The sequence below is a fragment of the Streptomyces sp. SM10 genome (genome assembly GCF_002910915.1).
Classification (GTDB): Bacteria; Actinomycetota; Actinomycetes; order Streptomycetales; family Streptomycetaceae; genus Streptomyces.
Genome location: NZ_NEUF01000119.1, coordinates 1 through 54,294, shown reverse-complemented (window position 1 = coordinate 54,294; position 54,294 = coordinate 1). Strand labels below are relative to the sequence as shown.

At 71.2% G+C, this 54,294-nt stretch carries 58 protein-coding genes, 1 tRNA gene and 1 riboswitch; of the genes, 27 read left to right on the top strand and 32 right to left on the bottom strand.

What is annotated here, in order from left to right; genetic code table 11:
- The first annotated feature begins 6 nt into the window (after positions 1–6).
- The 4 genes from B9S57_RS18655 (at position 7) to B9S57_RS18640 (ending at position 2,012) form a co-directional block, all read left to right on the top strand.
- On the top strand, positions 7–441 hold the full coding sequence (locus tag B9S57_RS18655) for a Mov34/MPN/PAD-1 family protein (protein WP_103516701.1): 435 nt from the start codon (positions 7–9) through the stop codon (positions 439–441).
- A 117-nt stretch (positions 442–558) separates the two neighbouring features.
- On the top strand, positions 559–672 hold the full coding sequence (locus B9S57_RS36405; RefSeq protein ID WP_015577357.1) for a putative leader peptide: 114 nt from the start codon (positions 559–561) through the stop codon (positions 670–672).
- Positions 673–783: 111 nt separating this feature from the next.
- Positions 784–1,062, top strand: coding sequence for a MoaD/ThiS family protein (locus B9S57_RS18645; RefSeq protein WP_103516699.1), 279 nt, complete (start codon positions 784–786; stop codon positions 1,060–1,062).
- On the top strand, positions 1,062–2,012 hold the full coding sequence (locus B9S57_RS18640; RefSeq protein WP_103516698.1) for a PLP-dependent cysteine synthase family protein: 951 nt from the start codon (positions 1,062–1,064) through the stop codon (positions 2,010–2,012). Before B9S57_RS18645 ends, B9S57_RS18640 begins: the two co-directional genes overlap by 1 nt.
- Positions 2,013–2,077: 65 nt before the next feature.
- Here the strand turns inward: B9S57_RS18640 and B9S57_RS18635 are convergent, their stop codons facing one another.
- On the bottom strand, positions 2,078–2,548 hold the full coding sequence (locus B9S57_RS18635; protein WP_103516713.1) for a type II toxin-antitoxin system PemK/MazF family toxin: 471 nt from the start codon (positions 2,546–2,548) through the stop codon (positions 2,078–2,080).
- Positions 2,549–2,721: 173 nt separating this feature from the next.
- On the opposite strand from B9S57_RS18635, the gene B9S57_RS18630 reads away from it, so the two are divergent.
- Positions 2,722–3,474, top strand: a complete 753-nt coding sequence (locus tag B9S57_RS18630) for an MBL fold metallo-hydrolase (RefSeq protein WP_103516697.1) — start codon at positions 2,722–2,724, stop codon at positions 3,472–3,474.
- A 79-nt stretch (positions 3,475–3,553) separates the two neighbouring features.
- On the opposite strand, the gene B9S57_RS18625 is transcribed toward B9S57_RS18630, so the two are convergent.
- Positions 3,554–4,819 carry a PTS transporter subunit EIIC gene (locus tag B9S57_RS18625; protein WP_103516696.1) on the bottom strand — a complete coding sequence of 422 codons (1,266 nt, stop codon included), beginning with the start codon at positions 4,817–4,819 and terminating at the stop codon, positions 3,554–3,556.
- Between the two features lie 251 nt (positions 4,820–5,070).
- Positions 5,071–6,327: a PTS transporter subunit EIIC gene (locus B9S57_RS18620; RefSeq protein ID WP_103516695.1), complete on the bottom strand. Its 1,257-nt coding sequence runs from the start codon at positions 6,325–6,327 to the stop codon at positions 5,071–5,073.
- A 220-nt stretch (positions 6,328–6,547) separates the two neighbouring features.
- On the opposite strand from B9S57_RS18620, the gene B9S57_RS18615 reads away from it, so the two are divergent.
- From B9S57_RS18615 to rdgB, 4 genes are all read left to right on the top strand, one after another.
- Positions 6,548–6,781, top strand: a complete 234-nt coding sequence (locus tag B9S57_RS18615; RefSeq protein ID WP_014156020.1) for a glucose PTS transporter subunit EIIB — start codon at positions 6,548–6,550, stop codon at positions 6,779–6,781.
- Positions 6,782–6,968: 187 nt separating this feature from the next.
- Complete coding sequence (rph, locus tag B9S57_RS18610) at positions 6,969–7,706, top strand: ribonuclease PH (RefSeq protein WP_103516694.1); 738 nt, start codon at positions 6,969–6,971, stop codon at positions 7,704–7,706.
- A gap of 101 nt (positions 7,707–7,807) precedes the next feature.
- Positions 7,808–8,197 (top strand): hypothetical protein, encoded by a 390-nt coding sequence (locus B9S57_RS18605; protein ID WP_103516693.1) that lies wholly within the window; start codon positions 7,808–7,810, stop codon positions 8,195–8,197.
- Positions 8,198–8,218: 21 nt separating this feature from the next.
- Positions 8,219–8,821, top strand: coding sequence for an RdgB/HAM1 family non-canonical purine NTP pyrophosphatase (gene rdgB / locus B9S57_RS18600; RefSeq protein WP_103516692.1), 603 nt, complete (start codon positions 8,219–8,221; stop codon positions 8,819–8,821).
- Between the two features lie 51 nt (positions 8,822–8,872).
- On the opposite strand, the gene B9S57_RS18595 is transcribed toward rdgB, so the two are convergent.
- From B9S57_RS18595 to bcp, 5 genes are all read right to left on the bottom strand, one after another.
- Positions 8,873–8,947, bottom strand: a tRNA-Leu gene (locus B9S57_RS18595).
- The gene (locus B9S57_RS18590; RefSeq protein ID WP_103516691.1) at positions 8,925–9,800 is read right to left on the bottom strand and encodes an HNH endonuclease; all 876 of its coding nucleotides are present in this window, start codon (positions 9,798–9,800) and stop codon (positions 8,925–8,927) included. The genes B9S57_RS18595 and B9S57_RS18590 overlap by 23 nt, the downstream gene beginning before the upstream one ends.
- Positions 9,797–10,423, bottom strand: coding sequence for an HNH endonuclease signature motif containing protein (locus tag B9S57_RS18585; protein ID WP_103516690.1), 627 nt, complete (start codon positions 10,421–10,423; stop codon positions 9,797–9,799). Before B9S57_RS18585 ends, B9S57_RS18590 begins: the two co-directional genes overlap by 4 nt.
- Positions 10,424–10,574: 151 nt before the next feature.
- A complete protein-coding gene (proP, locus tag B9S57_RS18580; RefSeq protein ID WP_103516689.1) occupies positions 10,575–12,071 on the bottom strand; it encodes a glycine betaine/L-proline transporter ProP in 1,497 nt (498 codons plus the stop codon).
- Between the two features lie 127 nt (positions 12,072–12,198).
- Entirely contained in the window at positions 12,199–12,666 is a 468-nt protein-coding gene (bcp, locus tag B9S57_RS18575; RefSeq protein ID WP_103516688.1) for a thioredoxin-dependent thiol peroxidase, read from the bottom strand.
- A gap of 128 nt (positions 12,667–12,794) precedes the next feature.
- Here bcp and B9S57_RS18570 point away from each other — a divergent pair, with 128 nt between their 5' ends.
- The 3 genes from B9S57_RS18570 to B9S57_RS18560 all read left to right on the top strand — a co-directional run bounded on the left by B9S57_RS18570 (position 12,795) and on the right by B9S57_RS18560 (position 14,031).
- Positions 12,795–13,142: a DUF3618 domain-containing protein gene (locus B9S57_RS18570; RefSeq protein ID WP_103516687.1), complete on the top strand. Its 348-nt coding sequence runs from the start codon at positions 12,795–12,797 to the stop codon at positions 13,140–13,142.
- A 76-nt stretch (positions 13,143–13,218) separates the two neighbouring features.
- On the top strand, positions 13,219–13,554 hold the full coding sequence (locus B9S57_RS18565) for a co-chaperone GroES (protein WP_099173024.1): 336 nt from the start codon (positions 13,219–13,221) through the stop codon (positions 13,552–13,554).
- Positions 13,555–13,607: 53 nt separating this feature from the next.
- Positions 13,608–13,674, top strand: a riboswitch (guanidine-III (ykkC-III) riboswitch).
- Positions 13,675–13,710: 36 nt separating this feature from the next.
- A complete protein-coding gene (locus B9S57_RS18560) occupies positions 13,711–14,031 on the top strand; it encodes a multidrug efflux SMR transporter (protein ID WP_014156030.1) in 321 nt (106 codons plus the stop codon).
- 4 nt (positions 14,032–14,035) lie between these two features.
- Here B9S57_RS18560 and B9S57_RS18555 read toward each other — a convergent pair whose 3' ends face one another.
- Positions 14,036–16,531, bottom strand: coding sequence for a transglycosylase domain-containing protein (locus tag B9S57_RS18555; protein WP_103516686.1), 2,496 nt, complete (start codon positions 16,529–16,531; stop codon positions 14,036–14,038).
- Between the two features lie 143 nt (positions 16,532–16,674).
- On the opposite strand from B9S57_RS18555, the gene B9S57_RS18550 reads away from it, so the two are divergent.
- Genes B9S57_RS18550 through B9S57_RS18535 form a run of 4 tightly spaced genes read left to right on the top strand, consistent with a single transcriptional unit; the run spans position 16,675 to position 20,073 of the window.
- The gene (locus B9S57_RS18550; protein WP_103516685.1) at positions 16,675–17,475 is read left to right on the top strand and encodes an ABC-2 family transporter protein; all 801 of its coding nucleotides are present in this window, start codon (positions 16,675–16,677) and stop codon (positions 17,473–17,475) included.
- Positions 17,468–18,340: an ABC transporter permease gene (locus tag B9S57_RS18545; protein ID WP_181011390.1), complete on the top strand. Its 873-nt coding sequence runs from the start codon at positions 17,468–17,470 to the stop codon at positions 18,338–18,340. Before B9S57_RS18550 ends, B9S57_RS18545 begins: the two co-directional genes overlap by 8 nt.
- An 18-nt stretch (positions 18,341–18,358) precedes the next feature.
- Positions 18,359–19,327, top strand: a complete 969-nt coding sequence (locus B9S57_RS18540) for an ATP-binding cassette domain-containing protein (protein ID WP_103516711.1) — start codon at positions 18,359–18,361, stop codon at positions 19,325–19,327.
- Positions 19,328–19,380: 53 nt separating this feature from the next.
- On the top strand, positions 19,381–20,073 hold the full coding sequence (locus tag B9S57_RS18535) for a DUF1707 domain-containing protein (RefSeq protein WP_181011392.1): 693 nt from the start codon (positions 19,381–19,383) through the stop codon (positions 20,071–20,073).
- Between the two features lie 52 nt (positions 20,074–20,125).
- Here B9S57_RS18535 and B9S57_RS18530 read toward each other — a convergent pair whose 3' ends face one another.
- Positions 20,126–21,388, bottom strand: coding sequence for an SGNH/GDSL hydrolase family protein (locus tag B9S57_RS18530; protein WP_103516683.1), 1,263 nt, complete (start codon positions 21,386–21,388; stop codon positions 20,126–20,128).
- A 153-nt stretch (positions 21,389–21,541) separates the two neighbouring features.
- On the opposite strand from B9S57_RS18530, the gene B9S57_RS18525 reads away from it, so the two are divergent.
- Positions 21,542–22,933 (top strand): DUF445 domain-containing protein, encoded by a 1,392-nt coding sequence (locus B9S57_RS18525; protein ID WP_103516682.1) that lies wholly within the window; start codon positions 21,542–21,544, stop codon positions 22,931–22,933.
- 186 nt (positions 22,934–23,119) lie between these two features.
- On the opposite strand, the gene B9S57_RS18520 is transcribed toward B9S57_RS18525, so the two are convergent.
- Both B9S57_RS18520 and argG read right to left on the bottom strand, forming a co-directional pair.
- Positions 23,120–23,422, bottom strand: a complete 303-nt coding sequence (locus tag B9S57_RS18520) for a hypothetical protein (RefSeq protein ID WP_103516681.1) — start codon at positions 23,420–23,422, stop codon at positions 23,120–23,122.
- Positions 23,423–23,513: 91 nt separating this feature from the next.
- Entirely contained in the window at positions 23,514–24,962 is a 1,449-nt protein-coding gene (gene argG, locus B9S57_RS18515) for an argininosuccinate synthase (protein ID WP_103516680.1), read from the bottom strand.
- 43 nt (positions 24,963–25,005) lie between these two features.
- Here argG and B9S57_RS18510 point away from each other — a divergent pair, with 43 nt between their 5' ends.
- Positions 25,006–25,131, top strand: a complete 126-nt coding sequence (locus B9S57_RS18510) for a hypothetical protein (protein ID WP_258036439.1) — start codon at positions 25,006–25,008, stop codon at positions 25,129–25,131.
- Between the two features lie 46 nt (positions 25,132–25,177).
- Positions 25,178–25,702, top strand: a complete 525-nt coding sequence (locus B9S57_RS18505; protein ID WP_103516679.1) for a hypothetical protein — start codon at positions 25,178–25,180, stop codon at positions 25,700–25,702.
- 48 nt (positions 25,703–25,750) lie between these two features.
- On the opposite strand, the gene B9S57_RS18500 is transcribed toward B9S57_RS18505, so the two are convergent.
- The 4 genes from B9S57_RS18500 to B9S57_RS36400 all read right to left on the bottom strand — a co-directional run bounded on the left by B9S57_RS18500 (position 25,751) and on the right by B9S57_RS36400 (position 28,682).
- Entirely contained in the window at positions 25,751–26,530 is a 780-nt protein-coding gene (locus B9S57_RS18500; RefSeq protein WP_103516678.1) for a DeoR/GlpR family DNA-binding transcription regulator, read from the bottom strand.
- A gap of 26 nt (positions 26,531–26,556) precedes the next feature.
- Positions 26,557–27,399, bottom strand: a complete 843-nt coding sequence (locus B9S57_RS18495) for a class II fructose-bisphosphate aldolase (RefSeq protein ID WP_103516677.1) — start codon at positions 27,397–27,399, stop codon at positions 26,557–26,559.
- A gap of 149 nt (positions 27,400–27,548) precedes the next feature.
- Positions 27,549–28,406, bottom strand: a complete 858-nt coding sequence (locus tag B9S57_RS18490) for an excalibur calcium-binding domain-containing protein (protein WP_258036438.1) — start codon at positions 28,404–28,406, stop codon at positions 27,549–27,551.
- A gap of 159 nt (positions 28,407–28,565) precedes the next feature.
- Entirely contained in the window at positions 28,566–28,682 is a 117-nt protein-coding gene (locus B9S57_RS36400; RefSeq protein ID WP_374935958.1) for a hypothetical protein, read from the bottom strand.
- Positions 28,683–29,044: 362 nt separating this feature from the next.
- Between B9S57_RS36400 and B9S57_RS18480 the strand changes: the two genes are divergently transcribed.
- On the top strand, positions 29,045–30,007 hold the full coding sequence (locus B9S57_RS18480; protein ID WP_103516675.1) for a Ku protein: 963 nt from the start codon (positions 29,045–29,047) through the stop codon (positions 30,005–30,007).
- Between the two features lie 57 nt (positions 30,008–30,064).
- Here B9S57_RS18480 and ligD read toward each other — a convergent pair whose 3' ends face one another.
- Positions 30,065–31,024 carry a non-homologous end-joining DNA ligase gene (gene ligD / locus B9S57_RS18475; RefSeq protein ID WP_103516674.1) on the bottom strand — a complete coding sequence of 320 codons (960 nt, stop codon included), beginning with the start codon at positions 31,022–31,024 and terminating at the stop codon, positions 30,065–30,067.
- 162 nt (positions 31,025–31,186) lie between these two features.
- Here ligD and B9S57_RS18470 point away from each other — a divergent pair, with 162 nt between their 5' ends.
- Positions 31,187–31,546, top strand: coding sequence for a hypothetical protein (locus tag B9S57_RS18470; protein ID WP_103516673.1), 360 nt, complete (start codon positions 31,187–31,189; stop codon positions 31,544–31,546).
- Positions 31,547–31,565: 19 nt separating this feature from the next.
- Here B9S57_RS18470 and B9S57_RS18465 read toward each other — a convergent pair whose 3' ends face one another.
- The 5 genes from B9S57_RS18465 to B9S57_RS18440 form a co-directional block, all read right to left on the bottom strand.
- On the bottom strand, positions 31,566–31,757 hold the full coding sequence (locus tag B9S57_RS18465) for a hypothetical protein (RefSeq protein WP_103516672.1): 192 nt from the start codon (positions 31,755–31,757) through the stop codon (positions 31,566–31,568).
- Positions 31,758–31,912: 155 nt separating this feature from the next.
- Positions 31,913–32,497 carry a cysteine hydrolase family protein gene (locus B9S57_RS18455; protein ID WP_103516670.1) on the bottom strand — a complete coding sequence of 195 codons (585 nt, stop codon included), beginning with the start codon at positions 32,495–32,497 and terminating at the stop codon, positions 31,913–31,915.
- A 132-nt stretch (positions 32,498–32,629) separates the two neighbouring features.
- A complete protein-coding gene (locus B9S57_RS18450) occupies positions 32,630–34,312 on the bottom strand; it encodes a cellulase family glycosylhydrolase (RefSeq protein WP_103516669.1) in 1,683 nt (560 codons plus the stop codon).
- Positions 34,313–34,597: 285 nt separating this feature from the next.
- Positions 34,598–35,266, bottom strand: a complete 669-nt coding sequence (locus B9S57_RS18445) for a hypothetical protein (RefSeq protein ID WP_103516668.1) — start codon at positions 35,264–35,266, stop codon at positions 34,598–34,600.
- A 166-nt stretch (positions 35,267–35,432) separates the two neighbouring features.
- A complete protein-coding gene (locus B9S57_RS18440) occupies positions 35,433–35,777 on the bottom strand; it encodes a toxin-antitoxin system YwqK family antitoxin (RefSeq protein WP_103516667.1) in 345 nt (114 codons plus the stop codon).
- 47 nt (positions 35,778–35,824) lie between these two features.
- On the opposite strand from B9S57_RS18440, the gene aac(3) reads away from it, so the two are divergent.
- Positions 35,825–36,682: an aminoglycoside 3-N-acetyltransferase gene (aac(3), locus tag B9S57_RS18435; protein WP_219818568.1), complete on the top strand. Its 858-nt coding sequence runs from the start codon at positions 35,825–35,827 to the stop codon at positions 36,680–36,682.
- A gap of 28 nt (positions 36,683–36,710) precedes the next feature.
- Here aac(3) and B9S57_RS18430 read toward each other — a convergent pair whose 3' ends face one another.
- The 3 genes from B9S57_RS18430 to B9S57_RS18420 form a co-directional block, all read right to left on the bottom strand.
- Positions 36,711–37,577, bottom strand: coding sequence for an AraC family transcriptional regulator (locus B9S57_RS18430; RefSeq protein WP_103516665.1), 867 nt, complete (start codon positions 37,575–37,577; stop codon positions 36,711–36,713).
- Positions 37,578–37,698: 121 nt separating this feature from the next.
- Positions 37,699–38,778 carry a HEAT repeat domain-containing protein gene (locus B9S57_RS18425; protein WP_103516664.1) on the bottom strand — a complete coding sequence of 360 codons (1,080 nt, stop codon included), beginning with the start codon at positions 38,776–38,778 and terminating at the stop codon, positions 37,699–37,701.
- Between the two features lie 7 nt (positions 38,779–38,785).
- Complete coding sequence (locus B9S57_RS18420) at positions 38,786–39,454, bottom strand: HEAT repeat domain-containing protein (RefSeq protein WP_103516663.1); 669 nt, start codon at positions 39,452–39,454, stop codon at positions 38,786–38,788.
- 39 nt (positions 39,455–39,493) lie between these two features.
- Between B9S57_RS18420 and B9S57_RS18415 the strand changes: the two genes are divergently transcribed.
- Entirely contained in the window at positions 39,494–39,805 is a 312-nt protein-coding gene (locus B9S57_RS18415; protein ID WP_103516662.1) for a hypothetical protein, read from the top strand.
- A gap of 17 nt (positions 39,806–39,822) precedes the next feature.
- Here B9S57_RS18415 and B9S57_RS18410 read toward each other — a convergent pair whose 3' ends face one another.
- From B9S57_RS18410 to B9S57_RS18385, 6 genes are all read right to left on the bottom strand, one after another.
- A complete protein-coding gene (locus B9S57_RS18410; protein ID WP_181011388.1) occupies positions 39,823–40,911 on the bottom strand; it encodes a MarR family transcriptional regulator in 1,089 nt (362 codons plus the stop codon).
- 491 nt (positions 40,912–41,402) lie between these two features.
- Positions 41,403–43,616 carry an AAA family ATPase gene (locus B9S57_RS18405; protein WP_103516660.1) on the bottom strand — a complete coding sequence of 738 codons (2,214 nt, stop codon included), beginning with the start codon at positions 43,614–43,616 and terminating at the stop codon, positions 41,403–41,405.
- A gap of 202 nt (positions 43,617–43,818) precedes the next feature.
- A complete protein-coding gene (locus B9S57_RS18400; RefSeq protein ID WP_103516659.1) occupies positions 43,819–44,616 on the bottom strand; it encodes a VOC family protein in 798 nt (265 codons plus the stop codon).
- A gap of 246 nt (positions 44,617–44,862) precedes the next feature.
- Entirely contained in the window at positions 44,863–45,651 is a 789-nt protein-coding gene (locus tag B9S57_RS18395; protein ID WP_103516658.1) for a hypothetical protein, read from the bottom strand.
- Positions 45,648–46,187 carry a hypothetical protein gene (locus B9S57_RS18390; RefSeq protein ID WP_103516657.1) on the bottom strand — a complete coding sequence of 180 codons (540 nt, stop codon included), beginning with the start codon at positions 46,185–46,187 and terminating at the stop codon, positions 45,648–45,650. The genes B9S57_RS18395 and B9S57_RS18390 overlap by 4 nt, the downstream gene beginning before the upstream one ends.
- Before the next feature lie 151 nt (positions 46,188–46,338).
- Entirely contained in the window at positions 46,339–48,096 is a 1,758-nt protein-coding gene (locus B9S57_RS18385; RefSeq protein ID WP_103516656.1) for a hypothetical protein, read from the bottom strand.
- A 368-nt stretch (positions 48,097–48,464) separates the two neighbouring features.
- On the opposite strand from B9S57_RS18385, the gene B9S57_RS18375 reads away from it, so the two are divergent.
- The 3 genes from B9S57_RS18375 to B9S57_RS18365 all read left to right on the top strand — a co-directional run bounded on the left by B9S57_RS18375 (position 48,465) and on the right by B9S57_RS18365 (position 51,683).
- On the top strand, positions 48,465–49,691 hold the full coding sequence (locus B9S57_RS18375; protein ID WP_103516654.1) for an MFS transporter: 1,227 nt from the start codon (positions 48,465–48,467) through the stop codon (positions 49,689–49,691).
- A 343-nt stretch (positions 49,692–50,034) separates the two neighbouring features.
- Complete coding sequence (locus B9S57_RS18370) at positions 50,035–50,850, top strand: hypothetical protein (RefSeq protein ID WP_258036437.1); 816 nt, start codon at positions 50,035–50,037, stop codon at positions 50,848–50,850.
- A gap of 152 nt (positions 50,851–51,002) precedes the next feature.
- The gene (locus B9S57_RS18365; protein ID WP_103516653.1) at positions 51,003–51,683 is read left to right on the top strand and encodes a hypothetical protein; all 681 of its coding nucleotides are present in this window, start codon (positions 51,003–51,005) and stop codon (positions 51,681–51,683) included.
- Between the two features lie 200 nt (positions 51,684–51,883).
- On the opposite strand, the gene B9S57_RS18360 is transcribed toward B9S57_RS18365, so the two are convergent.
- Entirely contained in the window at positions 51,884–52,516 is a 633-nt protein-coding gene (locus B9S57_RS18360; protein ID WP_103516652.1) for an NADPH-dependent F420 reductase, read from the bottom strand.
- Positions 52,517–52,583: 67 nt separating this feature from the next.
- Here B9S57_RS18360 and B9S57_RS18355 point away from each other — a divergent pair, with 67 nt between their 5' ends.
- Entirely contained in the window at positions 52,584–54,278 is a 1,695-nt protein-coding gene (locus B9S57_RS18355) for an ISAzo13 family transposase (RefSeq protein ID WP_103514838.1), read from the top strand.
- Positions 54,279–54,294: the final 16 nt, after the last annotated feature.

Sequence of the window (54,294 nt, the reverse complement as noted above, 5' to 3'; positions counted from 1 at the left end):
GGCGCCATGCTGACCATCACCCAGGCGCTCCACGACCAGATCGTCGCGCACTCCCGCGCCGACCACCCCGACGAGGCGTGCGGCGTCGTCGCCGGCCCCGCCGGCACGGGCCGGGCCGAACGCTTCGTCCCCATGCTCAACGCCGCGCGCTCGCCCACGTTCTACGAGTTCGACTCCGGGGACCTGCTGAAGCTCTACCGCGAGATGGACGACCGCGACGAGGAGCCGGTGATCATCTACCACTCCCACACCGCGACCGAGGCCTACCCCTCCCGCACCGACCTCACCTACGCCAACGAACCCGGTGCCCACTACGTGCTGGTCTCCACCGCCGACACCGACGACGCGGGCCCCTTCCAGTTCCGCTCGTACCGCATCGTGGACGGCGAGATCACCGAGGAAGAGGTCCAGGTCGTCGAGGCCTACCCCCCGTCGGCCTGACCTCCCGGGCGGTTCCGGAGCCTCCGGCTCCGCGGTATGTCCGACTGGTGAACGCTCACCATCCACGATATGGGATCACACTCCGGGTTCCGGGTGGGGAATCGATACGATGAGCGCATGGTTCCCCATGACGTGAGCGACAAGACGCCGGGCATGCTGCTCGTCGCGCGCCTGCACGTCGACCTGTGCAGGCTCTCCAGCGCGATGTGTCCGGCTGCCGCCTGCCCGTGAACCGCCCGGCCTGAGCCGCGGTCCGAGCGCAACCACGTACGCACCACCCCCGCGCGGGGCCACGAACGCGCGCCCCACGCCACCTCCCCGCTTTCGACAGGAGCCCACGCCATGGCCATCGAGGTCCGCATCCCGACCATCCTCCGCACCTACACCGACGGCGCCAAGGCGGTCGAAGGCAGCGGGGAGACCCTCGCCGACCTCCTGACCGACCTGGAGACCCGCCACAACGGCATCCAGGAGCGCATCGTCGACGGCGGCCAGCTGCGCCGCTTCGTGAACGTCTACCTCAACGACGAGGACGTCCGCTTCCTCGACGGCATCTCCACCAAGCTCGCCGACGGCGACAGCATCACCATCCTCCCGGCCGTCGCCGGCGGAATGCGCTGATGCGGTACGACTCCCCGCTGGCGGCCGTGGGCAACACCCCCCTCGTCCGCCTCCCGCGGCTGTCCCCGTCCGAGGACGTCCGGATCTGGGCCAAGCTCGAGGACCGCAACCCCACCGGCTCGATCAAGGACCGCCCCGCGCTCCACATGGTCGAGCAGGCGGAGAAGGACGGCCGCCTCACACCCGGCTGCACCATCCTCGAACCCACCAGCGGCAACACCGGCATCTCGCTCGCCATGGCGGCCAGGCTCAAGGGCTACCGCATCGTGTGCGTCATGCCGGAGAACACCTCGCAGGAACGGCGCGACCTCCTCACCATGTGGGGAGCCGAGATCATCTCCTCGCCCGCCGCCGGCGGCTCCAACACCGCCGTACGCGTCGCCAAGGAGCTCGCCGCCGAGCACCCCGACTGGGTGATGCTCTACCAGTACGGGAACCCGGACAACGCCGGCGCCCACTACGCCACCACCGGCCCGGAGATCCTCGCCGACCTCCCCTCCATCACCCACTTCGTGGCAGGCCTCGGCACCACCGGCACCCTCATGGGCGCAGGCCGCTACCTCCGCGAGAACAAGCCGGACGTCACCGTCGTCGCCGCCGAACCGCGCTACGACGACCTCGTCTACGGCCTGCGCAACCTCGACGAGGGCTTCGTACCCGAGCTCTACGACGCCTCCGTGCTCACCACCCGCTTCTCCGTCGGCTCCGCCGACGCCGTCACCCGCACCCGGGAGCTCCTCCAGCAGGAGGGCATCTTCGCGGGCGTCTCCACCGGCGCCGCACTCCACGCCGCCATCGGCGTCGGCCGCAAGGCCCTCAAGGCGGGAGACTCCGCCGACATCGTCTTCGTCGTCGCGGACGGCGGCTGGAAGTACCTGTCGACCGGCGTCTACACCGCCCCCACGACGGAAGCCGCCATCGAGACCCTGCACGGCCAGCTCTGGGCGTAACACCCCACCGGCCGAGAGCACCGGGAGGCGTGGAGCGGGACACCCGCTCCACGCCTCACGCGCGTTCACTCCGGCCCGCGCACCCGGTCCCACATCCCCGGATCCAGCTCGCCCGCCTTCCGGCGGAACGCCGACACCGCCACGTCCCGCAGCTCGTCCGTCTCCAGGAAGCTCCGCCGCCCCCGCGCGTCACCCACCGCCCCCGCCGGCAGCGCGATCACCCCCGGCCGCTCCTCGTGGTGCTTACTGGTGATCTTGGCGACCACCGCCGTGCCGTCCCGCACCGACAGCACCAGACACGGCCGGTCCTTCGACCCGGGCCCGTCCTCGAACGGCACGTCCGCCCACCAGATCTCACCCGGCCGAGGAGCCCCGTGCGGCCGGCCCCGCTTCCGCTCCGGAGCCCGCCCCGGCGGACGCACCCGCCCACCCGGACGCCGGGGCCCCCGCCCGCCCCGGCCCCGCGCGTCGGAGACCGTCGCCACGAGAGCCAGCAGGACGACGACGGCCGCTGCCACCCACCACCATGTGTTCATCACCCGACCGTACCGGCGACCGGCGGCACCCCGGCCTTCCATCGAACCGGTGACAGCACAGGTGAGTTCCCCCACAACGGCAGGCCCTGGAGGAGCGACCAGTGGTTTCGCGCCTTACGCTCGACGGACCGCACGAACCCTCCCCGTTCCCAGGCCTCGGAGGTTCACGCTCCATGAAGCTCACCGTCGTCGGCTGCTCCGGCTCGTTCCCGTCCGCGGGTTCGGCATGCTCGAGCTACCTCGTAGAGGCCGACGGCTTCCGGCTGCTCCTCGACATGGGCAACGGCGCCCTGGGCGAGCTGCAGCGCCATGTGGGTCTCTACGACCTCGACGCCATCTTCCTCAGCCATCTCCACGCCGATCACTGCATCGACATGTGCGCGTACTTCGTCGTCCGCTACTACCCCTTCGACGGCGGACGCCCCGAGGCCATCCCCGTCTACGGACCCGAGGGCACCGAGCAGCGGCTGACCACGGCCCACGCCGACACCCCGTCCGAACACGCGATGGGCGAGGTCTTCGACTTCCACACGCTGAAGTCAGGCTCCTTCGAGATCGGCCCCTTCTCGGTCCGCACGGAGAAGCTCTGCCACCCCGTCGACACCTTCGGCATCAGGATCGAGCACGACGGGCGCGCCCTCACCTACTCCGGCGACACCGGCACCTGCGAAGCGCTGGACGAACTCGCCGAGGGCGCCGACCTGTTCCTCTGCGAAGCATCGTTCGTCCACGGCAAGGAGGACATCCCGGACCTCCACCTCAACGGCCGCGAAGCGGGCGAGCACGCCGCACGCGCCCGAGCCGGACGCCTCGTCCTCACGCACATCCCGCCGTGGACGGACGCCGAACGCAACCTCGCCGACGCCCGCGAGGTCTACGACGGCCCGGTCGAGCTGGCGGCTCCCGGCGCGGTGTACGAGGTCTAGGAACGCGCGACGGCACGGCGAAGCCCCGTCCTCCACGAGGGGAGGACGGGGCTTCGCCGGCGTACGGGCGGGGGCCGGACTACTTGGCCTCGGCCTTCTGGAGCTCGGCGAGCTCCTCGTCGGACTCGCGGCCCGGCGTCGGAAGGTTGAACTTGATGATCGCGAACCGGAAGACCACGTAGTAGATCGCCGCGAAGCAGAGACCGACCAGGACCAGCATCCACGGCTTCGACGCGATGCCCAGGTTCAGCAGGAAGTCGACGAGGCCGGCCGAGAAGCCGAAGCCGTCCTTCATGCCGAGCGCCCAGGTCAGGGCCATCGAGACACCGGTCAGCACCGCGTGGATCGCGTACAGCACCGGGGCGATGAACATGAACGTGAACTCGATCGGCTCGGTGACGCCCGTGACGAACGAGGTCAGCGCGAGCGAGAACATCATGCCCCCGACGACCTTGCGGCGCTCCGGGCGGGCGCAGTGGACGATCGCGAGGCAGGCCGCCGGAAGGGCGAACATCATGATCGGGAAGAAGCCGGTCATGAACTGGCCGGCGTTCGGGTCACCGGCGAGGAAGCGGGAGATGTCGCCGTGGGCGCCGTTGTACTCGCCCGCCTGGAACCAGGGGAAGGAGTTCAGCAGGTGGTGCATGCCGACCGGGATCAGCGCACGGTTGGCGACACCGAAGATACCCGCGCCGACGGCGCCGGAACCGACCAGCCACTCACCGAAGTTGTGCAGGCCCGCACCGAGCACCGGCCAGATGAGGCCGAAGACGATGCCGATGACCAGACCCGCGAAGGCGGAGAGGATCGGGACCAGGCGGCGGCCGCTGAAGAAGCCCGCCCAGTCGGGCAGCTTCGTCCGGTAGAACTTCTGGTACAGCAGGGCCACGACTATGCCCATCACGACGCCGCCGAGCACGCCGGCGTTGACGGGGGCGTCGTTCATGACGATCTTGCCGTCGGCGACGCTCGCGACCTGCGGCAGGTTGCTGTCCGTGAAGGTGGCGAGCACCTTCTGGAAGACCAGGTAGCCGGTGACCGCGGCGAGAGCCGTGGATCCGTCGGACTTCTTCGCGAAGCCGATGGCGATGCCGACCGCGAACAGCAGGGCCATGTTGTCGAGGATGGCGCCACCACCGGCCGCCATGTAACCGGCCAGCTTCGTGATGACGGTGGGGAACGACTCGCGGCCGAGCATGTCGGCATTGCCGAGCCGGACCAGCAGCGCGGCCGCGGGCAGGACCGCGACCGGCAGCATCAGGCTGCGGCCGATGCGCTGCATGACAGCCATCACGCCGGCGCCCCGCTTCTTCGCGGGGGCCGCCGGAGCGGTGTCCGTACTCATCAACTTCCTCCAGTAGGCAAGGCGCCGCCAGGGACAGGAGTGTGAAGGGCGACGACTCGAGGAACGCGGCGGCAGAGACGGCCGCGTGGTCTGGACCACTCAGTGGTGTAGACCAGTTTTAGCACGGTGAGGGTTAGATAAGGAACCTGCAATTCCTTACGATCTGGGACGTAGTTCCCCCGCCACCCTGGGTGACAGGCGAAGGCCCCCGGACCGAGGGGTCCGAGGGCCTTGCGGAACTGGAGAAGCCTCTACTTCGTGAGGTCCTCCTCCGTCTTCTTCTCCTCCTCCGTGGGCTCGCGCCCCGGGGTCTGGAGGTTGAACTTGGTGATCGCGAACCGGAAGATCACATAGTAGATCACCGCGAAGCAGAGCCCGATCGGGATGATCAGCCACGGCTTCGTGTCCAGGTGCCAGTTGACGACGTAGTCGATCAACCCGGCGGAGAAACTGAACCCCGCGTGCACACCGAACGCCCAGGTGACACCCATCGAGACACCGGTCAGGATCGCGTGCACCCCGTACAGCAGCGGGGCGACGAAGAGGAACGAGAACTCCAGCGGCTCCGTCACCCCCGTCACGAACGACGTCAGCGCCACGGACAGCATCAGCCCGGACACCTCCTTGCGCCGCTCCGGCCGCGCCGTGTGCGCGATAGCCAGCGCGGCCGCCGGCAGGCCGAACATCATGATCGGGAAGAACCCCGAGGTGAACTGCCCCGCCGACGGGTCCCCGGCGAAGAAGCGGGAGATGTCGCCCTGCACGGTGCCGTCCGCACCGGTGAACTCGCCTGCCTGGAACCAGAAGAACGTGTTCAGGAACTGGTGCATGCCGATCGGGATCAGCAACCGGTTCGCGAATCCGAAGATCGCCGCGCCCCACGCCCCCAGGTCGATCAGCTGCTTGGCGAACCACGTCAGCGCATCGCCCACCGGCTGCCACAGCAGGCCGAACAGCGTCCCCAGGATCACGCAGAGGAACGCCATCAGGATCGGGACCAGGCGGCGACCGTTGAAGAAGCCCAGCCAGTCGACCAGCTTCGTGCGGTGGTAACGCTGCCAGACGACGGCGGTCAGCAGGCCGATGATGATGCCGCCCAGGACGCCCGGATTCTGCGGCACCCCGTCGGGGGTGGCCTCGGTGACGGTGTCGTCCACCGGGAACGCCGCCAGCACGCCCCGGTAGACGAGGAAGCCGACGACCGCGGCGAGGGCCGTCGAACCGTCGGCCTTCTTCGCGAACCCGATCGCGACACCGATGCAGAACAGGAGCGGCAGGCCCAGCTCACCGTCGAGGATCGCCGTCCCGCCGTTGAGGAGCACCTTCGCGAACTTGTCCCAGAACGCGCCGTGCAGCGAGGAGTCGAAGAGGTTGCCGAGGCTGACGAGGAGACCCGCCGCGGGCAGGACCGCCACCGGCAACTGCAGACTCCGGCCCACCTTCTGCAGCCCCTGGACCGGCCCGTTCCACCACTTCCTCTGCGGTGCGCTCGCCGCGTTCGAACTCATCGGCATCCTCCCGGAACACGCCAGGTTTGGCGGTCGTTGCAAACTGGTGTAGACCAGTTGCGATACGGTGCGGAGCCCTGCCGAAAGGCGGAGCGCCGGTGATCGTCATCATTGGGGACTGCGCGGATACCCGCCCGTGAAGTTGGGCCAACCGTGCGTTACCGTGACGAAACGGACCCATGGTGGGCCGCCCCACGCACGCACAGACCAGGAGAAGGACATGGCCAGCAAGGCTGAGAAGATCGTCGCCGGGCTCGGCGGCATCGAGAACATCGACGAGATCGAAGGCTGCATCACCCGCCTCCGCACCGAGGTCCACGACCCCAGCAAGGTCGACGAAGCCGCGCTCAAGGCCGCCGGAGCCCACGGCGTCGTCAAGATGGGCACCGCGATCCAGGTCGTCATCGGCACCGACGCCGACCCCATCGCCGCCGACATCGAAGACATGATGTGACCGGCTGACCCCGCCGGCCCACCCAGGTCCCACGCGCAGGCCCCGCTCCGCCCCCGACCGGCACGGAGCGGGGCCTGCCGTGCACCCGGCCCCCGGCCCCCCTGCCGTGCACCCGTCCCCGCACCTGCCGTGCACCCGCCCCGGCACCCGAACGGACCCGGCCGCCCCAGCCGATAGGCTCGACGCCATGTCTCGTATCGACGGCCGCACCCCCGAACAGCTCCGCCCCGTCACCATCGAACGCGGATGGAGCAAGCACGCCGAAGGCTCCGTACTCATCTCCTTCGGCGACACCAGAGTCTTCTGCACCGCCTCCGTCACCGAAGGCGTCCCGCGCTGGCGCAAGGGCAGCGGCGAAGGATGGGTCACCGCCGAGTACTCCATGCTGCCCCGCTCCACCAACACCCGCGGCGACCGCGAATCCGTACGCGGCAAGATCGGCGGCCGCACCCACGAGATCAGCCGCCTCATCGGCCGCTCCCTGCGCGCCGTGATCGACTACAAGGCCCTCGGCGAGAACACGATCGTCCTCGACTGCGACGTCCTCCAGGCCGACGGCGGCACCCGCACCGCAGCCGTCACCGGCGCCTACGTCGCCCTCGCCGACGCCATCGCCTGGGCCCAGGGCAAGAAGAGCATCAAGCACGGCCGCAAGCCCCTCACCGGCACCGTCGCAGCCGTCAGCGTCGGCATCGTCGACGGCATCCCCCTCCTCGACCTCTGCTACGAGGAGGACGTCCGCGCCGACACCGACATGAACGTCGTCTGCACCGGCGACGGCCGCTTCGTCGAGGTCCAGGGCACCGCCGAGGCCGAACCCTTCGACCGCAACGAGCTCAACGCACTCCTCGACCTCGCCACCGCCGGCTGCACCGACCTGGCCAAGCTCCAGGAAGAGGCGCTCGCCCGCACGCTCGGCGAGTAAAGAAGCAACCAAATACGCAGCGCAGAGCGTCGTAACGGGTACGGGCGCACGGGTCGAACCGTGCGCCCGTCCACGTATCCGCCCCGGGGAGGGACCGCACCATGGCCTCGCGCCGCCACCACCGCACCGCACTCGCCGTCACGGCCACACTGCTCACCCTCACCGCAGCCGCCGGCTGCGGCGCCGTCGACAAGGCCCTGGACTGCGTCCGCACCGCCGACGCCATCGCCACCAGCGTCGACAACCTCCAGCAGGCCGTCTCCAACGCCTCCAACGACGTGACCCAGGCCTCCGAATCCCTGGACCAGATCGACAAGGAACTCAAGGACCTCGGCGACACCACGGACGACGCCGACCTCAGCAAGGCCGTCGACGACCTCCAGGCAGGCGTCACCAACGTCCGGAAGTCCATCGAGAGCGGCGACGCCACCCCCGACATCACCCCCGTCACCGACGCCGCCACCGAGATCGGCAAGGTCTGCACCCCCTGACCGGGCGGCGATAATCGACGCATGACGCGCCTGATCCTCGCCACCCGCAACGCCGGGAAAATCACCGAACTCCACGCGATCCTCGCCGACGCGGGCCTCACCCACGACCTCGTCGGCGCGGACGCGTACCCCGACATCCCCGACGTCAAGGAAACCGGCGTCACCTTCGCCGAGAACGCCCTCCTCAAGGCCCACGCCCTGGCCCAGGCCACCGGACACCCGGCCGTCGCCGACGACTCCGGCCTCTGCGTCGACGTACTCGGCGGAGCCCCCGGCATCTTCTCCGCCCGCTGGGCCGGCACCCACGGCGACGACCAGGCCAACCTCGACCTGCTCCTCGCCCAGCTCGGCGACATCTCCGCCCCTCACCGTGGCGCCTACTTCGCCTGCGCCGCCGCCCTGGCCCTGCCGGACGGCACGGAACGCGTGGTCGAGGGCCGCCTCACGGGCACCCTGCGCACGGCCCCGGCCGGCACGCACGGCTTCGGCTACGACCCGATCCTGCAGCCGGACGACGAGACGCGGACCTGCGCGGAGCTCAGCCCGGCGGAGAAGAACGCGATCAGCCACCGCGGCAGGGCGTTCCGGGCGCTGGTGCCGGTGGTGCGGGAGTTGGTGGGGTGACAGCAGTGGGCTCGCCACCTTCGATATGAAGGTGGCGAGCCCACTGACCTGTGGGCCCGGTGGGATTTGAACCCACGACACACCGGTTCTAAGCCGGCGCCCTCTAGCCTGCTGGGGTACGGGCCCGCGTATCGCTACTGTACTGGGTGCGTGTTCGCCGCTTCGAGAAGGTTTCGGTCTGGCTATGACATGACGGACAGAGGTACCGGAGATTTTCGCGGCGATTGTCCAGGTGGTCGCCGCTGATGTGGTCGATCTCCAGCACGAGCCGCTTACCTTGCCATGTGTCGCCGAGGCCACACGCGGAACATGTATGAGGGACTCCGCTGTCATCGAGTGCGCGGCGTAGAAGCGCGGTCCGAGTCCGCGTGGAGCCGGACTTCTTGCGTTGAAGGACCTCGGACGCAGTTTTTCGGCGAGGGGATTTTGTGCCCTTGGTATGCCCCTGCCCGGTGAAGTGGGCGGTTGAGAGGCCGAATTCTTCGATACTCCGCTTCAGGCGGATGCGAGCGCCGCCGTTGTCTGCATCACCGAGGACCTTCAGCACTTCGGCCATGCTCTTGGATTCAGCGACGGCAGAGGTCAGTTCCTGGCGGGACGCGAGAAACGTGCCGTATCCGCGGCCGCTCGTGAAGTGCGACGTATCGATCGACAAGCGGTCGAGCTTCTTCCTGATGTAGTTGTAGGGGCCGTCGCTGGGCGGGACCCCCATGTACTCCAGCATTTCCCTGATGCTGTGTGAGTGGGCGGCGGCCTCCGTGAGGAGTTCCCGCGTGTAGGACCGCCTCTCTCGCTCCGGGAGAGCGGCGTCGACGAAGTGTGAGGTGTCGATGCCATAGTGCTTCAGCCGACCGCTCACATAGCGGAGCGGTCTACTGCCCAGAGGTGCACTCAGTCGGCCGAGCATGTCGACGAGGCTGCTGGAGGCGGCTGCGGTCCGGGTCAGCAAGTCGCGGGGGTACTTGTTCTGGTCGCTCATGCAGGCCTCCGCCGGTTGCGCCCACGATAGGTGTCCGTAACCGCATGGCAGTTGGGGCAGAGCAGGCGCAAGTTGTCCGGGCGGTTGTCCCACCATTGGCCACTCATGTGGTCGACTTCGAGTCGCAGCGGTCTGCCGTTCCACTCTGTGCCGACGCCGCACATGGCGCACGACTCGGCGATGCCGGTCCGGAGCAGCGCCCGGTGCAGCCGGTCGCCAGGAATTCTGCCGTTCGACGGAGAGCCCAGAGTCAGCGGATTGCCCAAGGTTCCCTTGGGTCGACCTCCGGGTGCGCGCACAAAGTGCGACGTGTCGATACGGAGGGCCGCGATCCGGCGGCCGATATGTGCTTGGTTGCCTCCCACGGGGTTGATGCCCAGTCGGCGAACGACTTCCGCCACGCTCTTCGAGCAAGCGACCAACTCGCGCAGCTTCTCCTCTGTGTGGCGCACCCTGGTATCGGCGAAGTGAGAGGTGTCGATCTCGGCTTCGGACATCTTGGTCCGCAGGTAGCGCCTACTTCCTGGTGTCGGTATGCCGCCGCACCATCGCACGGCGTCGTTGCAGTTGGTCGTCTCGCGTGCCGCCTCTTCGAGCAGTTCGCGGGTGTACCGGACTGGCACGTCCCCCTCCGCATCCGGCCGCGCGTTCGCAGCCTCGTACGGAGCAACGAACCGTTAATCGGATGGTCACGTCCGCAATGCGATGAGATGTGGAAGGGCCCGTACCGCTTCGGGAGGAAGCGATACGGGCCCGAGCCGCAAGGGGGGTGCGTCAGAACTTCGGGTCCGGGCTCTGTGCCTGGACCAGTTCGGCGGCTTCCTCCTCGGTCTCCACCGAGGGCGGGGAGCCGGCCAGGGGCTGGTTGGCGGTCTCCTTCATGCAGGCCACCGCGATCACGCCGACCAGGGCCGCCGCCATCGCGTAGTACGCGGGCATGAGGTTCGAGCCCGTCCAGCTGATGAGGGCGGTGATCACCAGCGGGGTCGTGCCGCCGAAGATCGAGGCCGAGAGGTTGTAGCCGACCGACAGGGAGCCGTAGCGGACGTTGGTCGGGAACAGGGCCGGGAGCGCCGCGGACATCGTGCCCAGCATGCAGACCAGCGAGAGGCCCAGCATCAGCATGCCGATGATGATCGCCGGGATGCTGCCCTGGCGGATCAGGAGGAAGGCGGGCAGCGACAGGACCAGGAAGCCGACCATGCCGGTCATCAGTATCGGCTTGCGGCCGAAGTGGTCGGACATCTTGCCGAACTGGCTGATGATCATCATCAGGAAGACCATGACGCCGAGCAGGATGAGCAGGCCGTGGGTCTCGCTGTAGCCGAGCTCGTCCGAGAGGTACGTCGGCATGTACGACAGCAGCATGTAGTCGGTGATGTTGTACGCGCCGACCAGGGCGATGCAGAGGATCAGCGTCGGCCAGTACTGGCGGAAGATCTTGGCGAGGTCGCCCTTGGCGGTGGACTCGACGTGGTCGGCGGCCTCCGTGGCGTGGGCCGTGCCGCCCTCCAGCTTCTGGAAGGCGGGGGTCTCGTCGAGGCGCAGTCGCAGGTAGAGGCCTACGAGGCCGAGGGGTCCGGCGACGAGGAACGGGATGCGCCAGCCCCAGGAGAGCATCTGGCCGTCGTCCAGGAGGGCGTACAGGAGGGTGACGAGGCCGGCCGCGCCGACGTATCCGGCGAGGGTGCCGAATTCGAGGAAGCTGCCGAAGAAGCCGCGGCGCTTGTCGGGGGCGTACTCGGCGATGAAGGTGGAGGCACCGCCGTACTCGCCGCCGGTGGAGAAGCCCTGGAGCATCCGGAAGAAGATCAGCAGGATCGCGGCCCAGACGCCGATGGTGTCGTGGGAGGGGATGAGGCCGATCGCGAAGGTGCCGATCGCCATGAGGATCATGGTGAGGGCGAGGACCTTCTTGCGGCCGATCTTGTCGCCCATGGGGCCGAAGAACATGCCGCCGAGAGGCCGGACGAGGAAGGCCACGGCGAAGGTGGCGAACGACGACAGGAGCTGGGTGGTGTCGTTCGTCGAGGGGAAGAAGACGTCCCCGATGGTGACGGCCAGGTAGGAGTAGATACCGAAGTCGAACCACTCCATGGCGTTACCCAGGGAGGCGGCCTTCACCGCGCGCTTGACCGCCTGGTCGTCGGTGACGGTGATGTCCGTCCGACGGAGCCGGGGGTTCTGGCGCTTCCGGATGGCCCGGAAGAGCGCGGGATGGCGTTTGACCGCATCAGGGTCGGCCGCCTGGTGGGGGTCGGAGGCCGCCATGGCCGGTTCCTTTCGTCGAACGGTGTTCCAGGAAAGGCTTCTGCGCAGTCATGGCGGTTGCAAACCGAATCAACGGCTGATTGCGATCTCGGTCACATCCATTTCGGCCGGGATCGACCGGAACGGGTCAGATGTCGAGATCCTTGATGATCTTGGCAACGTGTCCGGTCGCCTTGACGTTGTAGAGGGCCTTCTCCACCTTGCCCTCTTCGTCGACCACAATCGTGGAGCGGATCACGCCCGTCACCGTTTTGCCGTAGAGCTTCTTCTCCCCGAACGCGCCGTACGCCTCCAGGGTCTCCTTGGAGGGGTCGCCGACCAGGGTGACCTTGAGGTTCTCCTGTTCGCGGAACTTCGCGAGCTTCTCGGGCCTGTCGGGCGACACGCCGATGACGTCGTAGCCGGCTCCGGTGAGGAGGTCCAGGTTGTCCGTGAAGTCGCAGGCCTGCTTGGTGCACCCGGGGGTAAGTGCGGCGGGGTAGAAGTACACGATGACCTTGCGGCCCTTGTGGTCCGCGAGTGAGACCTCCTTGCCGTCGGCGTCCGGAAGGGTGAAGGCGGGGGCGGTGTCGCCGGTCTGGAGTCGCTCGCTCATGTCTCTCCTCGAGTGGCACGTGGGCTGTGTGGCACCGAGCGTAATAGGGGGTGCCGCCGGGTGTGGGGGCGCCCGAGCTGACAGACTGTCGATGAAGGTTTACCCGAGACGACCACGGAGGCGGCGCAGTGTCGGATACGAGGACCCCTGCGCAGATCGAGGCGGACATCATCAGCAGGCGTGCGCAGCTTGCGGTGGTGCTGGACGAGATCGGGGTGCGGGTGCACCCGAAGACGATGATCGGCGACGCGAAGGCGAAGGTCGCGTCGACGGTGGACCGGACGGCGGGGCGTGCGTTCGTCGCCGTGAACCGTTCGGTCTCGGACGTGAAGGCGCAGTTCGTGTCCGAGGACGGTTCGCCGCGGCTGGAGCGGGTGATTCCGGCGGCGCTGGTGGTGGTCGGCGCGGTGGCGCTGCTGACGGTGTCGTCGCGGTCGTCGCGTTCCACCCGCTCTTCCCGGCGCACGAGGCGCTGAGGGCGCGTGCGGGTGTGCCCTGAGGCGTGCCGTTCGGTTCGGGGCAGGTAGGTTTCGGGGCGTGAGCGACAACGGCATGAGCAACACCGACGACAAGCTGCCGATCCGGATGCTGCACGACCGTGTGCTGGTCCGGTCCGATTCGCCCGAGGGTGAGCGTCGGTCGGGTGGCGGCATCCTGATTCCGGCGACGGCCGCGGTCGGCCGGCGTCTGGCGTGGGCCGAGGTGGTCGCGGTCGGTCAGAACGTGCGGACCGTGGAGCCGGGTGACCGGGTGCTGTACGACCCCGAGGACCGTGCGGAGGTCGAGGTGCGGGGTGTGGCGTACGTGCTGATGCGTGAGCGGGACCTGCATGCGGTGGCGGCGGACCGGTTCGAGGGGTCGGTGGATTCGACCGGGTTGTATCTGTAGGCAGGTGTGGGGTGAGTGGGCCTGGTGACGGTTGTCACCAGGCCTTTCTGCTGTGTGTTGCTAGGCTGGTGTGATCCCGACGAGACGCGCCGTACCGGGTTTCCGCAAAGACGACGCATCCGTGTTGTTCGCGTGTTCCGTCGTGGAGGTGCCGTCGTGGCGTGGGTTCTGTTGATCGTCGCCGGCCTGCTGGAAGTGGGCTGGTCGATCGGGATGAAGTACACCGAGGGGTTCACCCGGCTGTGGCCGAGTGTGTTCACGGGCCTGGGGATCGTGGCCAGCATGATGCTGTTGTCGCAGGCGGCGAAGACGTTGCCGATCGGTACGGCGTACGGCGTGTGGGTGGGCATCGGTGCGGCCGGTGCGGCGGTGCTGGGCATGGTGGTGCTGAACGAGCCGGTGACGGCCGCCCGGATCTTCTTCGTCTGTCTGCTGCTGGTGGCGGTGGTGGGGCTGAAGGCGACGTCCGGGCACTGAGTGGTCAGGGGCGGGCGGGGCCGTGGGGGTCCTGTCCGTCCCTGTCGCGCTGGTCGGGGTGGTCGCCGGGGTGGGCGCCGGGCTCTTCGGGTTCCCTGTCGGCGGGCTCGTCGTGGGGGCGCAGGGCGGCGGGTTCCCGGAGTGCGGGGGCGCGCGACGGTGCGTCGGCGGGGGTGGCGGTGCGGGGGTTCCCTGCGGCGGGGGAGGCGTCGGAGGGCGTTTCCGGGGTGCGGGGGCGGTCGGTGCCGTCGCGTTCCTGACGGGGTTCCCCGGTGCCGGGCTCGTCGGTGTCGCTGTCCCGGCGTTCTCCGCCGTCCTCGCGGTTGCGGCGTTCCCTGGACTCTCCGGCTTCCTCGGTGTCGTCGCCTTCGGTGTCCTCGCCCTCGGCGCTCTCGTCCGGGTCGGGTTCTTCGGGGCCTTCGTCGGCCTGGAGGTCGAAGCCCTGTACTTCGCTGCCTTCGAGTGCGGCGCGGGTGTAGGCGGCCCATGTCTGGGCGGGTGCGCCGCCGCCGTTCATGCGGGCGAGGCCGAGTGCGCCGTACAGGGGTTTCTGGACTCCGGTTCTGGGGTCCTGGCCCATGACGGCGATCACGGTGGAGAGGTCGGGGGTGTAGCCGGCGAACCAGGCGGCCTTGTCCTCCTCGGCGGTGCCCGTCTTGCCTGCGGCGGGGCGGCCGGCGGCTCCGGCGGCGGTGCCTGTGCCGCCGTCGACGACGCTGCGCAGCACGGAGGTGGTGGTGTCGGCCGCTTCGCGGCTGATGGCCCGTCGGGTCGTGCGGGTGGGGAGTTCGAGGGCGACGTCGTTCTTGCTGATCCTGGTCACGAGGGTGTGGGGGCGCTGTCTGCCGTGGTCGGCGAGGGTGGCGTAGGCCGCTGCCATGTCGACGACGCTGGCGGTGGCGGGGCCGAGTGCGATGGAGGGGGTGGGGGTGAGGTCGGGGGTGTCCTTGGGGATGCCGAGGGCGATCGCGGTGTCCTTGACCTCGGCGGGGCCGACGTCCTGGGCCATCTGGGCGTAGACGGCGTTGACGGATTTGTCGGTGGCTTCGCGGACGGTGATGGAGCCGTAGTCGACGTCGTCCTCGTTGGCCGGGGAGTAGTCGGTGGGGCCGGTGGAGGCCTGGACGGTGCGTTCGTTGTCGCCGTTGTAGCGGGTGTTGGGGGTGATGGGGCGGTCCTTCTGGGTGGTGGACCCGTTGGCGAGGGCTGCGGCGAGGACGAACGGTTTGAAGGTGGATCCGACCTGGTAGTCGCGGCGGGTGGCGTTGTTGACGAACTGTTTCGTGTAGTCGATCCCGCCGTAGAGGGCGACGACGTGGCCGGTGGCGGGGTCGATGGAGGCGCCGCCCGCGCGGACGTTGCGGTCGGCCTCGCGGCCGTCGCTGGTCTTGGAGAGGACGTTCTCCTTGACCGCGTCGACGAGGGCGTGCTGCTTCTTCTTCTGGAGTGTGGTGGTGATGCGGTAGCCGCCGGTGGCGAGGGTCTTCTCGTCGATGATCTTGTTGTCGGCGAGGTAGTCCTCGACGGTGTTGACGATGTAGCCGCGCTGGCCGGAGAGTGCGGTGGCGGGCTTGGCCTCGTCGGGGACGGGGAAGGTCATGTCCTTCCGGTCGGCCTCGGTGAGCCAGTGGTGCTTGACCATGCCGTCGAGTACGTAGTCCCAGCGGGCGAGCACGGCCTTCTTGTTCTCGGGGTGGGCGACGACGTCGTAGGAGCTGGGGGCGTTGAGGAGGGAGGCGAGGTAGGCGCCTTCGCCGGCGTCGAGGTCTTCGACGTCCTTGCCGTAGTAGGCGTGGGAGGCGGCCTGGATGCCGTAGGCGTTGCGGCCGAAGTAGCTGGTGTTGAGGTAGCCCTCGAGGATCTCGTCCTTGCTCTGTTCGCGGTCGAGCTTGATCGAGATGAAGAATTCCTTGGCCTTGCGGACGACGGTCTGTTCCTGGCCGAGGTAGTAGTTCTTGACGTACTGCTGGGTGATGGTGGAGCCGCCCTGCCTGCCCTTGCCGGTGGCGGTGTTCCAGCCGGCGCGGAGGGTGGCCTTGATGTCGATGGCGTCCTCGGAGTAGAAGTCCCGGTCCTCGGCGGCGAGTACGGCGTGCTGGATGGTGCGGGGGATGCGGCGGAGGGGGATGTTCTCGCGGTTGATCTCGCCGTCGCGGGCGATGACGGTGCCGTCCGTGTAGAGGTAGACGTTGGACTGGGCGGTCGCGCTGGCGTTGGCGGCGGGGATGTCGATGAGCTGGTAGCCGGCGATGAATCCGCCGACGAGGAGCAGGGCGAGGAGGAGTACGCCGCCGAGGGTCATGCGCCAGGTGGGGAGGGCGCGGCGCCAGCCGGTGCGCTTGGGCCGCTTGGGGCGTTTCGTGCGCCCCTTGGGGTCTTGTGCGCCGTTCGGGTGCTGCGTGTCGGCGGAGGGGGTCGCGGCCGAGAGGTCTCGGGGGGCCCAGCCCCAGGAGCCCTGTGTACCAGGGTCTCCGCCGTGCTGCGGTGGCTCGTGGCTCATGACTGTGGAGGCTCCTCGACTGCGGATGATTTTCCTATAGTGCACTTTTCGGACGGATAACCCTCGGAACCCTCCGTGGAAATGGGGTCGCGGCGGCCGAATGCCGTGCACTAGGGTCGTGCGCTTTGGCGGAGGAGGGCGGGGTGCGGCTCTATGCCGTGGTGGCGGCGGGTGGGTTCCGGCGGTATGCCACCTATCGGGTGGCGACGCTCGCGGGGGTGTTCACCAACACCGTCTTCGGTTTCATCATGGCGTACACCTACATCGCCCTGTGGGACGAGCGTCCGCACCTCGGCGGGTACGACATGGAGCAGGCGCTGACCTACGTGTGGCTGGGTCAGGCCCTGCTGATGACCTGCGCGATGATGGGCGGCGGCTTCGAGGACGAGCTGATGGAGCGCATCCGCACGGGGGACATCGCGGTCGATCTGTACCGGCCCGCGGATCTGCAGCTGTGGTGGCTGGCGGGGGACCTGGGCCGGGCGGCGTTCCATCTGCTGGGGCGCGGGATCGTGCCGATGGCGCTGGGGGCCCTGGCCTTCGATCTGGCGCTGCCGGTCTCGCCCTGGACGTGGCTGGCCTTCCTTGTCTCCGTGGTGCTCGGGGTGGTGGTGAGTTTCGCGGTGCGTTTCCTGGTGGCGCTGACGGCCTTCTGGCTGATGGACGGAGCGGGGGCGATGCAGATCGCCTGGCTGGCAGGGCTGTTCTTCTCCGGGATGCTGCTGCCGCTGAACCTGTTCCCGGGGCTGCTGGGCGAGGTGGCGCGGGCGTTGCCGTGGTCGTCGCTGCTGCAGGTGCCGGCCGATGTGTTCCTCGGGACGTACGCGGGCTGGGATCTGCTGGGTGCGTACGCCTTCCAGGCCGGCTGGGCGGTGGCGTTGCTGCTGGCGGGGCGGCTGCTCCAGTCGGTGGCGACCAGGAGGGTGGTGGTTCAGGGTGGCTGAGGTCCGGACGGGGCGGACGGCCGCGGTGGAGACCGGGACGGTGTTCGCCGAGCGGTCGCGGCTGGTCGAGGGGGTGCGGGCGTACGGGCTGATCGTGGCGATGTGGCTGCGCTCGACGATGGCCTACCGGGCGTCGTTCGTGATGACGGCCGTCGGGAACTTCGTCGCGACGGGGTTCGACTTCGTCACGATCCTGCTGATGTTCTCGCACGTGGACGTGCTGGGCGGGTTCACGCTGCCGGAGGTCGCCCTGCTGTACGGCACGTCGGCGACCGCGTTCGGGCTCAGCGACCTGGTGCTGGGGTCGATGGACCGGCTGGGGCGGCGGGTGCGGGACGGGACGCTGGACACGCTGCTGGTGCGGCCCGTCCCGGTGCTGGCGCAGGTGGCGGCGGACCGGTTCGCGCTGCGCAGGCTGGGGCGGATCACGCAGGGGCTGCTGGTGCTGGGCTATGCGCTGACGGCGCTGGACATCGCGTGGACCCCGCTGAAGGTGGTGATGCTCCCGCTGACGGTGCTGAGCGGGGCGGCGATCTTCGGGGCGGTGTTCGTGGTGGGTGCGGCGTTCCAGTTCTGGGCGCAGGACGCCTCGGAGGTGCAGAACGCGTTCACGTACGGCGGGACGACGCTGCTGCAGTATCCGCCGTCGGTCTTCGCGAAGGACCTGGTGCGCGGGGTGACGTTCGTGGTGCCGCTGGCGTTCGTGAGCTGGCTGCCCGCCCTGTACGTGATGGGCCGGGACTATCCGCTGGAGCTGCCGGGGTGGGTGGCGTTCCTGTCGCCGGTGGTGGCGGTGGGGTGCTGGGTGCTCGCAGGGGCGGCGTGGCGTGTGGGGCTGCGGGCGTACCGCAGTACGGGAAGCTGAGGAGTGGGCGTGGACGACATGGACTTCATCGAGCTCGACGGCGTCGAGAAGGTCTTCGACGTGCGCCGCAAGACGGGCTTCATGCGGCGTGAACGGCGTGAGGTCCGGGCGGTGGACGGGATCAGCTTCCGGGTGCCGCGCGGGGAGATGGTCGGCTACATCGGCCCGAACGGGGCGGGCAAGTCGACGACGATCAAGATGCTGACGGGGATTCTCACGCCGAGCGGTGGCCGGCTGCGGGTCGCGGGGATCGACCCTTCCCGGGAGCGTACGCGGCTGGCGCACCGGATCGGTGTGGTGTTCGGGCAGCGTACGACGCTGTGGTGGGACCTGCCGCTGCGTGACTCGTACCGCCTGATGCACCGGATGTACCGGATCCCGGACGCCCGCTTCCGGGAGAACCTGGACCGGTGCGTCGAACTCCTCGATCTGGGGGCGCTGCTGGAGGTGCCGGTGCGGCAGCTGTCGCTGGGGCAGCGGATGCGGGGGGACATCGCGGCGGCGCTGCTGCACGATCCGGAGGTGCTGTATCTGGACGAGCCGACGATCGGCCTGGACGTGGTGTCCAAGGCCAGGGTGCGGGGGTTCCTGAAGGACCTGAACGCGGAGCGGTCGACGACGGTGCTGCTGACCACGCACGATCTGACGGACATCGAGCAGCTGTGCAAGCGGGTGATGGTGATCGACCACGGACGTCTGGTGTACGACGGCGCGCTGGCCGGGCTGCACGAGGTGGGGGAGAGCGAGCGCACGCTCGTGGTGGACCTGGAGCGGGAGCTGCCCCCGATCGAGCTGGGGTCGGAGCCTTCGGTGCGGGTGGTGAAGGTGGAGGGGCCCCGGCAGTGGCTGGCGTTCCCGGCGGCGGCCTCGGCGGCGCCGCTGGTGGCGCGGATCGCGGCGGACTACCCGCTGGTCGACCTGTCGGTGCGGGAGCCGGACATCGAGTCCGTCATCGCGAGGATGTACGTGTCGGATTCCACCGCCTAGGCCGTCCGGTGAACCCTCTATAGGGTGCCGGTATGACAAGTGAGAACCCGGACATGCGTGCCTCCGACGCGGAACGCGAGCGGGTCGCCGAGACCCTGCGGGAGGCGGTGGCCGAGGGCCGGCTGGAGATGGACGAGTTCGAGCAGCGGCTCGACGCGACGTTCAAGGCGCGTACGCACGGGGAGTTGGTGCCTCTGGTGCGCGACCTGCCGGCCCCGGGCGGGAGTGCCGCGCCGGTGGCCGGGGCGGTGGCCGGGCGGAAGGGCTCGTCCGCGGACTGGCCGGCGCGGATCGGTGGCCACGCGACGTCGACGGGGGCGTTCGCCTTCTGGGGCGGGTTCAGCCGCAAGGGCCGCTGGACGGTGGGGCCGAAGTTCACCGCGTTCGCGGTGTGGGGCGGTGGCGAGATCGATCTGCGCGAGGCCCACTTCGCGGAGCGCGAGGTCGTGATCCGCTGCTTCACGATCATGGGCGGGATGCAGGTGACGGTGCCCCCGGACCTCAACGTCGAGGTCAACGGGATCGGCATCATGGGCGGGTTCGGCGAGCACTCCAAGCACGACGAGGAGCCGGAGCCGGATCCGCACTCCCCGCGGGTGAGGATCACCGGGTTCGCGCTGATGGGCGGGATCGGGGTGGAGCGCAAGCGGAGCAAGGCGGAGAAGCGGCGGCTCCAGGAGGAGCAGGTGCGGCGGCTCGCGCAACCGGAACCGGGGGACGGGCCGGGGCGCAAGGAGCTCGGCTGAGGCGGCGGTCCGTGCGGACCGCCCGCCTCGCGCCCGGCCGTCCGGGCCGGAATCAGAAGGCGTCGGCCTTGGGCGTCCCGTCCACCGCGGCGAGAGTGATGGTGCGGCCCAGGGTGCGGTAGCCGGCGTCGTTGAAGTGCAGCCGGTCGCCCGAGTCGTACTCGGGCAGGACCCGGTTGGGCGCGTAGGGGTCGCGTACGGCCCGGTCGAAGTCGACGTACGCGTCGAAGACCCGGCCGGAGCGGATCTCCTCGTTGACGGCCAGGCGCACGTCGTTGCGTTCGGGTGTCCAGGTGGCGTAGCCCTGGAAGGGCGTCAGGGTCGCTCCGACGACCCGCAGCCCCTGGGCGTGGGCGCGCTCGGTGAGGGCGCGCAGCCCGGCGGTGATGCGACGGGGGTCCGGCTCCTGGGGGAACTGCTGCACGTCGTTGATGCCGAGGGCGATGATGACGGTCTTCGCTCCGGCGACGGACAGCACGTCGCGGTCGAAGCGGTGGGTCGCGCTCTGCCCGCCGAGGTGCTGCACACCGCCCAGGGAGAGCGGGCTGTCGATCAGGAGGCGGTTGCCGGCTATGCCCTGGTTGGCGATCCCGTAGAGGTGCCGCAGCCGGTCGGAGAGGACGTCCGGCCAGCGGGTGTTGGCGTCGGTGGTGGAGCCGCTGCCCGCGGTGAGGGAGTCGCCGATGACGACGATCGCCCCGGGCGACGTCTTGTTGCGGATGTCGACGGCCGTCAGGTAGCGCCAGCGGGTGGTGCTCCAGGTGGCGTGGTCGTCGGCCAGGAACGACGTCTGGTGGGTGTTGGAGTGCTGGGTGACCGGACCGGCGGCGTACGGGGTGCGGAGGGTGACCTCCAGGTCGGTGTCGGGTGCGACGGGGACGACGACCGGGTCGCTGACGACCTGTCGGCCCGCGGCGACGGTGACGGTGGGCAGACCCTGGAAGGTGACCCGGCGGGTGTTGACGGTGGCCTGGTCGATCACGAGCGGGGTGGCGCCGAAGAGGTTGGACAGCGTGATGCGGGCCGCGTCACCACCGACGCTGGTGTGCACGATGTTGCGGATGGTGCGGCCGGGGTAGCCCTGTGCGGAGTTCGGCTCGGCGCTGACGGGGGCCGCGGTCCAGGTGGCGACCCAGGTGCCCGCGGAGTTGGCCGGTGCGGCGGGGTTGCGGGCCGCCGTGTGGCTCTGCGAGCCGCTGAGCGGTGTCTGCCGCTCCTCGGTGAGCAGCGTCGTGCCGAACGCTACGGCGGTGGCGAGCGTGGCGGTGCCTGCTGCGAGGGCGATGAGCAGGGCATACCCCTGGCGCCTGGGCATCTGCGGTGTTTCTCCTTGCGGGTTCGGGCCCGTTGTTCGGGTTGCTCTCATGATGCGACAGGCCCTGGGGAACTCGACGTGCACCCCGGGAGTAGGGGAGGTAGGGACAATGCGTACGGCACGGCGTGAGGCGTACGCGGACGGGTGGAGCGGATGGAACAGGACGCGGGACAGGGAACGGGATCCGGGCCTGAGGGCCGTGGGTCCGGGCGGCCGGGCATCGGGGCCGCGCCGGCCGGGAAGCCGGCGACTTCCGGCGGGCGGCCGAGGCCCTCGCTCGGCGGGTTCGCGTACACCGCCGCCGATGAGGAGAAGCGGCGCGGTGTGCGCCGCATGAAGACCACCGCCACAGGTCTGCTCCTGCTCGTCGCTCTCGTGTACGTTCTCGCCACCTGGGCGGAGAACGCGGGTGTGGGCGGCTGGCCGGGCTACGTCGCAGCGGCTGCCGAGGCGGGGATGGTCGGTGCGCTGGCGGACTGGTTCGCCGTCACGGCGCTCTTCCGGCGCCCGCTCGGTCTGCCCATTCCGCACACCGCCATCATTCCCACCAAGAAGGACCAGTTGGGGGCCTCACTCGGTTCCTTCGTCGGCGAGAATTTTCTCTCCGGGGACGTCGTTCGTGACCGAATTCACGCTCTGGGCGTCGGTTCGCGCCTCGGGGCGTGGCTGGCGGAGCCCGAGCACGCGGACCGGGTCACCGCCGAGCTGGCGACCGCGCTGCGCGGTGCGCTGACCGTGCTGCGGGACTCCGACGTGCAGGCGGTGGTCGGGGAGGCGATCACCCGGCGGGCGGACGCGGCGGAAGTCGGCCCGGGGATAGGCAAGATGCTGGAGCGGATCGTCGCGGACGGCGGGCACCGCAGGGTGGTCGACCTGGTCTGCGTGCGGGCGCACGACTGGCTGGTCCTGCACGGTGACTCCGTCATGGACGCGGTGCAGGGCGGGGCACCCGGCTGGACGCCGCGGTTCGTGGACAAGCGGGTGGGCGAGCGGGTCTACAAGGAGCTTCTGCGCTTCGTCACGGAGATGCGTGACATGCCGGGCCATCCGGCGCGCGGTTCGATCGACACGTTCCTGACGGACTTCGCCGCCGACCTCCAGACGGACTCGGACACCCGGGCCAGGGTGGAGCGGCTGAAGTCGGAGATCCTGGGGCGCGGTGAGGTCCAGGACGTCATCGCCTCCGCCTGGTCCTCCGTCCGCACGATGATCATCGCGGCGGCCGAGGACGAGCGGAGCGAGCTGCGGCTGCGGGCCCGGGCCTCGCTGATGTCGCTGGGCGCCAGGCTGTCCACGGACGAGCGGCTGCAGGCCAAGCTGGAGGGCTGGCTGGAGGACGCGGCGGCGTATGTCGTCACGACGTACCGGACGGAGATCACTTCACTGATCAGCGACACGGTGGCCGGCTGGGACGCGGACCAGACGTCGAAGAAGATCGAGGCGCACATCGGCCGCGACCTGCAGTTCATCCGGATCAACGGCACGGTGGTGGGCGCGCTGGCCGGCCTGGCGATCCACTCGGTGTCCCACGCGCTGGGAGGCTGACCGGGGACGTGCCCGTCCTGTCGTCCGGGCACGTCCCCGGGTCACGCGGGGAGTTGCTCTTCAGTACGCACCCCGCGGCGCCGGTGTTCAATCCCCGGGACGGGACTTTCTCGCGCCGGGCATCCCGCAGGGCGTGACCGGATGCTGTGCCGGCCGGGTGCCGGGTGCGGCGCCGGTGGCCTGCTGTCAGGCGCTGCGGCGGGTGACGGCCCAGGACGCGGCGGCGACCCCGCCGGCGACGGCGAAGACCGAGGGCCAGGCGCCGACCTTCTTGGCGAGCGGGTGCGAGCCGGCGAACGCGGCGACGTAGGCGACGGTCAGCCCGGTGGCGGCCCTGGCCCCGGCCTGCCGGTTCCACTCGTACGCGGCGACGGAGCCGGCGGCGGCGAGTGCGACGCCGCCCAGTGGGCGCTTCTTCGTCCAGCGGGCGATCGCGTACCCGCCGACGAGACCGCCCGCCGCCACTGCCGCTGCCGGGACCTTCGCCATTGCCGCCACCTTCGCTCGCTCGTTCCGCGTCTCTGTCCGAGGATCCGAGGATAGGCCGCCCGCCCGGAGACGGGTCGGCCCGGGCTCCCGGTCAGTCGGTGCCGAGCTCCATGGCGGCACGGTCCAGCAGCTCGTCGTCGGCGGAGACCTCGCCGCGCGAGGCGATGGCCTGCGCGCCGCCTTCCGACATGGCGCCGATCAGGCCGGTCGCCGCCGCCTGGGCCGCGCCGATCAGCGTGGCCTGGGGCGTGCCGACGAGGCCGAGGCCGGCGAACTGCTCCAGCCGGGCGCGCGAGTCGGCGATGTCGAGGTTGCGCATGGTCAGCTGGCCGATGCGGTCCACCGGGCCGAACGCCGAGTCCTCGGTGCGCTCCATCGACAGCTTGTCCGGGTGGTAGCTGAAGGAGGGGCCGGTGGTGTTGAGGATCGAGTAGTCCTCACCGCGCCGCAGCCGCAGGGTGACCTCGCCGGTGACGGCCGAGCCGACCCAGCGCTGCAGCGACTCACGGACCATCAGCGCCTGCGGGTCCAGCCAGCGGCCCTCGTACATCAGCCTGCCGAGGCGCCGGCCCTCGTTGTGGTACTGGGCGACGGTGTCCTCGTTGTGGATGGCGTTGACGAGGCGCTCGTAGGCGGCGTGCAGGAGCGCCATGCCGGGCGCCTCGTAGATGCCGCGGCTCTTCGCCTCGATGATGCGGTTCTCGATCTGGTCCGACATGCCGAGCCCGTGACGGCCGCCGATCGCGTTGGCCTCGTTCACCAGGTCGACGGCGGTGGCGAAGGCCTTGCCGTTGATCGACACCGGGCGGCCCTGCTCGAAGCCGATCGTGACGTCCTCGGTGGGGATCTCGACCGACAGGTCCCAGAAGCGGACACCCATGATCGGCTCGACGGTCTCCACGCCGGTGTCGAGGTGCTCCAGCGTCTTCGCCTCGTGGGTGGCGCCCCAGATGTTGGCGTCGGTGGAGTAGGCCTTCTCGGTGCTGTCGCGGTAGGGCAGCCCGTGGGCCACCAGCCACTCCGACATCTCCTTGCGGCCGCCCAGCTCGGTGACGAAGTCGGCGTCGAGCCACGGCTTGTAGATCCGCAGGTGGGGGTTGGCGAGGAGGCCGTAGCGGTAGAACCGCTCGATGTCGTTGCCCTTGAACGTCGATCCGTCGCCCCAGATCTGCACGTTGTCCTCGAGCATCGCCCGGACCAGCAGGGTGCCGGTGACGGCGCGGCCGAGCGGCGTGGTGTTGAAGTACGCGCGGCCGCCCGAGCGGATGTGGAACGCGCCGCAGGCGAGCGCGGCCAGGCCCTCCTCGACGAGCGCCGCCCGGCAGTCGACCAGGCGCGCGATCTCGGCGCCGTAGGCCTGTGCGCGGCCGGGCACCGACGCGATGTCGGGCTCGTCGTACTGGCCGATGTCGGCGGTGTAGGTGCACGGGACGGCACCCTTGTCGCGCATCCACGCGACCGCGACCGAGGTGTCGAGGCCGCCCGAGAAAGCGATGCCGACGCGCTCGCCGGTGGGCAGGGAGGTGAGAACCTTAGACATAGGAAGAGTATGCACTCGTTGGTATGTATATGCAAATAGCCGCGTGAAGGGCAGCCTCGGCCCGGGCGCCACCCTGAGCCTCCACCGCGAGGGCGCGGGCTCCCGGGCGACGCCCGAGCACCTGGCCGACCTGTACGCCCCGGCGCTGCAGAGCCTGGTTGCGGGCTGAACGCCCGGTAGGGATAAGGTCCAATCCAACCGACGAGGGGGGGCTCATGTTGAACCGCACCGGCCTGCGTGCCGCGATACCGGCCGTGATCCTGGGAGCGCTGCTGGTGGGCTGCAGCGCCGCGACCACCACCGACGGACCCGGAAGCGACGTCCCGTACGTCGACCCGGCCTCGGCCCAGGCGGCCAGGGCCGAGGCCGAGAAGACGGCCACGCCCTCACCCGCGGCGACGCCGGTCATCGAGGTGGGCCCCGACCCGACGAAGAAGGTGCGCGACGCCTTCGCCGGACTCCAGGCCACCTACCAGGACGGCTGCGCCCCGGGGGGCGCGAACTGCGCCTACTTCCTGGGGCGGGTCAACGAGGAACTGGGCGGCCTGGACAAGGCGATGAAGGCCGATCGGAAGGGGCCCGGCCACTTCAAGGAGCCCATCGCCTGGATCGCCACGCTGCGGACGGCACTGGACGGCGACCTCACCACCCCGAACCTGGAGAAGCACCGCTCCGAACTGATCGGCACCCGGGACCGCGTCAACGCCTGGATGCAGGACTACCCGGAGGACTACCGCTGACCGGTGGCCGGTTCGCCCCCGAGTGACCGTCGCCGACGTGCGGCCGGTTCACACCCGCAGGACGTCGATCCCCAGGGCGGTGAACTCCCCGACGACGTCGTCGGGCGCGTCCTGGTCCGTCACCAGGACCGACACCGCGCCCGTCTCGCAGACCTGGGCGAAGGCGCGGCGTCCCAGCTTGGAGGAGTCGGCGACCACGATCACCGTGCCCGCGCACTCGGCAAGGGCGCGGTTGGCGCCGGCCTCGGACTCGTCGTGGGTGGCCGCTCCGAAGCGGGGGTGCACCGCGTCCACGCCGAGGATCGTGTAGTCCAGGGCGAAGGTGCGCAGGACGGAGTCGACCAGGGGGCCGACGAGTTCGTACGAGTTGGGCCTGGCCACTCCGCCGGTGACGACGATCTTCACCTGGGGGCGGACCGCGAGCTCGTTGGCGATGTTGATCGCGTTGGTCACCACGGTCAGCGCCGTGCCTCCGCCCGACGGCTCCGGGCGCAGGGCCAGCTCCCTGGCGACCTCGGAGGTCGTCGTGCCGCCGTTGAGGCCGACGGTGGAGCCCGCCGGGACGAGTGCGGCCGCGGCCTTCGCGATGCGCTGCTTCTCGTCGGCCCTGCGGGCCGCCTTGTAGCGCAGCGGCAGGTCGTAGGCGACGCTGCTGACCACCGCGCCGCCCCGGGTGCGGGTCAGCAGGTTCTGCCGGGCGAGCTCGTCCAGGTCGCGGCGGACGGTGGCGGCGGAACAGCCGAGCCGCTCGGCCGCGTCGAGTACGTCGAGGTGGCCCTGGTCGCTGAGGATCTCCAGCAGCCGGGTCCATCGTGTGTGTGCCGCCACCTGGTCCTCCTTGCTCGGACCGAACCCTATCGCCCGGACCGGGCCAGGACGTCCAGCAGGCGTGCCACCTCCGCGGCGACCGCGTCGCGGGCCGGGCCGAGATAGGCGCGGGGGTCGGCGGCGTCGGCGTGGGTGTCCAGGTGGGCGCGGACGGCCCGGGTGAACAGCTTGTTGAGGTGCGTGGAGATGTTGACCTTCGTCATGCCGGCGCCGATCGCCGCGGCGAGGCCCGCGTCCCCGACGCCCGAGGAGCCGTGCAGGACGAGCGGGACCCCCACCGCGTCGCGCAGCCGGGAGATCAGCGCGAAGTCGAGGACGGCGTCGCGGGTCAGCATCGCGTGCGAACTACCGACGGCGACCGCGAGCGCGTCGACGGCCGTGGCCTCGACGAACGCCCGCGCCTCGTCCGGATCGGTCCGCACGCCGGGGGCGTGCGCCCCGTCCTTGCCGCCGATCTCGCCGAGTTCGGCCTCGACCCAGACCCCGTGGCTGTGGCAGTAGGCGGTGATCTCGCGGGTCGCGGCGACGTTGTCGTCGTAGGGGAGCGCCGAGGCGTCGAACATCACGGAGGTGAAGCCGAGCCGGACGGCCTCGCGGACCAGGTCGGCCGACTCGGCGTGGTCGAGGTGCACGGCCACCGGCACCCCCGAGGCGCGGGCGACGGCGAGAGAGGCGAGCCCGATCGGTTCGAGGGCCCCGTGGTAGCGGGCGGTGTTCTCGCTGATCTGGAGGATCACCGGCAGCCCGGCGGTCTCCGCCCCGCGTGCGATGGCCTGGGCGTGCTCGATCTGCACGACGTTGAAGGCCCCGACGCCGGTCGCATGGGTCCGGGCACCGTGCGTGATGTCACCGGTGGATATGAGCGGCATGAGTGTCCTTCGCGGAGGTGGGCTGCGTGAACCCAGGCGATTGTTGCTCGAAGTTGCTCATTTATAGCGTGCTTGAAGCAGATAGAAAAAGAGCAGCCACCCCCGGTGTGGACCGGAGGCGGCTGCGGTGAGTGTGGGGACGGGGTGGGCTACTCGCAGGCGATTCCGTCGCCGTCGCGGTCGAGGTGCGATCCGTATCCGGGATCACCGCGGTGGATGGGGGCGGCCCCTGCGGCGCGTACGGCGGTGCAGTTGGCGTAGGAGGTGCTGCTCCCGCCGCTGGAGCCCCCGCTCGAACTCCCGCCGGACGATCCGCCGCTCGACGATCGGTACGGCTCGCAGCCGATCCCGTCGCCGTCACGGTCCAGGTGTGCGGCGTAACCGGGGTCGCCGCGCCGCACGGGGGCGGCCCCCGCGGCGCGTGCGGCATCGCAGTTCGCGTAGCGGACCGTGGGTGCGGCGGGCTTCGTGGTCCTCTCGGCCTTCGGTGTCTTCGCGACCGCCGGGGTCGGGGTGGGCTTCGGTGTCGGCGTCGGGGAGGGGGTGGGCGCGGACACGGTGATCCGTACGAGCGCGCTGTCCTCCAACGAACCCTTGCCCTTGGCCCCCTTCACCGCGACCTCGTACGTGAACTCGTCCTCGCCGGAGTATCCGTCCGCAGGGGTGTACACAAGTGTGGTCCCCTCGGCCGTGACGGTCCCGTGCGATGTCGGGCTCTCCGCGGTGACGGTCAACTCGGCCGGTTCGTAGGTGTCCAGGAGGGCGGCGTCGGTGCCGTCCTCCAGGGTCACCAGGTCGTTGGCGAGCGCCTTGACCTCGATCTCCTCGCCAGCCTCCGCGCCCGCCGTGTCGTCGGCGAGCGCGAGGGCCCGTTCCTTCGACGGCGAGGGCGAAGCGGACGCTGGCTTTGCGTCCCCGCTCGCTCCGTCGTCGCCCCCGCCTCCGCAGCCGGTCAGGGCCAGCGCCAGGGCCGCGGCCCCCGCCGACATCCTGAGCCGGCCCTTCATCCCGTGTGTCCTCATGTGCCCCCCAAGGTGCTGTGCGTACTGCTGTGCGTAGTGCTGTGCGTTCGGGGGGTGATGCTCGCAGCGGGGGGTCCGGGGGGCGGCCGCTTCGGTGGAAAGGAAGCGGAATCGTGATGAAAGTGTGGAGGAGAGGTGAACGACTCAGGTCATCGCCTGGATGCCGATGACGTCCAGCAGGCCCAGCCGGGCGGCCGCCTCGCTGCCGGGGGCCGCCGTGTAGGTGACGACCCTCAGGTCGCTGCCAGGGGCGACCAGCACGTCGCAGTCCAGGGTGAGCGGGCCGACCTCGGGGTGGTCGATGGTCTTGCGGGCCGACTCGATCGGCGACGATCGCGGCCTCGAACTTGGCCCGCTGCCCGGGGGCGGGCCTGGCCCGGCTGTAACGGCCGGTGAAGTGGCGCCAGGGGATGTCGCAGCGGGGGCCAGGTGGTCGGCGAGACGGACCTGCCCCGCCGGTGACCGGGCCCCGGTGATCCACATGCGGTCCGGGGGCGGGGGCGCGAGGATCGTGGATACGGGCGGTGGTCCGGCCGCGCCTCGGCCCTCTCGGGCCGGTCTCCCTTCCAGGCGCTCCGGTCCGCCTCCCGGCCAAGCCACCAGGGGGGTCTGGAGGTATCCGGATGCCGCGGCCCCTGTGGACAGGAGCGATCAGCTTCGGGCTGGTCACCATCCCGATCAAGGTGGTGTCCGCCACCGAGAACCACTCGATCTCCTTCCACCAGTACCACCAGGAGGACATGGGCCGGATCCGCACCCGCAAGGTGTGCGAGATCGACGGTGAGGTCCTCTCGCAGGAAGAGATCGGCAAGGGGTACGAGGTCGCCAAGGACCGGACCGTGCCCGTCACCGACGAGGAACTCGACCGGATGCCGCTGCCGACGGCGAAGGCCATCGAGATCGTCGCGTTCGTGGACGCCGACGACATCGATCCCGTCCGCATCAGCGACAGCTACTACCTCGCGGTCGACGGGCAGGTCGCGGCGAAGCCGTACACGCTGCTGCGGAAGGCGCTGGAGCGCAGCGACAAGGTCGCGGTGGCGAAGTTCGCCTGGCACAACCGGGAGCGGCTCGGCCTGCTGCGGGTGCGTGAGGACGCGATCGTGCTCCACTCGATGCGCTGGCCGGACGAGATCCGCAGCCCCGAGTCACTGGCGCCCCGGGAGACCGAGCTGGACGAGGACGAGATCGCCCGTGCCGTGCAGCTGACCGACAGCATGGCCCTCGACGACCTCTCCGGCTTCCGCGACCACTACCGGGAGGCGCTGGAGGAGCTGCTCGCGGCCAAGTCCGAGGGCAAGGCGCTTCCGGCGGCGGCGGGGGAGACGGAGGAGGAGCCGGGGAAGGTCATGGACCTGATGGCCGCGCTGAACGCGTCGGTGAAGGCGGCCAGGGAGACCCGGGGCGAGGACGCGACCGTGCACGAGATGACGCCCGGCAAGCCCCGGGCCCGGAAGAAGGCCACCTCGGCCTCGAAGAAGACGGCAGCGGGGAAGACGGCCGCGAAGAAGACGGCATCGGGCAGGACGGCGGCCAGGAAGCAGCCGGCCAGGAAGGCCGCGGCGAAGAAGCGGACGGCCTCCTGACGGGCGGAGCCTCTGGATCGGCCGCTGCCCGAGGCCGGCCTTCCGGCGAGGCCACCGTCACCCGATGTCGTCCGGTGCCAGGTCCGGGCGCAGCCGGTGCCAGGACGGCTGGCGCAGCCGTCCCGCCTTCGTCCGGGTCGAGTACTTCACCTCGCCGACCAGCCGGGGCAGCACCCAGTGGGCGCCCGCGACCGGCGGTGTCTCGTCGAAGGGGCACGTGTCCACCGCGGCCACCCGGAGGAGTTCGGCGAGCCGGATCCGCTCGGCGTCGCTCCACCCCGTGCCGACGCTGCCCGCGTAACGCAGTCCGCCCGGGTGCCGTTCGCCCACGAGCAGCGCCCCCGGCAGACCGCCGAGCCGGCCGCGTCCGGGCACCCAGCCTCCGACGATGACGTCCACCGTGCGGGTGTGGCGGATCTTGATCCACGCACGGGAGCGCACCCCGGGCTCGTAGACGGAGTTCAGCCGCTTCGCGACCACGCCCTCCAGCCCGGCCTCCCGCGTCATGGCCAGGGCCTCCTCGCCGTGCCCGACGACCACCGCGGGGGTCGACCAGCGCGGTCCGTCCAGCCCGAGCCCCTCCAGCGCCGCGCGCCGCTCGGTGTAGGGCAGCGGTACGAGGCTCCTGTCCCGCAGGAACACGGCGTCGAACAGCACCAGATGGGCCGGGACCCGCTGCGCCATGCGCGCGGCCTTCGCGGGCGAACCGGAGAGCCCCATACGGGACTGAAGCCGTTCGAAGTCGCTGCGCCCCCGGTCGTCCAGGGCGACGATCTCGCCGTCCAGCACCGCGGGTACGCCGCCGAGGGCGGGCCCGAGCCCCGCCAGGTCCGGGTAGGCCGCGGTGATGTCGGCCCCGGACCTGGCCAGCAGCCGGACCGTGCCGTCCCCCGGCAGACAGGCCATGGCCCGCTGCCCGTCCTGCTTCACCTCGTACGCCCACCGCTCGTCCACGGAGGCGGACGGCAGGCGGCCGGGGGTGGCGAGCATCGGGGCGAACCGGGGCAGGGAGACCATGGCAGCAGCCTCTCAGCAGAGGCCCCGTGCGGCCGGGTGTCACGGCCGGTGGTCCTGCCGTGGCCGGTGGTCCCGGCTGTGGTCCGGCACCCGGGAAACGCAGGGGACGGCCGTGCGGGGGGCGTGGCACCATGTGCGGCATGACGACGAACCGAAAGGTCCATGCCGCGTAGGCGCGCAGGACACCTCCGCACCGGCCGGGTCCACCGTCGCCGGCCGAACGGCCCGAGGACCGTCATCAACGGCCTGTCCTCGCGCACCCTGGCGGAGATCGCCCGCCTTGAGCTGAGCCGCAACTACCTCGGGCCCGGCGAGGTCGCCGAAGCGGTGCGCCGCTGGAAGCATCACGTGCGACGGCCGCTGAGGGCGCTGTGGCGCGACGACGAGCTGGGCGACGACCACGAGGACTGCTGCGGCGACCCGTTGGCGGCGCGGGATCTGCTCGGCACCGTGATGGGCGCGCTGTCGCCGCGCGGAGCCCGCGAACTCCGGCGTCTGGTCGGCAGGCTCGACGGCGACTGAACCGGCGACCGGGCGACCGTCACCCCTGCGCGGCCGCGGAGGGTGTGAGGAGCGCCGGCGCGGGCGGATCGGTCCGGATGAGGGACCTGCACCACTCTCTCGCCGTCTCCCGTACGGCGACGCGCGGCTTCCCGTCCTGCTCCGGCGTGACGTCGAAGACGTAGCACCCCACGACGGTGGTCTCGGACGTGAGGAGGAAACCCGGCCCCATGCCCCAGAGTTCGGCGGTGATCCGGACGGAGTCGGCCCTCCGGTCGACGGCGAGCAGCCCTCTTCCGGGGCCCCTGGCCGGTGGGGCCCAGGCCGTCGGCGAGCAGCCGGTTGCCGCCGGCGGCCTGGTCGGTGGTGGAGGGGAGGTGGCAGACGTCAGGAGGTCGCGCGTGCGGGGGCGTTGAACTTCACGTCGGCGGCGCGGGCCGTGACGTCGGCATCTCTGCTCAGCGGCCAGGCGGCGACCCGAGAGACCGTGCCCGCCGGGACGGCCGCGCTGATTCCGGGCTCCGCCGGGATGTCGTACGTCGCGTGGGCGTCGTACGGCAGGACGACCCGGTAACCCAGCGCCACGGCCGTGCGGGCCGTCGCCTGGACGCACATCTCGGACATCAGCCCGCAGACGGCGAGCGACCGGACCCCGGACGCGGTCAGCAGCTCCTCCAGCGAGGTCTCCTGAAAGGCGTCGTCATGGGTCTTGCGGATCGCCGCCTCCGCGGCGCCCGCCTCGACGGGGTGGTGCAACTCCCAGCCGGGGGTGTGGGGTTCGTCGTCCGATCCGACGGGCCCGTCGTTCTGGACGTGGACGACGAGCGCGCCGGCCGCCCGCGCGCGGGCGATCAGGTCCCCCGTGCGGTCCACGAGGCGCCCGGCCTCGGGCAGCGCGCCGTCTCCCCGGACGAACGCCCGCTGTACGTCGACAACGATCAGGGCATGGAAGGGACTTGTGTGTGAGCTCATACGGACATCATGGCCGGGTGCCGGGTGCCGGGTGCCGGGTGCCGGGTGCCGGGCGGCGGGCGGCGGCGCCCCGGGAAGGGGGGAGGAGGGAGCGGCCGGCAGGGGGCGGCTGCCGGCCGCGGGGCGGCCGGGTCAGGCCGTCGTGCAGGTGGTGCCGCTGAGCGTGAAGGCGGTCGGGGCAGTGTTGGTACCGCCCTTGGCGCCGGTGAAGCCGAGCGTCACCGAGGCGTTCGCGGCGATCGAGGCCGTGTATCCGGCGGGGGCCACACTGACCGTGGAGCCGCTCTGTGTGGGGGTCCCGCCCCACATGTTGGTGACGGTCTGGCCGTCGGCGAAGGCGAAGCCGAGGTTCCAGCCGCTGATGGCGCTCGCGCCGGTGTTGCGGATGGTGATCTCGCCCTGGAACCCGCCGGGCCACTCGCCGGCCACCCGGTAGCCGACGGAGCATCCGACGCCCGGGGTGGGCCCGTTCTCATCCGTGGTGACGCTCACCGCGGCGGACCGGGCCGAGCGGTTGCCGGCCGCGTCGCGGGCGTAGACGGCGAAGGAGTACGTGGTGTCGGCGTCGAGGCCGGTCACGGTGACGCTGTTGCCGGTGGACGAGGCCGCTCCGGTCTCACCCGCGCCGGTGACGCGGACGACGTCGTATCCGGCGATGGCAACGTTGTCCGTCGCCGGGGGCCAGGTGAGGGTGGCCGAGGTGGCCGTCACGGCGGATGCGGTCGGGGTGCCCGGGGCGGTCGGGGCCTGCGTGTCGTCCGGGTCACCGCCGCCACCGAAGACGGTGGCTTCCCTGGAGGTCTGGGCGATGCCGTCGGCGCCGTGGAAGACGCGCTCGCCCCAGGAGCTGAGTTGGCTCGGGTCGAAGTCGATGGCCAGGTCGAGGACCGGGTCGGTGTTGCCGCTCCACGACCAGGCCAGGTAGCCGAGGCCGAGCTCCTCGGCGGTGGCCATCATGGTGTCCTCGTCCGGGTCGCCCCACTGGTCGGCAGGTCCGCCGAACTCGCCGATGAGGAGGGGAAGTCCGGCGTCGACGAACGCGTTCAGGTAGTCGGTGACCGCCTGGGCCGTGTTGTAGACGCTGTACATGTGGATCGAGAAGATCAGGTTGCCCGTGGTGTCGGCGTCGTACACCGCCTGGGCGTTGGCGCGCATGACGCCCTGCCAGTCCTGGCCCCAGTTGGGTGCGTCCACCATGATCGTGTGGGCGAAGCCGGCGCCGCGCAGCTTCTGGACGGCGGCCGTCGTGGGCGCGGTCCAGCCTGCGGGGTCCGTGTTGCCCCAGGGCTCGTTGCCGATGTTGATGACGACGTAGTCCTCCTGGCCCGCGAGGACGTCCTTGAGGCTGATCCAGTAGTCGGCCGCGTGGTCGAGCGTGCCCGCCGCCGCGTCCTCTCCGTAGCCGGTGGTGTCGTGCACCTCCAGCACGCAGATCAGCCGGTTGGTCCTGCAGTCGCCGATGATGTCCGCGACCTCCTCGGGGCCGTTCCGCGTCCAGCGGTGGCCGTCGGACAGGACGACGCGGACGGTGTTGGCGCCGAAGGCCTTGATGTCGGCCAGCGACTGTGTCTCACCCGGGTACCAGGTGTGCGCGTGGTTCACGCCGCGCATGACGAAGTCGTTGCCGTTGCCCTCCAGCAGGCGGCCGTCGCTGATGTGCAGGCCGGGGGCCGCGGCCTCCGCCCGCGCGGGGCCGGGCTGCGCCGAGGCCGTCGGGGCGAGGACACCCAGCAGGACGACGCCGAGAAGGGCGGCCAGGGTCTTCAACAGGACGGATAAGGGGCTCTTTCGTGCCGTGCTCGTTGCTGATCTCACTGCGACTCCAGAAGGGTGGGTGCCGGGTGACGCAAACATCGGACGGGCCCGTGTATGGGAGCGCTCCCATAAAGCCACCTCGACAGGAGCACGTCAAGATGTTGAACGCGCGCTCGTCGCGCATGCGTGTCTCCTGCGCGGGTCGCGTGTGTGCATGCGACGCACACGGACCGCGTGCCCCGGACACCCCCACACATCGGATCTCCGGCCGGGGTGCGCACCTGTGGTGCGGGCCCCGGCCGTCGGTGTGATGTCCGTCGGGCCGGGGACCTTCCCGGCCGTGTGTCAGGCCTTGCTGGTGCAGATCGCGTCGTACGGGCGTCCCGGGCTCGGGAACAGCTCGATGGGGTTGTCGGCGTCGGCCGGGCACTCCTCGGCGGTCTTGGTCAGGGCGAGGACCTTGCTGCCGCCGCCGCTCGCGCAGGCGACCTCCTTCGCCTGGTCGTCCACGCAGTCGCCCACCACGAGCTGCCCGCCGCCGGCGCCCGCGTCACCGGGGTGGTCGCCGGAGAGGTTGCGGCCGCAGATGGTCTTGCTGGGCAGGCCGGCGCTCGCGTCCCCGCCGAAGGACACCTTCACCGAGATGATCTCGTCGGTGCCGGCCGGGCACTCGACCGCCCCGGCGAAGATCTCGCCGTCCTTGACCTGGAGCGCCTTGATCGTCGCCTTCGGGTCGTCGCAGTCCAGGGGCTGGTAGCCGTCCTTCGACTCGCTCGTGTCCGGACCGGCGCAGTCGCCGACCTTCCAGTCCCTGGCCTTCTGGCTGCCGCCCTTCGACGACCCCCCGATGCCGTCCGACGTCCGGCTGCACGCGGTGGTGGCTCCCAGCGCGAGGGCGAGCACGAGGGCCCCCTTGGCGTAGCCCCGCAAAGCCGTACGGGCGGTGCGCGCGGCCGGCGAACCGGCGGTTCCCGGACGGCTGTTCCGTGGTCGCGTGCTGCCGTGCGTGGTCATGCTGCCCCCTGGATGCGTGGTGTGCCCCGCGCGGCACTCAAGGTGAGCGGCGCGGTGGTTCGCGCGTGAGGACGGCCGGACCGGGCGGAGCGGTTCCAGGAGAGGGACAGGTGCGGCCATCGTCTCTGATCCCCCGACGAAAGGCGGGTCGCGCATGCGCCGAGGCTCAGCGGTGGGTCCTGCGCCGGGACTCGTTGCCGTCCTTGTCGTACGTCACCCACGTGCCGGTCTTCTTCCCGTGCGCGTACGACCCCTCGTCCAGCAGATTCCCGTTGCTGTGCCAACGCCGCCAGGGGCCGTGCTGTACGCCGTCCACGAAGGAGCCCTCCTGGAGCGGTCCGCCGCCCTCGCGGTGCCACACCCACGGGCCGTCGAGCTGCCCGGCCTCGTACGAACCCCGTGCCTTCACCGTGCCGTTGCGGAAGTAGAAGGTCCAGGGGCCGTGCCGCTCCCCGTCCGCGTAGGCACCCTCGCCCGACAGCTTGCCGTCCTTGAACCGCTCCTCAGCCATGGGGGCAGCATAGGAGCGGTAGCGTCGCACCCATGGACGAACCGCCCCTGGACCGTGCCGCACTGCTCGCGCGCGCCGACGGGCCGGTCACCCGTGCCCGGCTGGTCCGTGATCTGACCGCGCTCGGCCTCGCGGAGGGCGACACCGTGATGTTCCATACGCGCTTGTCCGCCCTCGGATACGTGGCCGGCGGCCCCCCGGCCCTGATCGGCGCGCTCCAGGACGCCGTGGGGGAGCGGGGCACACTGATGGTGACCTGCGGCTGGCACGACGCCCTGCCGTACGGCTTCGGCGACTGGCCCCGGCCCTGGCAGGACGCCGTACGGGCCGAACACCCCGCGTACGACCCGGAGACGAGCGAGGCGGACCACGACAACGGCCGCCTGCCGGAGGCCCTGCGCCGGTGGCCGGGTGCGGTCCGCAGCCGGCACCCCGATGTCAGCGTCGCGGCGCTCGGGGCGGCGGCCGCCGAGCTGACGGCCGACCACCCGTGGGACGACCCGCACGGTCCCGGCAGTCCGTTCGCCCGGCTGGTCGACCTGGGAGGCAGGGTGCTGATGCTGGGCGCACCGCTGGAGACCCTCACCCTCCTGCACCACGCGGAGGCGCTCGCCGACGCGCCGGGCAAGCGGTTCGTGGAGTACGAGCAGCCGTTGCTCGACCCCGCCGGACAGCGGGTCTGGCGCCGCTTCCGCGACATCGACTCCTCCGGCGGGGCCTTCGACTACTCCTCGGTCACGCCCGGCGGCCAGGATCCGTTCGAGACGATCGTCCGGGACATGCTGGCCGCCGGGATCGGGCGCCGGGGACGCGTGGGCGCGGCCGACAGCCATCTCTTCGAAGCCGGTGAGGTCCTCGGATTCGGCCTCGCCTGGATCCAGGAGAAGCTCGGCGCCGCCCGATAGCCTGGGCGTCGCCCCGCCCGGCAGCCGGTCAGGCGCCCGACCGCTCCACGGGGATCCAGAGCTCCGCGTCCGCCTGCTGCCCGTCCTCGGAGAGCCTGAAGCTCAGGATCTCCGGGCTCGGCCTGCTTCCGTACGGGTTCGACGGGAACCACTGGGTGAACACGTCCCGCCAGAGGTACTGGAGCGTCTTCGGGAAGGGGCCGGAGCTCTCGAAGACGGCCCACATGCCCGCCGGGACGGACAGTGCGTCCATGTCCTCGGGGACCTCGGCGCCCGTCACCACTCCGTGGTAGTAGTCGAGTTCGGTCCCCTCCGCACGGCTCGGGTCGAGCTGGTCGCTGACCCCGACGATCCCTGTCGGCTCCTGGTCGGCCAGGGCCGCGACGCGCGCCACCGTGTCCTTCGGGAGGGACCGGATGAAGTCGGCGATCGCCGGATTCGCCCCCTCGTGGACGAGGGGTACGCGGGCCCTCCTGCCGACGACCCGGAACGCGTCCTTGTCCACGATCCTGTACCGCGTGCTGCTGCTCCCTTCGACGACGAGGCGGAAGGACATCCGGGGCTGGGAGTGCAGAGCCGCGCCGGTCCGCCGGGCCTCGCCCGGCCCCACGCCGTGCATGGCGCGGAAAGCACGGGCGAAGGCCTCGCCCGAGCCGTAGCCGTAGCGGGTCGCGACGTCCAGCAGTGTCCGGTCGCCCGCGAGCACCTCGGCGCCGGCCACGGTCAGCCGCCGGCGCCGGATGTACTCCGACAGCGGGAGGCCCGCCAGCGCGGAGAACATCCGCCGGAAGTGGTACTCCGACGTCACCGCGACGCGGGCGAGGCCGGCCACGTCGACCGGTTCGTCGAGGTGGGACTCGATGTGCTCCATGGCCTGGTTCAGCCGGTCCAGCATCCCGGACTCCTTCCTTCTGCGTGCCTCACGTTAGGAAGTCCGTACCCTGCCGGACCCGACATCCTGTGCCCGGTGCGGTCGGGTGCCGTGCCCGGGCCGTGGGCTTCGGTGAGGGCCGCGCTCACTCCTGCCGGGCGGCGCGCAAGGTGAGGACGTAGGCCGCGGTGAGCGCGACGGCACGGTCCTCGTCGTGGGACAGATCCACGAGCGCCTGTGACGCCGTGGCGCCCGGGATCTCCGCGAGTGCCTGCGTCAGCCGTCGGCGTACGGACGAGCCGGCACGGCGGGCGAGACGGTCGACCAGCGCGGTGGCGATCCGGTCCGCCGGCGTGGTCCCGTCCGCCGACGCGGGTCGGCCGGAGGACGGGGCCAGGCCCACCGGCTCGGGAACGTCCGCCGACGCGGGGCCGTCCGCGAGTGCGCGGAGTGCGTCGGCCGCGTCGACGTCGTTCGCCCCGTCGACGACCATGGCGACGAGCGTCGGGACCGCGTCGGCCACGCCACGCGTCCCCAGCGCCAGGGCCGCGGACCTGCGGACCACGATGTCGGAGTCCGTGAGGGCGCCCCGCAGCAGCGCGGTCGCCCCGTCGTCCGGGATCTCGGCGAGGGACCGGACGGCACGTCTGCGCACGGCGGCCGTCGGCGAGCCGAGGCCCTCCGCCAACAGCGCCACTCCGCTCCCGCCCGACTGCGCCAGAGCCCATCGAAGGGCTCCGGCGACGTGCGGGTCCCTCTCGCTCAGCGCCGCCTCGACCAGGGCTTCCACCGGCACCCGGACCTCCTCGGACGACGAGAGCGCCGCGCGCTGGCGATGCCCGGCGCTCTCCGACCCCAGGGACTGGAGCAGCGCGACGACCTGGAGGACCTCCTCCCAGCCCGCGGGTTCCGTGGCGTCGATGCGGCTGAGGCGCGTGAGCAGCGCCGTCTCGGCCGCGAGGCGTTCGCGCGTACGCCGGACGAGGTCGTCGACGAGCTTCGACGGGGCGAAGCCGGGATCGTCCAGTGCGCGCCCGACCTCGTGCAACGACAGCCCCAGCGACCTCAGGCTCTCGACGTGGAAGATCCGCCGGATGTCCTCGTCGGAGTACGCGCGATAGCCGCCACCGGTGCGCCCCGTCGGCCGTACCAGGCCCAGCGAGTCGTAGTGCCTGAGCATGCGGGCGCTGACCCCGGACCGCCGTGCCACCTCACCGATCAACACTGCCCCGTCACTCCTCCCGGCCGTACGCACCCAGGGCCACGATGCGCTTCGCCTCCTCGATCGCGCACTCGAAACCGGCATCCGGGTCGCGCAGCAGCAGTTCCGTGGCCCCCGCGTGCAGGCGCACGCGCGGGTCGGGGTCCGCCGCCGCGGCGCGCAGGGGCTCCACGATCACCTCACCGAGGGCGACCAGCGCCCTGCTGAGGCTCAGCCGCGTCTCACGCCCGCCGCGCCCGAGCTGGGTCACCAGCACCTCGGCCAGCCCCGGTTCCTCGCCTTCGGGCACGAGTACGACCGCTGCCCGCCAGGCGCTCCGCGCCACCTCGTCCTCGGCATCGGTCAGATGCGCCCGGGTGATCGCCGGCCACGCCTGCCGGTCCCCGACCTTGGACAGCGTGTGCAGCGCCTGGCTCCGTGCCTGCGCCCGCTCCGAGCGGAGTTCGGCGACGAGCGGCCCGACCGTCAGGGACGACGGGTGCCGGGTGAGTGCCCAGGTGAGCAGCTCGCGTACCTGGAAGTCGGGCTCGACCGAGCACCGCTCGACGAGCTGTGCGACGAACCGGGGGTCCGGGGCCGTACCGACCGCCATCGCCGCCCGTAGCCGTACGGACGCGTCACCGTCCTCCAGCGCCGTCAGCGCCCGCGCGGCGTCCGCGTCCTGTTTCGCCATGGTCATCGGGACCACCTCCTGGGCCACAGTGAAGACCTTGTCACGGTGACAAGGTCAAGGGCCGCGGAGATCCCGGGCTCCCGGCCCCTCTCCCGTATCCCGCTTCCTGCCGGCGACCGGCGACCGGCGACCGGCGACCGGCGACGGACGCCCGGCGACCGGCGGCTGACCGGCCCGGCACCGCACCGCGGAGCGCAGCTGAAGCGGCTGTCGGTCCGCACGGTCTCCGACCTGCGCAGGGAGTCCGAGCGCGCGACCGCGTCCCGACCGCGTCCCTGCGGGAGCAACGAGAAGAAGGCGCTCGGCCTGGACGCCCGGGACCTCCGCGACCTGAAGCGGGACCTGCTGGTGGGCTGACGCGCGCACCGGCCGGGTCAGGGGGACTTCAGCAAGGTCCTCAGCCCGGCGGCGAACGTCCGCACATCCTGCTCGCTGGGCCGCTCCACCGGAGCCTCGTCCTGCCCGGGTGCGCGGCACGGGCGGCAGAGCCCGTCGGGCAGGGCTTCCGGGCGCCCCGGGGTGCCGCACTTGGTGCACTCCAGCATCACGCGGTGCACGGGGGTGCCCGGTGCGGGCGGTGCCGGAGCGGTGGGGGCGTGCGGCGGGATCTTGTCGGTGAGGCGGCGGCGTACGAGGCCGACGGGGGAGCCGACCTGGGCGGGGAGCCCGGCGGTGAGGGCCTGCGTGAGGTAGTCCGCGTCCACGCCGCGCGCGAACCACGCGGCGGCGAGGGCCTCCAGGACCGCGCAGTCGGCGGCGGACAGGGCCAGGCGGGAGTCGACACGGCCGAGCTGTGCGAGGGCGCGGTAGGCGGGGGACTCCACGGAGGCCGGGGGCCGTTGCTGCGGCACCCCGGGGGCGGACTCGGCGGGCGTGGGCCGCGCAGCCACTGCGCTGGGCGCGGACGTCACGACGGGTCCGTGCCCTGCTGCGGGTTCGTGTTCGTGTGCCGCTGCGGCCGGGGGCTCACCGAGGACCGGAGGCGGGGGTGCGGTGACGGGCTCGGGGGCCGGGGCGGAGGGCGCTGCCGGGGCGGGCACCACCGGCGGGGCGGCGGGCGCCGTCGTGGTGACCTCGGTGGCGGCCCACCACTCGTTGTCGCGGGCCGTGCGCGACCAGAACGTCCGTGTGACCCAGCGGACTTGCCCCAGCTCGCCCACGAGGCACCGTACGCGGCGCAGATACCCGGCGGCCGCCAGTGCCTTCAGGGCCGAACCGACGGCCTGCTGGCCGTACAGCGGCAGTTGCCTGGCGAGGCTCTTGACGTCCATCGACGCGCCGTCGGGGAGGTGGTCGAGGAATCCGGCGACGTACCGCTCACGCGCGGGCAGCAGGGCGAAGTCCTCGGACCGGCGCGGGAGTTGACCCGGCATGGAGCGCTTGCCGTAACCGGGCCTGGCCATCGGGTACGGACGCGAGGGTGCGGGGGTGTGGAGGGCGGAGCTAGGGTGCTGGGTATCCATGGGATCGGGCCTTCGATCGTGTGGTCAGACCCCGGCCCGGTGTGCCAACACCGCGTCGGGGTCGCTTGGTTCTCGCACCGTAAGCAGTCGCCACGCTCTGCCGCAAGTCGGTCACGATTAGTCATACTTGCTGGCCGTGACGGGTCAGGGAGGGCGGGGCGGTATGCCTGAACCCCCCTTCTTTCCCTACCGGTTGAAGGCACCGCTCGAATCCCGGCCCTCGGATCCCGACGCCCGGATCCCGAAGCCCGAGCCTCGGGCGGAGGGCCGCATTCCGGCCCTCGAAAGGGTGAACCCGGCGGGACCGGCGCTCGGGTCCCGAGACTCGGGACCCGAGCGCTGAGCGAGGGAGCGTCGCAGGGGGGGCCGGGCACGCCACCTGACACCCGGCACCCGTGTGCTCGGCCTCGCCGGCCGATCGGGCGGCGAGGCCGAGCACCCGGACCCACGCCGACCGACCGCACGGGGCTTCCTTCCGCCGAAGCGTCGCCTCAGCGCAGCGACTCCGGCAGCCCCTCCCGGTGCACGACGCCCAGCCGCTGCGTCGCCCGGGTCAGCGCCACGTACAGGTCGCTGGTCCCGAACCGCCCCGGCTCCACGACCAGGACGTGGTCGAACTCCAGGCCCTTCGCCTCGCGCGGGCCGAGCAGCACCACAGCACGCGTGAGGTCGGGTTCGTCGCCCGCCGTGACCCCGTCGAGCGGGCCCGCGATCTCCTCGTGCAACTCGCGCGGCGCGATCACCGCGAGGCGCCCCTCCCCGGGCGTCAGCTCCTCGACGGCCCGCGCCACCGCGCCCGCGAGATCCGCACCGGCGTCCCGCGTCCACGGCGCCTCGCCGGTGGACCGCACCGAGCCGGGCGGCTCGAACGACGGGTCCTCGGCCTGTATCACCCTGGCCGCCAACTCCATGATCTCGGCGGGCGTACGGTAGTTGACCCCCAGGCGCACGTGCTCGAAACGGTCACCGACGTAGGGCTCCAGGATCCTGTTCCACGAGCCGACGCCCGCCTCCTCCGAGGTCTGCGCCGGGTCACCGACGAGGGTCAGCGAGCGGGTCGGCGACCGCCGCATCAGCAGCCGCCACGCCATCGGCGACAGCTCCTGCGCCTCGTCGACGATGATGTGCCCGAACGCCCAGGTCCGGTCGGCGGCCGCCCGCTCGGCGGCGCTCCGGTGGTCGGCCTCCTCGTGGCGCTCGGCCATCCGCTCGGCGTCGATGATGTTGTGGGCGGCGAGGATCTCCGACTCCTCCTCGTCCTCGAACTCGTACGTCTCCGACCCCAGCGACAGGTCCAGGACACCCTGCGCGTAGGCGACCCGCTCCTGGCGCTCGGCCTCGGCGGCGGCCCGCTCGGCACTGTCGTCGGACCCGAGCAGCTCGGCCGCCTCGTCGAGGAGCGGCACGTCGGCGGGGGTCCACCCACCGTCGCCGGGAGCGCGCCGGATGGCGTCGGCGTCCTCGTCGGCCAGGTACACCGGCTCCGCCAGGTAGTCGGCGAGGAACTCCTGCGGGGTGAGCAGCGGCCACAGGTCACCGATCGCGGCGTGGACCTCCTCGCTCGTGGCGACACCCTTGCCGAGCTGGGCGACGTCGTCCGCGCCCAGGAAGTTCGGGCCGCCGTAGGGGTCCGCGCCGATGCGTTCGGTGAGCTGCGCGGTCAGTGCGTCGATGACGTGGAAGGTGAAGTACGGCCGCGCGAGGTTGTGCGGCAGCCGGGTCTCGCGGGCCGCCTGCCGGGCCTCGTAGGCGATCTCCCAGTCCAGCACGAGGTCACCGTCGTCGTGCCGGACGACCACAGGTGCGCCGGGCTCCGGCAGCGCCTGCCGGTCGCGTACGGCCAGGGCGAGCGCCTCGGCCATCCCCGCCCCGCCCTTGACGGCCGCCGCGCGGGGGCTGTCGGCCCCCCGGGCATGGACGCCGGGGAACAGCTCGGCCTGCGTGGCGAGCATGACCCCGGTCTCGCCGAGCGCGGGAAGCACCTCGCCGATGTAGCGGAGGAAGGCCGGGTTGGGGCCCACGACCAGGACCGCGCGCTTGGCCAGCAGCTCGCGGTGCTCGTAGAGGAGGAAGGCCGCACGGTGCAGCGCGACCGCCGTCTTGCCCGTGCCGGGGCCGCCCTCGACGACGAGGACACCACGGTGCGGCGCACGGATGATCCGGTCCTGCTCCGCCTGGATCGTCCGCACGATGTCGCCCATGCGGCCGGTACGGGCGGAGCTGAGCGCGGCGAGCAGCACGGCGTCACCGGTCGGGTCCTCGAAGCCGCTGCGCTCGTCGTCGCCCAGATCGAGGATCTCGTCGTGGAGCTCGGTCACCGTGCGGCCCTCGGTGGTGAGGTGTCTGCGCCGGCGCAGACCCATCGGCGTATGCCCGGTGGCGAGATAGAAGGGCCGTGCGACCGGCGCCCGCCAGTCGATCAGAAGGGGCGTGTGTGCGGTGTCGTCCTCACGAATTCCGATACGGCCGATATGGTGCGCGGCGCCGTCCCGGAGATCGATACGGCCGAAGCACAGGGAGCCGTCCACCGCATTCAGGGCGGCGAGCAGACCCGAACGCTCGGAGACGAGGACATCGCGCTCCAACCGGGCCTGCAGGCCGTTCCCCACCGGGGTCAACGCGTCCTCGACACGCTGCGCGGTGATCCCGCGCAGCTCGTCGACACGGTCGTAGAGCCGGTCGATGAATTCCTGCTCCTTCTGCAATTCGACGTTTTCGCGAGTTGACAAAATCGCTCCCTGCCGGATATGGTGTTTCTAGTGGCCCCCGGTGAGGGGCCTTTTTCTGTGGGCGCACAGAACCACTCAATATACGTGAGGAAATCCCCGGTCCGCAATTGCGGTCGGGGATTTCCCATGTCCGGCTGTCGGGGCGGGGGCCTCTGGTTCCGGGGCCGTCGGCCCGGGTTCAGCTCCGGGCGGCAGGGGCGAGCACCACGAACTCCGCTCCCCACGGATCGAGGCAGACGGCCAGCCGGCCGACCCCTTCCGCGTCGTCGGGGCCCATCTGCAGGCTGCCCCCGTTGCCGGTGACCTCGGCGACCGCTGCATCGCAGTCGGTGACGGCGAACACCGGGTGCCAGTACCCCTGGCCGCCCGTCCGCGCGAGGTGCTGCCCGGACAGTTCCATGAGGCCGCCGTGCATGCGGTCCTCAGGGAGCCCGGAGGGCGTGATCAGGGTGTACGCCCCGCCGCCCGGCATCTCCATCTCACCGAACTGCCAGCCGAGGACCGTGCCGTAGAACTCCTTCGCCGCCGCGGCGTCCGTCGTGTACAGCTCCGTCCACGACAGCGAGCCCGGGGCGTCCACCAGGTCCACGCCCTTGGTGCTCCCGGGCTGCCACACGGCGAACTGGGCCCCCTGCGGGTCGGTGTACTGGGCCATCCGGCCCCACGCGTCGAGGTCCCTCGGTGCCAGCCGCACCGTGCCGTTCGCGGCCTCCACCGCCCTGGTGGTGCTCTCGGCGTCGGCGACGCTGTAGTAGATCATCCAGGCGGAACGGGCGCCCTCCTCGGTGAGCCTGCCGAGCCCCGCGACGATGCCGCCGTCCTTGCGGAACATGCCGCCCTCGGGCTCCTCGGGTGAGCCCATCGGCTCGAAGCTCCAGCCGAGGACCGTGCCGTAGAACGCGGCGGCGGCCCGGACGTCGGGCGTCCCGAGGTCCAGCCAGCAGGGCGAACCGGGGACGAAATCGGTGGTGATCACAGCGGTTCCCTTCCGAAGATCCAGTCTCTTCAGCGTGGCACCGCCCCCCGGACACCGCCCGTCGAGCACGCCTCGGCCCTCAGGGTCGGCGGCGGGAGCGGCGGGTCGGCTGCATCACCGGATTCCGGGCAGGTCCTGCGGGAGGAGGCGTTCCGCCCTGCCGACGGGGTGCCCGGACCGCCCGGGCGCACGGACCGCCCGGGCGCACGGACCGCCCGGGCACACGGACCGCCCGGGCACACGGACTCAGGACGTGGCCGGGCAGTAGCCCTGCGGGCAGAACGAGTCGGCCGCCACCGATGCCGACTCCGCGTAGGTGCCGTCCCATTCGTCCTCGGGGCCGGCGACCAGGACCACCCAGCGCACCCCGTCCTCGGCGACGAAGGCCCTGAGCAGCGACCGGCGTACCGTCCCGTTCTCGCGCGGTACCAGGTACTCCAGTTCAGCGGCCTGCGATCCGTCGGCCGGGGCCAGGTCGTCCAGTCTCAGACGCTCGTAGCCGTCGAGCTTGCCCACCAGCCGGTCGGTCTCCTCCAGGGCGTCGTACGGGGTGTAGCCCGGCTCGGAAATCCGGTAGACCTGCAGGAAGCCCTCCCCGCCGTCCGTCTCGTAGTAGACGACGACGCCCTCCTCGCGCTGCTCCGCCCGTCGCTCCCAGCTCTCCCTGACCTGGACACCGAAGCCCTCGGTGTCCTCCTCCGTCACAAAGCCGGGCGGCGGTTCCTCGGCCGTGGGGGACGCGCTCCCTGCGTCGCCCTCCTCCGTTCCGGCGTCGCCCTCCTCGGTCCCGCCTGCGCCCGGGGCGGTTCCGCTCTCCTCGGTCCCGCTGGGGGTGGCCTCCGCGGACGACTCGACCCCGTGCGCCTCGTCGTCGCGGAACAGCAGCCGTCCGCCGCCGAGGGCGACCGTGCCCACCACCGCCACCGTCAGCGCGAGGGCCGCGATCCGCAGGCCCCGTTCCACGGCGTACGGCTGCTTGGTGTCCGGGGCCGGGGAGGGCTCCCAGCGCTGCCGCCGGGCGTCCCATCCCCTCATGGCAGCATTCCGGAGATCACCCCTGCGGCAACTCCGGCCGCCGTCTGCCCGCCCACGGACCCGGCTGCCCGGCCCGCCAGCGCCGCCAGCCGCCGCAGTCGGCCCCCTTCCACCCCACCGGTGGCCTGGATCTCCCGCTCGGCCTCCGCCGCCTCGCTCCGCAGCTCACCCGACTCGCCGCGCAACAGCCTGAGCGCGTCCACCAGCTGAGGCGTCGCCTCGATGAGCCGTTCCGACCGGTCGGTGGAGCGCGCATCGGTACCGGAGGCCGCCGCGCCCCCGGTCATCCGGCCGATGGCGATGCCGCCCGGGACCGGAGCCACCACGGGCGGCGGTACGTGCGTGCCCTGCGCCCTGCCGATCCGCCTGCCGGCGTCCTCGGCCTCGGCCCGGAGCCCGGCCGCGACCGCTCCGCCGTCGAACTCGCCGACGACGATGCCACCCGCCGGTTCCGCACCAGCCGGTTCCGCAGCCGCCGGTTCCGCGCCGGTGTCCCGCTCCCGGTCCGGGCGCTCCGCCTCGTCGTTTCCACCCATGTCCCGCTCCCCTGCTCGCTCGTTCGCCGTACCCGCGGTGCTCGCGGTTGCGCGCCCATCCCGCCGTTCCCCCGACGGTCCTGCTGCCGGTCCTGCTGCCGGTCCTCCGGCCGGACCTCTCCGGCCTCTCCTCGGTACTCCCGTCGGCCGGTCACCGGCCGTCCGGGCGGCCGAGCACCTGCTGGAGCGCCCCGTCGGCCCGCGCCCTGGCACCCCGGCCCGTCGCCACCGCACCGCCGCTCATCGCTCCGATGAAGACGCCGCCGTTGCTCACCTGGACGATCTGCTGCTCCAACTGCCCGGTGTCATGGCCCTTCTCGCTCAGGGCCTGGAGCGCCCCCGTACCGATGCGTTCCTGAACGGTCCGCAGGTAGCGGCTGACGTCCATCTCCAGGAGCGGTGACCGGACGCGCGCGGACGCCAGCTCCCTCACCGACGCCGCGGCCCCCTCGGCCGAGGGGGCCGTGCTGACGTGTCCGGCACGGCGCATCGCCCACCGGACCGAGCCCTCCAGGGAACGGGCGGCGGAGAAGGCCGCCGCCACTCCGGCGGCGGGAGCGGTCACCAGGGCCCGGCCGGCCGCGATCGCCGGGTACGCGCGACCCCGTTCGACGATGGCGTCGACGAGCCCGAACTCCGGCTTGAGCGGGTCCAGTACGTGCGGTACGACCTCCAGCACCAGCAACTCGCCCTGGGTGTGCACCCGGATCAGCACGGAGACCACCACATGGTGCTCCCACGCGCTGACGCGGACCCGCAGGAAGTGCCGCCGGGCCTCGCCGCCCTCGCCGACCGAAGCGAGCCGGTGCATCGCCGCCGCGGCCTCGCCGTGATCGACCTCGTGTCTCGGGGGACCGGACGGCAGGTAGACCAGCTCGTCGATCTCCACGTCCCGGAGGCGGTCCAGGCCGGACGGGGGCTCCGGAAGCCGGCCCAGATCGGCCAGCCGCTCCCTGACGCAGTTCAGCACCCCCGCGGCGGTGAGCGGCTGCGCGTCGGCTCCCGGCCTGCGGCGCAGGTCCATCACGAGGGACCAGGGCTTCAGGGCGCGACCCGATCCGACGAAGGGCCGGGCGGGTTCGTACAGGACGACCCCCGAGTTCTGTTCCCTGTCGATGGCCTGGCCGACGTCCCGCAGCCACTCGGGATCGGTCAGCTCCTCCCGCGGTCGCTGTTCGAACGCCTCGGCCTGGAGACGGTCGCACATCACCGCCTCCACCGCGCCGCGGTGCCGCCACACGGGGAACACCAGCAGCAGCGGGAAGACCACGGCCATCCAGTTCGCGGAGGTGTTCCACACGGCGGCGAGCGCCGCCGCCCAGTACAGGGCCAGCAGGATCCGGGGCGCGAAGGGAGCGAACCGGGCCCATCCGCTGGCGGTGGGCAGCAGGCCGTCCAGGGAGTAGACGCTGGTGCCGCGTCCGGACATGTTCCGCGCCAGCCACAGCAGTCCGCTGATGATCGCGTAGTTCAGCGCCCAGACACCGGAGCCCGGATACCGCCGGGTGCCGTCACCCTCCTCGAACACGTCGGTCGGGAGGAAGAAGTGTCGTTCCGTGTAGCTCTGGCCGTATCCGTCGGCCAGACTCCACGACGTCATCCAGCCGAAGCCGTCCCCGAACAGGTCGGCCAGCCAGAACAGCGTCCACAGGAGTGCGACCAGTCCGCCGGCCTGCAACTCGAGCCGGCGGGCCCGTAACGCGTGGGCCAGCACCGGGACCACGTCGACGCCGGCCGACGGCGCCACCGCTCTCCCGTCGTGCTCGACCAGCTCTTCCACGACACGGCGCCGGAAACGCGCCTGGAGATAGGGGCCCGCGCAGAGGAGGCGGGTGGTTCCTGTGTGCGAGTAACGGCTGGGGGAGGGCCCCGGGCCGGGAGTCGGGTCCGGCTGCGCAGGAACCGTCAAGGTGGCCCCAATTCCTCTTGATAGCCGCGAGTTGCGGCGAACCGATTGCTGTGAGGCGCCAGACTCTAGAGCAACCGATTACAGCGCGCCATGGGATTGCCACAGATCGCAGCGGCGGGCGTGCGTCGTGGTGCCGGCGCGTGGGACGTACGGGACGTACGGGGGCGTCGTGACGCGGTGCGCGACGATCATCTCCTGTGCCGCATCGACGGTTTCGCTCACAACGGCGGCCAGGGGCGCGTAGGGCCGCGAGAACTCCGCGTCGCGGTGACCCTCTCCTCGTGCCCCGCGGAGGAGTGTACGTTTGTACATACTCATCCGGGGGTGGCGTCCGCCCGGCCGTGCACTGCTGAAAGATCACCAGACCGATGGACCTGGCCACGCGTCGCCGCCGTACGGCGTTGTTCCTCTTCTTCCTCATACCAGGCCTGTCGATCTCCGCCTGGGTGACGCGGACCCCCGACATCAGGGACCTGCTGGGCGCGTCGACCGCGCAGATGGGGCTCGTCCTCTTCGGGCTGTCCGTCGGCTCGATGCTCGGCATCCTCACCTCCGGGGCACTGGTGGCACGCTTCGGCACCAGGCCCGTGATGGGCGTGGGGACGGTGCTGATCATCGTCAGCATGGTGGTCATCGGGTGCGGGGCCCTGCTCTCCTCCGCGCCCACCGTCACGGCCGGGCTGTTCCTCTTCGGGGCCGGCATGGGAGGCGGGGAGGTCGCGGTCAACATCGACGGGGCCGAGGTCGAGCGGATCACCGCCCGGACGGTCCTGCCCACCCTGCACGGCTTCTTCAGCCTCGGGACCGTCGTAGGAGCCTCCCTCGGGATCCTGTGCACCGCCGCCGAGTTCCCCGTGGAGTGGCACCTGACCGCCGTGGCCGTCGTCACGGCCGCCATGTTCGTGTACGCCTTCCGCGCCATCCCCGCCGGCGTGGGCAGGACCAGGAGCGACCGGCCGGCCGACGGCGGCACGGCACCGGCCCGCGCGGCCGTCCGGAAGGACCGGCGCCTGCTGCTGATCGGCGGCATCATCCTCGCCATGGCCCTGGCCGAGGGAGCCGCCAACGACTGGCTGCCCCTGCTCATGGTCGACGGCCACGGCGTGGACCCCGCCCTGGGATCGGCGGTCTACGCGGGCTTCGCCGCCGCCATGACGATCGGACGCTTCTGCGGCGGCTTCTTCATCGACCGCTTCGGCCGGGCCCCCGTCGTCCGTGCCAGCGCACTGTCCGCGGCCCTCGGCCTCGCCCTCGTCATCTTCGCCGACTCACCGGTCCTCGCCGGTGCGGCAGTGCTCTTCTGGGGCCTGGGCGCCTCGCTCGGCTTCCCCGTCGCCCTCTCCGCGGCCGGCGATTCGGGCCCCGACCCGGCCGCCCGCGTCAGCCTGGTGGCGATGATCGGCTACATCGCCTTTCTCGTCGGACCGCCCGGCCTCGGCTTCCTCGGCGACCACTACGGTCTGCGCTCGGCCATGATCCTCGTCCTCGGGTTCGTCGCCGTGGCGGTGTTCCTCGCCCCGGCGATCGGGACACGGCGTACGGCGGTCGCCGACCACACGGCCCCGGACCGTACGGTGAACGAGCAGCGCCAGTGAACGCACAGCGCCGGTGAACGCACGGCACACGTGAACGAGCAGTGCCTCACGGGCGGGTAGCCGATTCCCCCGGCGCCGGGCGGGAGCAACGGCCACCCGTCTGCTGCGCCCGCCCGGCGGGAGCCGGTCGGCGCGCACGGGCGTGGGCCGGCGGATCGTACGCACGCCCACGCGCGGCCCTGTCGACGATCACCGCAGCCGAGCGGCGACGCGGCGCTGTGCCTCGACCACCACGGGGAGGCCGTTGCCGGCGGGGCGGGCGATACCCCCTTGACCTGGGAAAACCACAAGTCACACACTGGCCCGGCCCCCGCGCGGGGGAGAGGAGCGAGGGGGAGCCCACATGACCACGGTCGAGGCCTGTCAGAGCCGCTGCGAGCAGTTGCTCCTGGCCGGGGGGCACGCAGCTGTGCGGCGTGCCGCGCAGGAAGGGCTGGACGAGCTCGGCCCCCAGGCCGATCTCTACTGCTGGTTGGCCCTCGGGCACGCCGTGGAGGACGACGACGACCACGATGACCGGGCGGAGGAGGCGTTCCGGGCCGGGCTCGCACTCGACGCCGACCATCTCGGGCTCCTCGCCGGGTACGCCGAACTGTGCCTGCGCGCCGACTCCTTCGAGCATCCCGGGCGTGCTGCCCGGGCCGTGGACCTCTCCCGCCGGCTCAAGGAGCTGGCACCGCAGTCCGCCGAGGCGGAACAGCTCGCCGCCGCCGAGCGCTGGGCACGGCGTGGCTACTGGGAAGACATCAGGATGAAGGCGGCGGTTCGTGCGGTCGAAGGGCGCGACACCGAGGCTCAGGCCCGTGCGCTGTCCCAGGACCTCGCGCAAGGAGGTGGCGCAGTGACGCCGGAGGCAGGCATCGTCGACCGTGACACCGCCGTCCGCGCCGCGACGATGGCCGCGCTGTCCGGTCCGTGGAACGCCCCGGTACGCGTCCTCGGCCGCCACCGCACGGTTGCCTGGTCGACCTGCTTCGTCCTCTGCTTCCTCACCAACACGCTGTTGCGGCAGACGGGGGTGGTGACGTCCTTCAGCGTGTGGGGCTGGATCTGGCTGGTGCCTCTCCTGCTCGTCGACCGGCGCTTCGCCGCCGTCCGGAAGGAAGCGGAGGCCGACCACGTGGCCCGCCTCGAAGCCGCGCTCGCCGAACGACACTGACCGGTCCGGCCGCACGACAGCCCGGTGTGCCCCGCAGAAGGTCCGGGGGCGGGGACGGGGTCGCTCCCTCGGCCAACTGAGTAGGCGTACCCACCTCGTGCGGGGTAGCTGCGCCCATACGCAGGACACCTCCTCGGACATACGGTCCTCGTATGTCCGAGGAGCCCGCAACCCCCTTCCCCGCCCCCGACCTTGCCCTTGCGCCGCGCAGGCCCAGGGTGCGTCCTTCCGCCCTCGCCGCCCTCGTGTGCGGCGGAGCGGCGCTCGCCTTCGTGTGCGTGCTGGCCTTCCGGTTCGCATGGGGGTCTGCCGACTATCCCAGGGTCGCGCCCCAGGACATGGCGGACCGGGCCTTCCAGCAGTCCCAAGAGGCGTACGACGTACTGGGGTTCACGCGCACCGTGCAGCCAGGGGTGGAGGATCTCGGCGTCAGCACGGAGAACACGCTCGGCTCCGACTACTGCTACAGCGGAGGGCTCTTCAACCTCGACGAGAGTGTCGACGGCGCCTACCGGATGAGCCACAGCTGGGCCCTGGACCGCGTGCCCGAGAGCCAGGCCGTGCCCGGACTCCGCCGCCTGCACCAGCAGCTCAAGGACGACGGCTGGGAGGTCTCGTCCTACCGTGACGGCGAGGCGGGCAACTGGGACCTCTTCGTCCAGCGGGACGACGGGGACGAGCGGATGTCCTTCACCTGGTTCCCGGACCGCGAGTACTTCATGGGCGGCGCCAGCGGTCCCTGCGCCTACGACCCCGAGTGGAAGGACGGCGATGTCGGCCCGTCCGGGGACCACCTGCGGCCACCTGCCTTCGGGCCCGCGCGACAGGGTTAGAGGCCACCCGCTCGCGCGGGGGTACTGTGCGGGCGGATGAAGTCCGCACGCAGTTGTCGCGCCGGCATCGAAGAGCGGGGGCCTCCGACGTGCCCATCGGTGACCGGTCGCAGGAGCGAACGGCCCGCCCAGGGCGCCCCATGGCAGGAGCCGGATGGCCCTGCCGTCCGTCGCGGGTCACGGGGGCGATGGGCAAGGTCTCAGGCGGCCTGTCCGGGGCGGGGGACCACGTTGATGTTGAACGTGTGGGATCCCAGACCGTTCGCGATGCCCATGAACAGCAGAGCGAAGTGCTCCTGGCCGCGTGCGGTGGTGATGCCACCGATGTCCAGCTGGGACGACGAGGGCCAGCCCAGGTCGGTGAGCAGCCGGCCGGTGGTCCGCTTGGCCTGGGCGTCGTCCCCGGAGAGGAAGACGGTGCTCGGTCCGTCGAGTCCGTCGGGGGCGCCCATCACGGTGGAGTCCATGGTGCACAGCGTCTTGACGACGGGGGTCAGAGGGAAGGCCTCCTGGATCTGTTCCCCCAGGCTGCTGTTGGGGTGCGAGAGTTCGGTGAAGTCGTCGGAGAGGCCGACCCCGACATCGATCAGCAGGACGTCGGCCAGCGCCGGTGCTCCGATGGAGCGCAGCAGTTCCACGGAGACGGCCCCTGGGGTGGCATTGACCAGCACCTCCGCGTGGGCTGCTGTCTCAGGGAGCCCCGCCACCGGAAGCCCTAACTCCTTCCGTTCCTCGGGGTGGCGTGAACCGAGGAGTACGTCATGTCCTGCGGCGCTCCAGCCCTGGGCCAGTGCTCGGGCGACGTTGCCGGTGCCAAGTAGTCCTATACGCATGGTCTGACGCTAAGGGCCTGCCGGGAAACAAGCCGTCGCTTCCGGGATTGTGGCTCGTTGTTGTGGTATGGGGAGATCGGAGGGGATCGAGACCGGGCTGGCGGCGAAGTTTCAGGCGCTGTTCCCGCACTTGGACGAGCGTCAGCGGCGACTGACCATAGGAGCGGAGGCACGCTCGCTGGGGCATGGCGGGATCAGGCTCGTCGCTCGCGCGGCGGGGGTGCGTGAGGGCACCGTTTCACGCGGGGCTGCTGAACTTGAGTCCGGTGACGTGCTGTTGGGACGGGTCCGCCGGGTGGGCGGGGGCCGCAAACGGGCGGTGGACCTGAATCCGGGGCTGCGGCCCGCGCTGCTGGCTTTGGTGGAGCCGAATGTGCGTGGGGATCCGATGTCACCGCTGCGGTGGACGGTGAAGTCGACGCGGCAGTTGTCCGCCGAGCTGGTCCGGCAGGGCCATCGGGTCTCGGCGGACACGGTGGCGGCGGTGCTGCGCGAGGAGGGCTTCAGCCTCCAGGGCAACGCCAAGACCACCGAAGGCAAGCAGCACCCGGACCGGGACGGACAGTTCCGCTATATCAACGACCAGGCCAAGGAGTTCCAGGCAGCAGGCGACCCCGTGATCAGCGTGGACACCAAGAAGAAGGAGCTGGTGGGCAACTACAAGAACGGCGGGCGCGAGTGGCATCGCAAGGGGGAACCGGTCCGGGTCCGTACTCACGACTTTCCCGACGCCGATCTGGGCAAGGCGATCCCGTACGGAATCTACGACCTGGCCGAGGATGCCGGCTGGGTCAACGTCGGCACCGATCACGACACCGCAGCGTTCGCCGTCGCCTCCATCCGCCGCTGGTGGCATGCGGCCGGACATGCCGCCTACCCGCACTCCGGACGCCTGCTGATCACCGCGGACGCAGGCGGTTCCAACGGACACCGGACCCGCGCCTGGAAGTTCGAGCTGGCCGCCCTGGCCCTCGAGACCGGCCTGGAGATCAGCGTGTCTCACTTTCCTCCAGGTACTTCAAAATGGAACAAAATTGAGCACCGGCTGTTCTCCCACATCACGATGAACTGGCGAGGCAGGCCGCTGACCAGCCATGACGTCATCGTCAACAGCATCGCCGCGACCACCACCCGCACCGGCCTCGCCATCCGGGCCGAGCTCGACACTGCCCTCTATGAGACCGGATTGAGGGTCAGCGACGGGCAGATGACCGCCTTGCCGCTGAACCGCCACGACTGGCATGGCGACTGGAACTACACCCTGCGTCCCGAGGAGCACCGTCGGGATGGAATCCCTCCCGTACTGCCTCAGCTCCAGCCCGGCCCCGGCCGCGCCTGGCTGGTCCACCCGGCCCTGACCGGCATGGACGACGAACGATGGGGCCAGCTCATCGGTGAGCTGGCGGCGGCCCGCACGGCCCAGCGGGAAGACGACCTACACCAGCGGCGCGGCGGCGACCGGCAGAAGACTCCCGCCGCCGGCCTCTACACCGGCCGGCGCCCGGGCCTCACTCTCGTCGACCGGCTCCTGGCCACCCTCCTCTACGAGAGGCTCGGGCTTCCCCAGGTCGCCATCGCCCGCCTCTTCGCGGTCGCGCCCCAGACCATCAACCGGCGCATCCGCAAGACCCACCAACTCCTCGACGAGATCGGGCACATCAACGCCCCGGCCGAGCACCGCCTCGCCACCCTGGACGACCTCGCAGACCTCGCCACACAGCTCGGAATCACCCCGCCACCGGAGATCAAGACGGCGAGTTGATAATCGGCAGGCCCTA

Coding starts and splice junctions, on each gene's coding strand:
- B9S57_RS18655 (WP_103516701.1), top strand. CDS start 7: ATGCTGACCATCACCCAGGCGCTCCACGACCAGATCGTCGCGCACTCC.
- B9S57_RS36405 (WP_015577357.1), top strand. CDS start 559: ATGGTTCCCCATGACGTGAGCGACAAGACGCCGGGCATGCTGCTCGTC.
- B9S57_RS18645 (WP_103516699.1), top strand. CDS start 784: ATGGCCATCGAGGTCCGCATCCCGACCATCCTCCGCACCTACACCGAC.
- B9S57_RS18640 (WP_103516698.1), top strand. CDS start 1,062: ATGCGGTACGACTCCCCGCTGGCGGCCGTGGGCAACACCCCCCTCGTC.
- B9S57_RS18635 (WP_103516713.1), bottom strand. CDS start 2,548: ATGAACACATGGTGGTGGGTGGCAGCGGCCGTCGTCGTCCTGCTGGCT.
- B9S57_RS18630 (WP_103516697.1), top strand. CDS start 2,722: ATGAAGCTCACCGTCGTCGGCTGCTCCGGCTCGTTCCCGTCCGCGGGT.
- B9S57_RS18625 (WP_103516696.1), bottom strand. CDS start 4,819: ATGAGTACGGACACCGCTCCGGCGGCCCCCGCGAAGAAGCGGGGCGCC.
- B9S57_RS18620 (WP_103516695.1), bottom strand. CDS start 6,327: ATGAGTTCGAACGCGGCGAGCGCACCGCAGAGGAAGTGGTGGAACGGG.
- B9S57_RS18615 (WP_014156020.1), top strand. CDS start 6,548: ATGGCCAGCAAGGCTGAGAAGATCGTCGCCGGGCTCGGCGGCATCGAG.
- rph (WP_103516694.1), top strand. CDS start 6,969: ATGTCTCGTATCGACGGCCGCACCCCCGAACAGCTCCGCCCCGTCACC.
- B9S57_RS18605 (WP_103516693.1), top strand. CDS start 7,808: ATGGCCTCGCGCCGCCACCACCGCACCGCACTCGCCGTCACGGCCACA.
- rdgB (WP_103516692.1), top strand. CDS start 8,219: ATGACGCGCCTGATCCTCGCCACCCGCAACGCCGGGAAAATCACCGAA.
- B9S57_RS18590 (WP_103516691.1), bottom strand. CDS start 9,800: ATGAGCGACCAGAACAAGTACCCCCGCGACTTGCTGACCCGGACCGCA.
- proP (WP_103516689.1), bottom strand. CDS start 12,071: ATGGCGGCCTCCGACCCCCACCAGGCGGCCGACCCTGATGCGGTCAAA.
- bcp (WP_103516688.1), bottom strand. CDS start 12,666: ATGAGCGAGCGACTCCAGACCGGCGACACCGCCCCCGCCTTCACCCTT.
- B9S57_RS18565 (WP_099173024.1), top strand. CDS start 13,219: ATGAGCAACACCGACGACAAGCTGCCGATCCGGATGCTGCACGACCGT.
- B9S57_RS18555 (WP_103516686.1), bottom strand. CDS start 16,531: ATGAGCCACGAGCCACCGCAGCACGGCGGAGACCCTGGTACACAGGGC.
- B9S57_RS18540 (WP_103516711.1), top strand. CDS start 18,359: ATGGACTTCATCGAGCTCGACGGCGTCGAGAAGGTCTTCGACGTGCGC.
- B9S57_RS18535 (WP_181011392.1), top strand. CDS start 19,381: ATGCGTGCCTCCGACGCGGAACGCGAGCGGGTCGCCGAGACCCTGCGG.
- B9S57_RS18530 (WP_103516683.1), bottom strand. CDS start 21,388: ATGCCCAGGCGCCAGGGGTATGCCCTGCTCATCGCCCTCGCAGCAGGC.
- B9S57_RS18525 (WP_103516682.1), top strand. CDS start 21,542: ATGGAACAGGACGCGGGACAGGGAACGGGATCCGGGCCTGAGGGCCGT.
- B9S57_RS18520 (WP_103516681.1), bottom strand. CDS start 23,422: ATGGCGAAGGTCCCGGCAGCGGCAGTGGCGGCGGGCGGTCTCGTCGGC.
- argG (WP_103516680.1), bottom strand. CDS start 24,962: ATGTCTAAGGTTCTCACCTCCCTGCCCACCGGCGAGCGCGTCGGCATC.
- B9S57_RS18505 (WP_103516679.1), top strand. CDS start 25,178: ATGTTGAACCGCACCGGCCTGCGTGCCGCGATACCGGCCGTGATCCTG.
- B9S57_RS18495 (WP_103516677.1), bottom strand. CDS start 27,399: ATGCCGCTCATATCCACCGGTGACATCACGCACGGTGCCCGGACCCAT.
- B9S57_RS18490 (WP_258036438.1), bottom strand. CDS start 28,406: ATGAAGGGCCGGCTCAGGATGTCGGCGGGGGCCGCGGCCCTGGCGCTG.
- B9S57_RS18480 (WP_103516675.1), top strand. CDS start 29,045: ATGCCGCGGCCCCTGTGGACAGGAGCGATCAGCTTCGGGCTGGTCACC.
- ligD (WP_103516674.1), bottom strand. CDS start 31,024: ATGGTCTCCCTGCCCCGGTTCGCCCCGATGCTCGCCACCCCCGGCCGC.
- B9S57_RS18470 (WP_103516673.1), top strand. CDS start 31,187: ATGCCGCGTAGGCGCGCAGGACACCTCCGCACCGGCCGGGTCCACCGT.
- B9S57_RS18465 (WP_103516672.1), bottom strand. CDS start 31,757: ATGGGGCCGGGTTTCCTCCTCACGTCCGAGACCACCGTCGTGGGGTGC.
- B9S57_RS18455 (WP_103516670.1), bottom strand. CDS start 32,497: ATGAGCTCACACACAAGTCCCTTCCATGCCCTGATCGTTGTCGACGTA.
- B9S57_RS18445 (WP_103516668.1), bottom strand. CDS start 35,266: ATGACCACGCACGGCAGCACGCGACCACGGAACAGCCGTCCGGGAACC.
- B9S57_RS18440 (WP_103516667.1), bottom strand. CDS start 35,777: ATGGCTGAGGAGCGGTTCAAGGACGGCAAGCTGTCGGGCGAGGGTGCC.
- B9S57_RS18430 (WP_103516665.1), bottom strand. CDS start 37,577: ATGCTGGACCGGCTGAACCAGGCCATGGAGCACATCGAGTCCCACCTC.
- B9S57_RS18420 (WP_103516663.1), bottom strand. CDS start 39,454: ATGACCATGGCGAAACAGGACGCGGACGCCGCGCGGGCGCTGACGGCG.
- B9S57_RS18410 (WP_181011388.1), bottom strand. CDS start 40,911: ATGGATACCCAGCACCCTAGCTCCGCCCTCCACACCCCCGCACCCTCG.
- B9S57_RS18395 (WP_103516658.1), bottom strand. CDS start 45,651: ATGAGGGGATGGGACGCCCGGCGGCAGCGCTGGGAGCCCTCCCCGGCC.
- B9S57_RS18390 (WP_103516657.1), bottom strand. CDS start 46,187: ATGGGTGGAAACGACGAGGCGGAGCGCCCGGACCGGGAGCGGGACACC.
- B9S57_RS18375 (WP_103516654.1), top strand. CDS start 48,465: ATGGACCTGGCCACGCGTCGCCGCCGTACGGCGTTGTTCCTCTTCTTC.
- B9S57_RS18370 (WP_258036437.1), top strand. CDS start 50,035: ATGACCACGGTCGAGGCCTGTCAGAGCCGCTGCGAGCAGTTGCTCCTG.
- B9S57_RS18365 (WP_103516653.1), top strand. CDS start 51,003: ATGTCCGAGGAGCCCGCAACCCCCTTCCCCGCCCCCGACCTTGCCCTT.
- B9S57_RS18360 (WP_103516652.1), bottom strand. CDS start 52,516: ATGCGTATAGGACTACTTGGCACCGGCAACGTCGCCCGAGCACTGGCC.
- B9S57_RS18355 (WP_103514838.1), top strand. CDS start 52,584: ATGGGGAGATCGGAGGGGATCGAGACCGGGCTGGCGGCGAAGTTTCAG.